Source organism: Methylobacterium tarhaniae (genome assembly GCF_001043955.1).
Lineage (GTDB): Bacteria > Pseudomonadota > Alphaproteobacteria > Rhizobiales > Beijerinckiaceae > Methylobacterium > Methylobacterium tarhaniae.
On record NZ_LABZ01000007.1, the window covers coordinates 1 to 40,808 of the forward strand.

Annotated in this window: 40 protein-coding genes, 1 other RNA gene and 1 pseudogene; 20 read left to right on the forward strand and 22 right to left on the reverse strand. The window is 69.4% G+C overall.

Annotated elements, in window-relative coordinates; all coding sequences use genetic code 11:
- Together dnaX and ffs are read right to left on the reverse strand one after the other, a co-directional pair.
- Positions 1 to 836, reverse strand: an 836-nt coding sequence (dnaX, locus tag VQ03_RS00945) for a DNA polymerase III subunit gamma/tau (RefSeq protein ID WP_048448977.1), incomplete at its 3' end; no start/stop codon positions are given.
- A 63-nt stretch (positions 837 to 899) separates the two neighbouring features.
- An RNA gene (gene ffs / locus VQ03_RS31400) (signal recognition particle sRNA small type) lies at positions 900 to 996 on the reverse strand.
- Positions 997 to 1,109: 113 nt separating this feature from the next.
- Here ffs and VQ03_RS00950 point away from each other — a divergent pair.
- The gene (locus tag VQ03_RS00950; RefSeq protein ID WP_048448978.1) at positions 1,110 to 2,099 is read left to right on the forward strand and encodes an alpha/beta fold hydrolase; all 990 of its coding nucleotides are present in this window, start codon (positions 1,110 to 1,112) and stop codon (positions 2,097 to 2,099) included.
- 39 nt (positions 2,100 to 2,138) lie between these two features.
- Here the strand turns inward: VQ03_RS00950 and VQ03_RS00955 are convergent, their stop codons facing one another.
- The 3 genes from VQ03_RS00955 to zapE form a co-directional block, all read right to left on the reverse strand.
- Positions 2,139 to 2,726 (reverse strand): NUDIX domain-containing protein, encoded by a 588-nt coding sequence (locus VQ03_RS00955; protein WP_048448979.1) that lies wholly within the window; start codon positions 2,724 to 2,726, stop codon positions 2,139 to 2,141.
- A gap of 92 nt (positions 2,727 to 2,818) precedes the next feature.
- Positions 2,819 to 3,955: a M20 family metallopeptidase gene (locus VQ03_RS00960; protein ID WP_048448980.1), complete on the reverse strand. Its 1,137-nt coding sequence runs from the start codon at positions 3,953 to 3,955 to the stop codon at positions 2,819 to 2,821.
- Positions 3,956 to 4,039: 84 nt separating this feature from the next.
- A complete protein-coding gene (zapE, locus tag VQ03_RS00965; protein ID WP_048448981.1) occupies positions 4,040 to 5,239 on the reverse strand; it encodes a cell division protein ZapE in 1,200 nt (399 codons plus the stop codon).
- A gap of 198 nt (positions 5,240 to 5,437) precedes the next feature.
- Here zapE and VQ03_RS00970 point away from each other — a divergent pair, with 198 nt between their 5' ends.
- Together VQ03_RS00970 and VQ03_RS00975 are read left to right on the forward strand one after the other, a co-directional pair.
- On the forward strand, positions 5,438 to 6,037 hold the full coding sequence (locus tag VQ03_RS00970) for a GNAT family N-acetyltransferase (protein ID WP_048448982.1): 600 nt from the start codon (positions 5,438 to 5,440) through the stop codon (positions 6,035 to 6,037).
- Between the two features lie 209 nt (positions 6,038 to 6,246).
- Positions 6,247 to 6,453, forward strand: a complete 207-nt coding sequence (locus tag VQ03_RS00975; protein WP_048448983.1) for a hypothetical protein — start codon at positions 6,247 to 6,249, stop codon at positions 6,451 to 6,453.
- On the opposite strand, the gene VQ03_RS00980 is transcribed toward VQ03_RS00975, so the two are convergent.
- Positions 6,450 to 7,502 (reverse strand): phosphotransferase, encoded by a 1,053-nt coding sequence (locus VQ03_RS00980; protein WP_048448984.1) that lies wholly within the window; start codon positions 7,500 to 7,502, stop codon positions 6,450 to 6,452. The two genes, VQ03_RS00975 and VQ03_RS00980, sit on opposite strands and share 4 nt — an antisense overlap.
- 173 nt (positions 7,503 to 7,675) lie before the next feature.
- On the opposite strand from VQ03_RS00980, the gene VQ03_RS00985 reads away from it, so the two are divergent.
- The 3 genes from VQ03_RS00985 (at position 7,676) to VQ03_RS00995 (ending at position 10,307) form a co-directional block, all read left to right on the forward strand.
- Complete coding sequence (locus VQ03_RS00985; RefSeq protein ID WP_048448985.1) at positions 7,676 to 8,278, forward strand: invasion associated locus B family protein; 603 nt, start codon at positions 7,676 to 7,678, stop codon at positions 8,276 to 8,278.
- Between the two features lie 192 nt (positions 8,279 to 8,470).
- The gene (rlmN, locus tag VQ03_RS00990) at positions 8,471 to 9,793 is read left to right on the forward strand and encodes a dual-specificity RNA methyltransferase RlmN (RefSeq protein WP_048448986.1); all 1,323 of its coding nucleotides are present in this window, start codon (positions 8,471 to 8,473) and stop codon (positions 9,791 to 9,793) included.
- Positions 9,794 to 9,806: 13 nt separating this feature from the next.
- Positions 9,807 to 10,307: a hypothetical protein gene (locus VQ03_RS00995; protein WP_048448987.1), complete on the forward strand. Its 501-nt coding sequence runs from the start codon at positions 9,807 to 9,809 to the stop codon at positions 10,305 to 10,307.
- A 315-nt stretch (positions 10,308 to 10,622) separates the two neighbouring features.
- On the opposite strand, the gene VQ03_RS01000 is transcribed toward VQ03_RS00995, so the two are convergent.
- The 3 genes from VQ03_RS01000 to VQ03_RS01010 form a co-directional block, all read right to left on the reverse strand.
- Positions 10,623 to 11,258, reverse strand: coding sequence for a LysE family translocator (locus tag VQ03_RS01000; protein ID WP_048448988.1), 636 nt, complete (start codon positions 11,256 to 11,258; stop codon positions 10,623 to 10,625).
- 160 nt (positions 11,259 to 11,418) lie between these two features.
- Complete coding sequence (locus VQ03_RS01005) at positions 11,419 to 12,681, reverse strand: porin (protein WP_083467700.1); 1,263 nt, start codon at positions 12,679 to 12,681, stop codon at positions 11,419 to 11,421.
- Positions 12,682 to 13,010: 329 nt separating this feature from the next.
- Positions 13,011 to 13,889 carry a LysR family transcriptional regulator gene (locus tag VQ03_RS01010; RefSeq protein WP_048448990.1) on the reverse strand — a complete coding sequence of 293 codons (879 nt, stop codon included), beginning with the start codon at positions 13,887 to 13,889 and terminating at the stop codon, positions 13,011 to 13,013.
- A gap of 106 nt (positions 13,890 to 13,995) precedes the next feature.
- Here VQ03_RS01010 and VQ03_RS01015 point away from each other — a divergent pair, with 106 nt between their 5' ends.
- From VQ03_RS01015 to VQ03_RS01030, 4 genes are all read left to right on the forward strand, one after another.
- Positions 13,996 to 14,262 (forward strand): DUF1127 domain-containing protein, encoded by a 267-nt coding sequence (locus VQ03_RS01015; RefSeq protein ID WP_245291921.1) that lies wholly within the window; start codon positions 13,996 to 13,998, stop codon positions 14,260 to 14,262.
- Between the two features lie 148 nt (positions 14,263 to 14,410).
- The gene (locus VQ03_RS01020; protein WP_048448991.1) at positions 14,411 to 15,541 is read left to right on the forward strand and encodes a zinc-dependent alcohol dehydrogenase family protein; all 1,131 of its coding nucleotides are present in this window, start codon (positions 14,411 to 14,413) and stop codon (positions 15,539 to 15,541) included.
- Between the two features lie 261 nt (positions 15,542 to 15,802).
- Positions 15,803 to 16,240, forward strand: coding sequence for a tellurite resistance TerB family protein (locus VQ03_RS01025; protein ID WP_048448992.1), 438 nt, complete (start codon positions 15,803 to 15,805; stop codon positions 16,238 to 16,240).
- Positions 16,241 to 16,303: 63 nt separating this feature from the next.
- Complete coding sequence (locus VQ03_RS01030) at positions 16,304 to 17,179, forward strand: NAD(P)-dependent oxidoreductase (RefSeq protein ID WP_048448993.1); 876 nt, start codon at positions 16,304 to 16,306, stop codon at positions 17,177 to 17,179.
- Positions 17,180 to 17,548: 369 nt separating this feature from the next.
- On the opposite strand, the gene maiA is transcribed toward VQ03_RS01030, so the two are convergent.
- From maiA to VQ03_RS01060, 6 genes are all read right to left on the reverse strand, one after another.
- A complete protein-coding gene (gene maiA, locus VQ03_RS01035) occupies positions 17,549 to 18,184 on the reverse strand; it encodes a maleylacetoacetate isomerase (RefSeq protein WP_048448994.1) in 636 nt (211 codons plus the stop codon).
- A complete protein-coding gene (gene fahA, locus VQ03_RS01040) occupies positions 18,181 to 19,491 on the reverse strand; it encodes a fumarylacetoacetase (protein ID WP_048448995.1) in 1,311 nt (436 codons plus the stop codon). The genes maiA and fahA overlap by 4 nt, the downstream gene beginning before the upstream one ends.
- The gene (gene hmgA / locus VQ03_RS01045; protein WP_048448996.1) at positions 19,491 to 20,852 is read right to left on the reverse strand and encodes a homogentisate 1,2-dioxygenase; all 1,362 of its coding nucleotides are present in this window, start codon (positions 20,850 to 20,852) and stop codon (positions 19,491 to 19,493) included. The genes fahA and hmgA overlap by 1 nt, the downstream gene beginning before the upstream one ends.
- Before the next feature lie 96 nt (positions 20,853 to 20,948).
- On the reverse strand, positions 20,949 to 21,182 hold the full coding sequence (locus VQ03_RS01050; RefSeq protein ID WP_425350018.1) for a DUF2783 domain-containing protein: 234 nt from the start codon (positions 21,180 to 21,182) through the stop codon (positions 20,949 to 20,951).
- Positions 21,179 to 22,891 (reverse strand): FAD-dependent oxidoreductase, encoded by a 1,713-nt coding sequence (locus VQ03_RS01055; protein WP_053078348.1) that lies wholly within the window; start codon positions 22,889 to 22,891, stop codon positions 21,179 to 21,181. The genes VQ03_RS01050 and VQ03_RS01055 overlap by 4 nt, the downstream gene beginning before the upstream one ends.
- A 98-nt stretch (positions 22,892 to 22,989) precedes the next feature.
- On the reverse strand, positions 22,990 to 23,943 hold the full coding sequence (locus VQ03_RS01060) for an MBL fold metallo-hydrolase (RefSeq protein WP_048448999.1): 954 nt from the start codon (positions 23,941 to 23,943) through the stop codon (positions 22,990 to 22,992).
- 254 nt (positions 23,944 to 24,197) lie between these two features.
- On the opposite strand from VQ03_RS01060, the gene VQ03_RS01065 reads away from it, so the two are divergent.
- Complete coding sequence (locus tag VQ03_RS01065) at positions 24,198 to 24,608, forward strand: MarR family winged helix-turn-helix transcriptional regulator (RefSeq protein WP_245291922.1); 411 nt, start codon at positions 24,198 to 24,200, stop codon at positions 24,606 to 24,608.
- A gap of 574 nt (positions 24,609 to 25,182) precedes the next feature.
- The gene (locus tag VQ03_RS35155) at positions 25,183 to 25,491 is read left to right on the forward strand and encodes a hypothetical protein (protein ID WP_342586437.1); all 309 of its coding nucleotides are present in this window, start codon (positions 25,183 to 25,185) and stop codon (positions 25,489 to 25,491) included.
- On the opposite strand, the gene VQ03_RS01070 is transcribed toward VQ03_RS35155, so the two are convergent.
- Positions 25,392 to 25,892 carry a TerB family tellurite resistance protein gene (locus tag VQ03_RS01070; RefSeq protein WP_048449000.1) on the reverse strand — a complete coding sequence of 167 codons (501 nt, stop codon included), beginning with the start codon at positions 25,890 to 25,892 and terminating at the stop codon, positions 25,392 to 25,394. The genes VQ03_RS35155 and VQ03_RS01070 overlap by 100 nt on opposite strands.
- A gap of 22 nt (positions 25,893 to 25,914) precedes the next feature.
- On the opposite strand from VQ03_RS01070, the gene VQ03_RS01075 reads away from it, so the two are divergent.
- Entirely contained in the window at positions 25,915 to 26,559 is a 645-nt protein-coding gene (locus VQ03_RS01075; protein WP_048449001.1) for an SOS response-associated peptidase, read from the forward strand.
- 159 nt (positions 26,560 to 26,718) lie between these two features.
- On the opposite strand, the gene VQ03_RS01080 is transcribed toward VQ03_RS01075, so the two are convergent.
- Entirely contained in the window at positions 26,719 to 27,657 is a 939-nt protein-coding gene (locus tag VQ03_RS01080; RefSeq protein ID WP_053078350.1) for a DMT family transporter, read from the reverse strand.
- 321 nt (positions 27,658 to 27,978) lie between these two features.
- Here VQ03_RS01080 and VQ03_RS01085 point away from each other — a divergent pair, with 321 nt between their 5' ends.
- The 7 genes from VQ03_RS01085 (at position 27,979) to paoC (ending at position 35,503) form a co-directional block, all read left to right on the forward strand.
- Positions 27,979 to 28,179 carry a hypothetical protein gene (locus VQ03_RS01085; RefSeq protein WP_157063907.1) on the forward strand — a complete coding sequence of 67 codons (201 nt, stop codon included), beginning with the start codon at positions 27,979 to 27,981 and terminating at the stop codon, positions 28,177 to 28,179.
- Between the two features lie 326 nt (positions 28,180 to 28,505).
- The gene (locus VQ03_RS01090; RefSeq protein ID WP_245291923.1) at positions 28,506 to 29,234 is read left to right on the forward strand and encodes a helix-turn-helix domain-containing protein; all 729 of its coding nucleotides are present in this window, start codon (positions 28,506 to 28,508) and stop codon (positions 29,232 to 29,234) included.
- Positions 29,235 to 29,419: 185 nt separating this feature from the next.
- Positions 29,420 to 30,433, forward strand: coding sequence for an aldo/keto reductase (locus VQ03_RS01095; RefSeq protein ID WP_048449004.1), 1,014 nt, complete (start codon positions 29,420 to 29,422; stop codon positions 30,431 to 30,433).
- A gap of 9 nt (positions 30,434 to 30,442) precedes the next feature.
- On the forward strand, positions 30,443 to 30,862 hold the full coding sequence (locus VQ03_RS01100) for an SRPBCC family protein (protein WP_048449005.1): 420 nt from the start codon (positions 30,443 to 30,445) through the stop codon (positions 30,860 to 30,862).
- A gap of 846 nt (positions 30,863 to 31,708) precedes the next feature.
- The gene (paoA, locus tag VQ03_RS01105) at positions 31,709 to 32,338 is read left to right on the forward strand and encodes an aldehyde dehydrogenase iron-sulfur subunit PaoA (RefSeq protein WP_048449006.1); all 630 of its coding nucleotides are present in this window, start codon (positions 31,709 to 31,711) and stop codon (positions 32,336 to 32,338) included.
- Entirely contained in the window at positions 32,335 to 33,285 is a 951-nt protein-coding gene (locus VQ03_RS01110) for an FAD binding domain-containing protein (protein ID WP_048449007.1), read from the forward strand. Before paoA ends, VQ03_RS01110 begins: the two co-directional genes overlap by 4 nt.
- Before the next feature lie 4 nt (positions 33,286 to 33,289).
- The gene (gene paoC / locus VQ03_RS01115; protein WP_048449008.1) at positions 33,290 to 35,503 is read left to right on the forward strand and encodes an aldehyde oxidoreductase molybdenum-binding subunit PaoC; all 2,214 of its coding nucleotides are present in this window, start codon (positions 33,290 to 33,292) and stop codon (positions 35,501 to 35,503) included.
- Between the two features lie 554 nt (positions 35,504 to 36,057).
- Here paoC and VQ03_RS01120 read toward each other — a convergent pair.
- The 5 genes and pseudogenes from VQ03_RS01120 to VQ03_RS33600 form a co-directional block, all read right to left on the reverse strand.
- The gene (locus VQ03_RS01120) at positions 36,058 to 36,885 is read right to left on the reverse strand and encodes a helix-turn-helix domain-containing protein (RefSeq protein WP_245291924.1); all 828 of its coding nucleotides are present in this window, start codon (positions 36,883 to 36,885) and stop codon (positions 36,058 to 36,060) included.
- 513 nt (positions 36,886 to 37,398) lie between these two features.
- Positions 37,399 to 38,271 carry an ABC transporter permease gene (locus VQ03_RS01125; RefSeq protein WP_048449010.1) on the reverse strand — a complete coding sequence of 291 codons (873 nt, stop codon included), beginning with the start codon at positions 38,269 to 38,271 and terminating at the stop codon, positions 37,399 to 37,401.
- Positions 38,268 to 39,056 carry an ABC transporter ATP-binding protein gene (locus VQ03_RS01130; RefSeq protein ID WP_208605464.1) on the reverse strand — a complete coding sequence of 263 codons (789 nt, stop codon included), beginning with the start codon at positions 39,054 to 39,056 and terminating at the stop codon, positions 38,268 to 38,270. Before VQ03_RS01130 ends, VQ03_RS01125 begins: the two co-directional genes overlap by 4 nt.
- A gap of 85 nt (positions 39,057 to 39,141) precedes the next feature.
- Positions 39,142 to 40,176: an ABC transporter substrate-binding protein gene (locus tag VQ03_RS01135; RefSeq protein ID WP_048449016.1), complete on the reverse strand. Its 1,035-nt coding sequence runs from the start codon at positions 40,174 to 40,176 to the stop codon at positions 39,142 to 39,144.
- 196 nt (positions 40,177 to 40,372) lie between these two features.
- Positions 40,373 to 40,808 (reverse strand): annotated as a pseudogene (locus VQ03_RS33600) (FAD/NAD(P)-binding protein); the annotation flags it as partial.

The window sequence follows — 40,808 nt, forward strand, 5'->3', positions numbered from 1 at the left end:
GCCCGGTCGGCGAGGCCGAGCATGTCGCGCACCGTCTCGGCGGTGACGTGGCCGGCGCCGTGGGCGATCGCCTGGTCGAGGAGCGAGAGCGAGTCGCGCACCGAGCCCTCGGCGGCCCGGGCGATGGCGGCCAGCGCCTCGGCCTCGGCCGAGACGCCCTCGGCGTCGCAGATCTTCCGGAGATGGGCGATCAGCGCCTCGGCCTCGACCCGGCGCAGGTCGAAGCGCTGGCAGCGCGACAGGATGGTGACCGGAACCTTGCGGATCTCGGTGGTGGCGAAGACGAACTTCGCGTGCGGCGGCGGCTCCTCCAGCGTCTTCAGGAAGGCGTTGAACGCCTTCTCGGACAGCATGTGGACCTCGTCGACGATGTAGACCTTGTAGCGCGCCGAGACCGGCGAGTAGCGGATGCCGTCGATGATCTGGCGGACGTCGTCGATGCCGGTATGCGAGGCGGCGTCCATCTCCAGCACGTCGATGTGCCGGGATTCCATGATGGCGGCGCAATGCAGGCCGAGCTTCGGCAGCCGGATCGTCGGCCCGGCATTCGGGTCGTCGGGCAGGGCGTAGTTGAGGCCGCGGGCGAGGATGCGGGCGGTGGTGGTCTTGCCGACGCCCCGCACGCCGGTGAGCATCCAGGCCTGCGGGATGCGGCCGGCCTCGAAGGCGTTCGCCAGGGTGCGCACCATGGCGCCCTGGCCGATCAGGTCGTCGAAATCCTTGGGCCGGTACTTGCGCGCTAGGACCCGGTAGGCGGGAGCCGGCGGAGCCGGGGCGGCGCTGAACCCGGGAAGACCCGGCTCGTCGATCGAGGGCGTGCCGGAGGTCTCGTCCATGCGCTCGCAGGGTCGTGAGGGCGGCCCCCGAGGCGGGGGCGCACGCGCTCCTGAAAGGGGTAGGGTGGGAGGCTGGACGAAAACCCGCTCGGTCTCGTTAGGGCTGCTTCCTTCCGGACCTGACCCGGTTGGCGAGTGAAACGTCCCTCGCCAACCTCCCGAGGCCTATATGGCGGGCCGGCGCCGGAAACGCAAGCGCGGCTCTGCCTCGGCGCGTGACTCCGTTCGGGCTGCGCGTTGTAAGAGCCTCGTTACCACCGGAGACCCCGCCGCATGCGCCTGCCGCTCCTCGCCGTCGCCCTCCTCTCCGCCACGGCTGCCGCCGCCGCTCCCTCCTACGGGCCAGAGCTCGAAGGGTTCGACTATCCCTATCCGGTCAGGCGCCACACCTTTGCGTCGCAGGGCCAGGACCTGGCGATGGCCTACATGGAGGTGACGCCGGAGCGCCCGAACGGCCGCACCGTCGTGCTGCTCCACGGCAAGAACTTCTGCGCCGCGACCTGGGGCGAGACCGCGGCCGTGCTGGCCCGGGCCGGCTACCGGGTGCTCGCCCTCGACCAGGTCGGCTTCTGCAAGTCGACGAAGCCCGCGGGCTACCAGTTCAGCTTCAGCCAACTCGCCACCAACACCCGTGGCCTGCTCGCCGCCCTCGGCATCGGACGAGCCACCATCGTCGGCCACTCGATGGGCGGCATGCTGGCGGCCCGCTACGCCCTGATGTTCCCGGAGGCGGTGGATCGGCTGGTGATGGTCGATCCCCTCGGGCTCGAGGACTGGCAGGCCAAGGGCGTGCCCTACCAGACCATCGACGCGGCCTACGCCACCGAGCGCAAGACGAGTGCCGCCGGCATCAAGGCCTATCAGCTCAAGTTCTACTATGACGACCAGTGGAAACCGGAATACGACCGCTGGGTCGAGATGCAGGCCGGGCTCTACGCCGGTCCCGGCGCCGAGCGGGTGGCCTGGAACCAGGCCCAGACCTCGGACATGATCTTCACCCAGCCGGTCGTGCACGAATTCGACCGGCTGCGCGTGCCGACGGTGCTGATGGTCGGGACCAAGGACCGAACGGCCCCGGGCGCCAACCGCGCCGCGCCGGCCCTCGCCGAGACCCTGGGGCGCTACGACCGGCTCGGGCCGGAGGTCGCGGCGCGGATCACGGGGGCGAGGCTGGTGATGTTCGAGGGCCTGGGCCACTCGCCGCAGGTCGAGGCGCCGGACCGGTTCCACGAGACGTTGCTGCGGGAACTGGCGGCCCGGTGAGGCGGTCTCCCCGCTCCATCGGCACGGTTTGTCCCGCCGCTACTTCCGCAGCAAGTCCAAAAGATCCCCCGGCAGATCCCCCCGCCGGGCCCGCTCGGCGAGGCACAAGAGCAGCGCCACGCTCGGCCCGTCGGTGATCGTGCCCGTCAGCGCCTCGCCCAAAGCCTCGGCGAAGGGGAGGCGGCGCACCCGCAGGCTCTCCTGCGGGTCGGGATGAGCCGGGCCGCGCTTCAGGTTCCAGGCGACGAAGCCCGGCACCCGCTCGCTCGAGATGCCCGGCGAGGCGTCGAGGCGCAGCAGCTCGAGCCAGGATTTGGCCTCGTCGCCGGTCTCCTCCTTGAGTTCGCGCCGGGCGGTGGCGAGCGCGTCGTCGGCGACCGGGCCGGAGCCGCGGGGCAATTCCCAGGTGAAGCGGTCGAGCACGTAGCGGTACTGGCCGATCAGAGTCACCCGCCCTTCCGGATCGACCGGCAGCACCGCGACCCCGAACACCTTGAAGCGCAGGGCGACGTGGGGATGCTCGCGGCCGGATTCGTGGCGCAACCGGTCGAGGTCGACGCCCAGATAGCGGTCCTCGTAGCGGCGCTCGCGCGAGAGCGTCACCCAGGGGTTGTGGCGGTCGGTCATGCGCGCCTGTCATCCGTGGCGGTCCCGCATCCGTGCAGGATGCGGGCCTGCAACGCGGGGTGGGGGGCGAAAGATCGCTCCGCCCCGGATCCTCAGAGAGTCTCCAGCAGCCGCTGCATCAGCCGCAGGCGCGGGGCGATCGAGGAGATCAGGCCGTATTCCTGCAGGGTGTGCGCCCCGTCGCCGTCGATGCCGAGCCCGTCGAGGGTCGGGATGCCGAGGGACGCGGTGAAGTTGCCGTCCGAGCCGCCGCCGGTGAGCGGCACCTCGCCGAGATCGATCCCGAGCTCGTCGCGGGCGAGCGCCTTGGCGTGGGCGTAGAGCGCGGCGCCGGCTTGCGACGCGTAGGGCGGCCGGTTCATGCCGCCGGTCACCGTCACGCGGAAATCCTCGGAGGCGCGAAGCCCGAGGATCCGGCCGGCGTAATCCTGCCCGTCGGCGGCGGTCACGACCCGCAGGTCGACGGCGAACCTGCAATGCTGCGGCACCACGTTCTCGGCGGTGCCGCCCGCGACGGTGCCGACCGTCGTGGTGACGCCGCGCGAATAGTCGGTCAGCCCCTCGATCTCCAGGATCAGCCGGGCGGCCTCCCGGATGGCGTTGCGGCCGTCGGCGTGGCGGGTGCCCGCATGCGAGGGACGGCCCTCGACATGGACATCGAAGCGCCCGACCCCTTTTCGCCCGGTCACCACCTTGCCGCCGTCGCGGCCGGGCTCGGTCACCAGCACGGCGGCGCTCGTCCGGCCCAGATCCTCGATCAGCCCGCGGGTCGATTGCGAGCCGGTCTCCTCGTCGCTGGTGAACAGGAAGGTGAGGGGGCGCCGCGCGAGGCCCGAGCGGGACGCCGCCGCGAAGGCCTGGAGCGCCAGCCAGGCGCCGCCCTTCATGTCGTAGACGCCCGGGCCGTAGAGGCGGTCGCCCTCGACCCGCACCGGCAGATCGTGGGCGAGCGTGCCGATCGGGTGCACGGTGTCGAGATGGGACAGGACCAGGAGGCCGGGCTCACCCGTCCGCGGCCCCGCCCGCAGGATCAGGTTGTCGCCGAAACCCTCCCGGCCCGGCACCCGCTCGGCGGCGAGACCCAGCGAGGCGGCCTCCTCGGCGACGAGATCCATCATCCGGTTGACGCCGTCAGTCGAATCCGTCGGGCTCTCCACCGCCAGCCAGCGCGAGACCGCCGCGACGGCGCGCTCCGGCGAGAGGTCGGTGGGCAAGGGGGAGGGGGTCATCGGGGGCCTCGGATCGGATGATCTAACAACGCGGATGTATCACCGCTTCGGCGCGCGACATGCGACACCATCGAGAAAAGCGCGCTACGTCTCCACCAGCCCCGTCGTGCTGCCCGAGGCCTCGGAATCCGGCCGGCCATGCGGCAGGGCGAGGTATTCCTCCGAGCGCATCTCGATCAGGCGCGAGACCGTGCGCTCGAACTCGAACGCCTCGCGGCCGGAATCGGCCAGATACAGCCCGGTCGGCTCGGCGGCGGCGGAGGCCAGCAGCTTGGTGCGGGTGTCGTAGAGCGCATCGACCAGGATGATGAAGCGCTTGGCCTCGTTGCGCTGGGCTAAGTCCATCACCGGGATCTCTTCGACGATCACGGTGTGGAAGCGCTCGGCCAGGGCCAGGTAGTCGGCGGCGCCGAGGGGCCGGGCGCAGAGATCCGCGAAGGTGAACCGGGCGACGCCGCCGGCCGCCTCGGGGATCGCCACCTCGTGGCCCTTGACCTGGATCGTCGTCGGCCGCCCCTGCGGCTCGCCGGACAGCGCCCGGAACGCCCCGGTGAGCGCCTGCGCCGCCGCCGCGTCCGCCGGCACGTGGTAGACCGGGCTGCCGCCGAGCTTCTCCAGGCGGAAATCGGTGCGCGAATCGAGCCGCACGACCTCGACCCGCTCCTTGAGCTGGTCGATGAAGGGCAGGAACAGGGCGCGGTTGAGCCCGCCCTCGTAGAGCCGGTCGGGCTCGACGTTCGAGGTCGCCACCATCACGGTGCCACGGGCGAAGAGCGCGGTGAACAGACGCCCGAGGATCATCGCGTCGGCGATGTCGGTGACGGTGAACTCGTCGAAGCAGAGCAGGCGCGCTTCCGCCGCCAGCGCCTCGGCCACCGGCTGGATCGGGTCGTCGCCCCGGGCGGTTCCCTGCTTCACCGCCTGGCGGTGGCGGTGGATGCGCTCGTGCACGTCGCCCATGAAGGCATGGAAATGGACCCGGCGTTTCGGGTTCGGGGCCGCCTCGTGGAAGAGGTCCATCAGCATGGTCTTGCCGCGGCCGACCAGACCCCAGACGTAGAGGCCGCGGGGACCGGCGACCGGATCCGGCTGGCGCCCGAACAGCCGGCCGAGGAGGCCCGGCTTCTCGGGAGGCGGCACCTCGGCGAGGTCGCGGATCAGCTCGTCGAAGCGGGCGACGAGGTCGGTCTGGGCGGCATCGCGCTCGATCGCACCCGACTCGACCAGGGCGTCGTAGCGGGTGGCGACCGGGCCACGGGCGGCGGAAGCGGGGCTGTGCGTCACCAGACGGGGATTATCGCGGCGCGCGGGCCCGCGCAATGCGGTGAGATCATGGCGGATGCATGCGCCGGCGGCACGGCCGCCGTGCCGTGCAACCCCGGAACGGGGATCCCATCTGCTGCATTGCACAATCTCGGTCGCCGACCGGGATGAGGAAACGCTCGAGATCGTGCCGTCCCCTGTCCGGAGAGCACCTCGAGAATGCCAGATACCCAACTGCCTGCCGGCACCCAGATCCGGCGCCTCTGGTCGACCGACCGCGATGCGGTCGTCACCCTGTTCCGCGGCCTCGACCCGCAATCCCGCTTCGACCGGTTCATGGGCGCGGTGAGCGAGGCCGCCGCGGCGACCTACGCGGCCCGTGCCGTTTCCGCCGAGGGCCTGGTCTTCGGCGCCTTCGCGGAGGGAACCCTGCGGGGGGTCGGCGAGCTGCGCCCCGCCGGCGCGGCGGCCGAGGCCGAGATCGCCTTCGCGGTGGCGCCCGGCCATCGCGGGCGCGGGCTCGGCGCCGCCCTCGGCGCGCGCCTCACGCAAGCCGCCCGCAACGGCGGCAAAAGCCGGCTGCACTTGCGTTGCCTGCCCGGCAATCGCCCGATGCGGGCCTTGGCGAGACGCCTCGGCGCCGAGCTGCGCCTCGACAGCCGGGAGATCCACGCCGTCCTGGCGCTCAGCCCGCCCACGCTCTTCTCGCTCTGGCGCGAGGGCATGGACGGCGTGTTCGACGCCGCGGTGGCCGCGTCGACGACCTGGCCGATCGTGAACCTGCCGATCATGGACCTGCCGATCTTGCCCGCCCTCTGATCGCCTGACCGCGCGCCGCCGACGGCGACGCGTCGCGGCGTCGTCCCGGGGCTGGTCATGCCGCCTCGGGACGACCTCGGGCAACGAAGCCCGCCCGTGGAATAGTGAATAAAACCTTAATCGAGACCCCGCCTCGCCACGATCCGGCCCCTCCCGTGCCGGATTGCCCGGGTCAAACCGGAGGCAAGACAGCAGGAGGGGACATCCGGATGCAGCCCGTCCGTACCACGAGCGGCGAGGACACCGCCGCGCAGATCCAGTCGAGCCTGGAGCGCTCCGTCGCGGCGGCGCTGCGCACCATCGCGGCGGTCCAGGCGGAGCGCAACGCGCCCCCGGTCCGGTCCGCCCGCCTGCGGCTCGCGACGGTCTACGGCGTCACCCGCCTCCGGCGGCGGCGCGAGCGGGACGCTCTCTAGCCCCGCGCCAACTCCCAGCCCCGCTCGGCGAGCGCGATGCCCAGCGCCCCCTTCTGGCTCGCCTCGTCGCTGGAGGCGTTGCCGGCCATGGACCGGGCGAGCACGCCTTCCAGGATCACCGCCAGGCGGAAGAGCGCGAAGGCGACGTGGAACGGCGTGATGCCGTCGCGCCGCCCGGTTCGCTCGCAGTAGCGGCGCACATACTCGTCCTGGGTCGGGATGCCGAGGGCGGAAAGGTCGCGCCCGAGCATGCCGCGATAGGCGGTCGGCGCCGTGTTGTAGGCGATGCAGTTATAGCCGAGATCGGCCAGCGGATGGCCGAGCGTCGCCAGCTCCCAGTCGATGATGCCGATCACCCGCGGCTCGGTCTTGTGGAAGATCATGTTGTCGAGGCGGAAATCGCCGTGGACGATCCGGGTCTCGTCGCTGTCGGCCGGGATATGGGCCGGCAACCACTCGGCGAGGCGGTCGATCGCCGCGTTCTCGCGGGTCTTCGACGCGACCCACTGCTTCGACCAGCGCTCGATCTGGCGCTGGAAGTAGTTGCCGGCACGGCCGAAATCGGCGAGCCCGATCGCCGCCGGGTCGACGAGGTGGAGGCGGGCCAGGGCCTCGTTCATGCCGTAATAGATCGGCGCCCGCTCCTCGCGTGCCAGCTCGGGCAGCATCGGGTCCCAGAACACGCGGCCGTGCAGCCGCTCCATCAGGTAGAACGGCGTGCCGATGACGGCCGGATCGGCGCAATAGGCCACCGCCTGCGGCACCGGCACGTCGGTGCGGGCGAGCGCCTGCAAGACGCGGAACTCCCGGTCGACCGCGTGGGCGGAAGGCAGGAGCTTTCCGGGCGGCTGCTTGCGCAGCACGTATTCCCCGGCCTCGGCCATGACCAGGAAGGTCGGGTTCGATTGCCCGCCGCGCATCTGGCGCAGCTCGTTCATCCGCCCGAGCCCCTGCTGGGCGAGGAACGCCTCCAGCGCCTCGGTCGGGAAGCGGTGCGCCTCGCGCACCGGGATGGTCTCGGGCAGGTCGGACGGGGATGGGGCAGTCATGCGACCTTCGCGGCCTCTCGCGTGCGTGTCCGGCCTGGACCATGCCCCAGCCGGGGCGCAGGGTCATTCCTGCACCGCAGCAATTCGTCGGGAGATGTGTGTAGCCCACTGATTTCGCCGCATTTTCCGGCGATCGGGTGGGCAAGCGCACCCCCCGCGACTAGAGTGCCCGCATGATTCGCGCATCCCTCCTCGCCACCCTCGGCCTGTTCGCCCTCGTCCTGCCCGCCGAAGCCCGGCCGAAGCCCAAGGCGGAGGCCGCGCCCGCGAGCCTCCAGGCCAGCCCCATCGGCACCTTCGGCGACTGGAACGTCTTCGCCGCCGGCGAGGGCAAATCGCGCATCTGCTACGCCATCAGCCAGCCGCAGGTGCGGCTGCCGAAGAGCCTCAAGCGCGATCCGGCCTACCTCTTCGTCACCGTGCGCAAGGGCGAGAAGGTCAACAACGAGGTCGCGGTGATGCTCGGCTTCGCGCCCAAGCCCGGCAGCAGCCAGGCCACCACCACCGCGGCGGCGAACGGCGCCGTGCCGGCCCCGGCCTCCACCGCCTCCGATCCCAGCCTGGCGATCGGCTCGGCGCGCTACGCCCTCGTGGTGAAGGGCACCAACGCCTGGGTGCAGAACCCGGCCGACGAGAGCAAGGTCGTCGCCGAGATGGCCCGGGGCAAGAAGGTGGTCATCAAGGCCGTCTCGCAGCGCGGCAACGCCTCGACCGACGAATACGCTCTCGACGGCTTCGGCGAGGCGATGAAGCGCACCCGCGAGGAGTGCAAGTAGAGACGTCAAGACGGGTGCGGAGAAAGTACTGCGTCATCCCGGGCTCCGCTTTCGCGGCCCCGGGATGACGCGGAGGGTTTCGCCGGCATCGATGGTGCGCCCTCGACGCGATTCGGCGCCCGCCCATCGCGTTTCGGCCCGAATACCCCTATATGCGCCTGTCATCCGTTTCATCCGAAGGTCTGAGATATCATGGCGACGGCGTCGTTCGACACCGCCCGGCGCGGGACTGGCGCCGTACCGGCAACACAAGCCCATCCCGGTCCGGCACCGGCGATCGAGAAGACGCCCGAGATCCGCCCCGAGGCGCTGGAGACCACCGGCCCGACCTCCCTCGTCGGCCTCACCCGCGAGGCCCTCAAGGGCCGCCTCGCCGCCATCGGCGTGCCCGAGCGCGAGCAGCGCATGCGCGCCGGCCAGCTCTGGCACTGGATCAACGTCCGCGGGGCCTCGTCCTTCGACGAGATGACCAATGTCAGCAAGGTGCTGAAGAACCAGCTCGCCGGCATCCACAATCTCGACCGGCCCGAGGTGGTGAGCGAGCAGGTGTCGCGCGACGGCACCCGCAAGTGGCTGATCCGCATGCCGCCGACCGGCCGGCACGACCACAACCGCGGCGCCGAGATCGAGTGCGTCTACATCCCGGCCAACGACCGCGGCACGCTCTGCGTCTCGTCCCAGGTCGGCTGCACCCTGACCTGCTCGTTCTGCCACACGGGCACGCAGCGCCTGGTGCGCAACCTCTCGTGCCAGGAGATCGTCTCGCAGCTGGTGGTGGCCCGCGACCGCCTCGGCGACTGGCCCGGCAAGACCCCGCCGAAGGGCGCCTTCGTGCCGGTCGACGGCTCGCGCTTCGTGTCGAACATCGTGTTCATGGGCATGGGCGAGCCGCTCTACAACGTCGACAACGTCATCGACGCGGTCGGCGTGATGAGCGACCACGAGGGCCTCGGCCTGTCGCGGCGGCGCATCACCGTCTCGACCTCCGGCGTGGTGCCGCAATTCGAGCGGCTCGGCCTCGAGGCCAACGCCATGCTGGCCATCTCGCTGCACGCCGTGCGCGACGACCTGCGCAACGAGCTGGTGCCGCTCAACCGCAAATACCCGATCCGCGACCTGCTCCAGGCCTGCCGCGACTACCCGGGCGTGTCGAATGCCCGCCGCATCACCTTCGAGTACGTGATGCTGAAGGGCGTCAACGATTCCGACGCCGAGGCGAAGGAGCTGGTGCGCCTGCTCAAGGGCATCCCGGCCAAGATCAACCTGATCCCGTTCAATCCCTGGCCCGGCTCCAAGTACGAATGCTCGGACTGGGAGCGGATCGAGCGCTTCTCCGAGATCGTGTTCAATGCCGGCTACGCCTCGCCGGTGCGCACGCCGCGGGGCCGCGACATCCTGGCGGCCTGCGGCCAGCTCAAGAGCGAGACCGAGAAGCTGCGCGCCCGGGCCCGGCTGATGCTGGAAGAGGGCATCGGCGCCGAGGGCGTCTACGCGGCGGCCCACGACGACGACTGACGGGACGAACGGGATGTCCCTCGGCCGTCTCCTCGCCGTCGCGACCGCGCTCCTGATGGCGATCGCCTGCGGCGGGATCGCCCTCGGGATCGGCGTCGTGATGGATCCGGTCCTGCGCGACCTCCTCGGCACGCTCGGCCTGTCGGGCCTCGAAGCCGTTCTGTCCGACCTTGCCGAGGGCTACGCCCCCGATCCCGGCATGGTCGAGGGCGCGGTGAGTCTGGGCCGCGCGATCCTGCTCCTCGTCGCGGTGCCGCCGGTTCTCAACGCCATCGTCGGCGAGGTGCTGGGCTGGCGGGCCCTCGCCTGGTACGGCGGCGCCACCGGGCTGCTCACCGCCCTCCTGCCCTGGCTGATGCGCGGCGCCAGCGGGCCGGCAGGGGCCGGGGAGGGGCGGGGGACGGCGCTCCTGTTCTGCGCCGGCGGGGTCGCCGGCCTCGTCTACTGGCTCGCCGCCGGCCGCTTCGCCGGGCGCGGGCCGGCGACGATGTGGGCCGCGCCACCGCGGCGGTGACCCGGCGAGACGTCTGCCACCGGTCGGCGCCCGTCAATCGTCTACCCGTTACCGCAGGTGCAGGCGCGTCGAGGTTGTGGGAGTCGTCGGGATCGCCGAGAGCAGCGCCCGGTCGCGTTGCGACCGGGCGCTGCTCTCGGTCTCTGATTTTGCCGCATGTTCTGCGACGAACCGGTACCCGCTTCGTCGGACAATGCTCTCGTCCCGTGAAAGTCTCGTTCGGAGTCGAGGGCGCCGGGTAGGCTTTCCGTCGAAGTCATTCCCGAGAGATCCGCCCCCTGCGCCTGGCGGCGGGCACGGCCATCGTCGGCGCCGTCAGCGCACGGTGAGCAGGATGCGGGCCGCGAAGGTGCCGAACAGCCCGGCAAACAGCCAGTCGATCCCCCGCATCAGCCGCGGCCGGGCCTGGAGCGCGCCGGTGACCCGGGCGGCACCGAGCACCATCAGGATCCCCAGCGGCAGCGACAGGCCCACGAAGGTGAAGCCCAGGAAGGCGAGCTGACCGGTCGGGTCGGGAGCGTCGGCACGCACGAATTGCGGCAGGAAGGTCAGGAAGAACAGCACCACCTTGGGGTTGGTGAGGTTCACGCCGAGCCCGAGGCAGAAGGTGCGCCACGCTCCGCCCCGCACCGTCTCGGCCCGCACGGTCAGGGCCGAGCCGCGGCGCAGGGCGTCGATGGCCAGCCAGGCGAGATAGAGCGCACCCACCACCTTCAGCACCGTGAAGGCGGTGGCCGAGGCGGCGATCAGCGCCGAGATGCCGAGCACGGCGGCGAGGGTGTGGATCAGGGTGCCGAGGCTCGTCCCCAGAACCGTGACGATCCCGGCGCGCCGCCCCGACCCGATGGTCCGGGCGAGCGTCAGGCTCATGTCCGGTCCGGGCGTGACGAACAGCACCAGGCAGGCGGCGAGATAGGCCAGCAGCGTCGGGGTGTCGGGCAGAAAGCTCATCGGGGGCTCCGCGGGGAGGCTGACCCGGTCAGTACCCGCCCGCGAGCCCCATGCAAGCCGGAAAAGGCCGGTCCGAGGCCCGGCGCAGGCCGCCCAACGAGGCGCGCCCGCCCGGGAGGATTCCGGGCGGGCGCGAGTGACGCCGATGATCGGGGAGGCGTCAGAAGGTGATGCCGCCCTCGATCATGTAGCGATCCTGCGAGGTGCGGTTGCCGGTACGGCCGAAGCCGGTGCCGAGCGTCCCGAAGGCCAGATCGCCGCGGGTGATGTCGTAGAGCTGCACCCGCGAATACTCGCCGCGGACGAAGAAGCGGTCGAAGGTGAAGGTCGGGGTGACGGTGAAGGACAGGGCCGAGCTGCCCGGGCCGTAGAGCAGGCTGGTGAAGCCGGCATTCGGCACACCGGTCTGGGTGATGTACTCGACGCGGCCGGCCAGCGCGAAATTGTCGTTGAAGGCGTAGCTCGCCAGGACCGCGCCGCCATAGGTCGAGGCGCCCTCGACGATGCCGATCCGGTTGTCGCGCGCGACGTTCGTGTACTGGAAGTAGGGCGTGATCGTCCACGGCCCGTTCGAGTAGGTATAGTTGACCGACAGGATGCCGCTGTTCTGCTGGAACAGCGGGGTCGCGAAGGCGTAGCGGATGCTGCGCGACAGCACGTCGGTGCGGTCGAGGTTCAGGCCGCCGTTGATGCCGAAGGTGTTGTTGTCGTCGAGCTTGTAGGTGATGGCGCCGGTGAGCCAGCTGATGTTGCCGGAGAAGAACCCGTCGGTGCCGGCCACCGAGGCCGACCACGGGCCGTCGCTGTAGTTCACCTGCACGCCGTGATTGATGATGTTCTCCTGATTGAACAGGAGGCCACGGGAGATGTTCAGGTTCTGGAAGGTGAACGGAGCCTCGGTGCCGATCAGGGTCGGCATCCGGCCGCCCTGGATCGACCAGTTGTCGTTGAACACGTACTTGCCGAAGGCGACCGGCAGGGGCGTGAACAGCAGGTCGGTCTGGTCGAGGGCGCTGTAGTTCAGGAAGCCGAGGGCCGGGATCGCGTAGGCACCGGCCTGGACGTAGAACTGGAACGGCCCGTCGGCCTTCTGGATCCAGCCCTGGATGTTGGTGAAATCGACCCGGGCCGCCCGGTCGCTCGGCAGCGGCGCGGCCGAGAACGGGAAGGGATTGGTCTGGGTGTAGGCGTAGCCGGTGATAGCGCCGCCGACATAGATGTCGCCGAAGCCGCCGAGGGTGAAGCAGGACGGGTTCGGGTTCGGCTTGATGATGCCGCCATAGGCCGGCAGCGACAGGGTCGCCTTGCAAGACTCGACAACGGCCACCGGGGCAGGGGCCGGGGCGGCCAGGTCGGCGGCGTAGGCGGAGCCGGACGACAGCAGGGCGACGGTCAGGCTGCTGAGGGTGAAGCGCATTGCCACGGGCGGGACGTCCATCTGGGGCCGAAGTCGGCCGGTTCAACTGCGGTCAAGCTGGCAGTGTGGCGGCAGCGTGGCAAAACCAATTATTGGGCTTTTGCTCAAAAAATAGGCAAACTAGGCAACGTTGCGACGCTGTATCCGGCGCAGTGTCTTTCGCGCAACGCGGATTGATACTTGGTTGATGTAGGCGGGAACTGTCCTGACGCGCCTTGGCTTTGGGGAAGGCGGACGAGATCCAGGCCATCGCGTCGCCGGCCATTCCCGGCCGGACCGGTCACCCGTCGCGCAGGCGGCGCGCTCGAATCACGGGGCGCCGCGGACCCGTCGCGTCACACCTCCTCCGCCAGCACCCGCCGCAGCCAGTCGAGGAAGGCCGCCGCGGCCGGCGAGAGCGGGCGGTCGGCCGCCGGCACGGCCGCGAAGCCGTTCGCGAAGCGGTGGAGGCCGCAGGGCGCGACGAGGCGGCCCGCGGCGAGGTCGTCGCGCACCAGCATGTGCTCCACCACGGCGACGCCGAGGCCCGACAGGGCGGCCTCGATGCACAGGCCGTTGTGCGGGAAGGCGATGTCCCGCTCCGCCGCGATCCGCACACCGGTCGCCGCCTCCCAGGCCGGCCAGGAATGCGGCGTGTATTCGTGGACGATGCGGGTTTCGGCGACGAGGCGCCCGCCTTCCGCCCGGACCGGGTAGCCGGGGGCGCAGACCACTCCGAAAGCGACGTCGCCGAGGAGGGCCGCCCTCGCCTCGTCGCGGATCGGGTGGGCGAGCCGGTCCCAGCTCAGCACCAGGTCGGCGCCGTCGTCGCGGATCTCCCGGGCCGAGGTCATCGAGAGGCGCACCTGCACCGTCGGCCGCTCGCGGTAGAAGCCTGCCAGCCGCGGCACCAGCCAGCGCATCGCGAAGGTCGCCCCGCAGGCGAGGTGGACAGTCGCGCCCCGCCCGGCATCGCGCAGACGCTGGTAGCCCCGCTCCAGGTCGTCGAGCACCCCCGCCACCACGCCCCGGAACGCCTCGCCGGCAGGGGTGAGCCGCAGGCCGGTGCCGGCCTTCTCGAACAGGACCGTGCCGGCCTGCTCCTGGAGCGCCCGCACCTGGCGCGACACCGCCCCGTGGGTACGCCCGAGTTCCTGCGCCGCCTTCGTGACCGAGCCGAGGCGCGCCGTGGCCTCGAAGGCGCGCAGGGACGACAGGGGCGGCAGCTGGCGCATGGCGGCCTTTCCGTGAGTTTCGCGCACGAAGCGGAGTCAAGAACTCAATATACGGCGGCGCGCGTCCCGGGTAGCTGTGCGGCGCACGCATCGAAGGAGAGACATCGTGGCCGCCACCGTCATCCCGTTCCCGACGCAGCGTTCCGCCGGCGCCCCGCGGGCGCCGACCGTGAGCCGCGCGCACGAACCGCGCCTCGCCGGCGTGGCGATCCTGAAGCGCTGGTTCCGGCGCTGGGACGCCCGCCGCAGCCTGGGACGCGACCTGCCCTTCATGACCGACGAGACCCTGGCCGATGTCGGCCTCTCCCGCCGGGAGGCCCTCGCGGAGGCGCGCCGCCCGTTCTGGCAGGCCGGCACGCACGATGCGGCGTGAGGCAAGTGGCTGGCCAACAAGTGGCTGGCCCAACTCGCTGAGCCGGACGGCCGAACCATGTGCCGCAGCCGGTTGACCGGCCGCGGCACCGCTGCCAGCCTGCTCCCGCCGGGGCCCGCCAGAAGACGCCCCGCCGGGAGGATCCATCGTGTCCCTACGCGTTCGCGCCGCCGTTCTGCACCATGCCCCCGTCGCGCGGCCCTATGCCGAGACCCGGCCGCTGCGCATCGAGACGATCGAGCTCGATCCGCCGGGGCCGGACGAGGTGCTGGTGAAGATCGCCGGCGCCGGCCTGTGCCATTCCGACCTCTCGGTCATCAACGGCGACCGGGTGCGGCCGGTGCCGGTGGCCCTCGGGCACGAGGCCTCCGGCATCGTCGAGGAGCCCGGGCCCGGCGTCATCGACCTCAAGCGCGGCGATCACGTGGTGATGTCCTTCGTGCCGACCTGCGGCGGCTGCGCGCCCTGCCGCGAGGGGCGCGGCGCCCTGTGCGAGCCCGGCAACGCCGCCAATGCCCGCGGCACGCTCCTGTCCGGCGCCAAGCGCATCCGCTGCGACGGGGCGGAGGTGAGCCACCATAGCGGCGTCTCGGCCTTCGGCGAGTACGCGGTGATCTCGCGCCGCTCGATCGTGAAGATCGATCCCGACATTCCGCTCACGGAGGCCGCCCTGTTCGGCTGCGCGGTGATGACCGGCGTCGGCGCGGTGGTGAATACCTGCCAGGTCCGGATGGGCCAGAGCGTCGCGGTGGTGGGTCTCGGCGGCGTCGGCCTCTCGGCGCTGATCGGCGCCGTCGCCTGCGGGGCGGGCCGGATCGTCGCGGTCGACCTGTCGGAGGACAAGCTGCGGATCGCCCGCGAGCTCGGCGCCACCGACACCTTCCTGGCCTCCGATCCCGACGCGGTCGCGGCGATCCGCGACGCCACCGATGGCGGGGTCGATTACGCGCTCGAGATGGCCGGCTCGGTCAAGGCCTTCGATACCGCCTACCGCATCACCCGCCGCGGCGGCACCACGGCGACCGCCGGCCTCGCCAACCCGAACCACAGCTTCACCCTGCCGCCGGTCGGGCTCGTCGGCGAGGAGCGGGTGGTGCGCGGCAGCTACATGGGCTCCTGCGTCCCGGCCCGGGATATCCCGCGCTATCTCGCGATGTACCGCCAGGGCCGCCTGCCGGTGAACAAGCTGATGACCGGCACCCTCACCCTCGACCAGATCAACGAGGGATTCGACCGGCTGGATCGCGGCGAGGCGATCCGGCAAGTCATCGCGATGTGAGCGCAGCCTGATCCCGATCGGGCCGCACCAGTCGCGGCGCGGTCCGATCGGGTCGCGCCGCAGCGTTCACGGATCTCACGAGCGTGTCGGCCAGGGCACGCTCGGTGTTTTTCTTGCGCAGACCTCCACCCTCGACCGCACGCCTCGCCGGGCGAGGCGGCGCCGCACTTGCCCGGGCTTCGGCGCCATGCATCGATGGCGGAAAGCGACGAGGGGCCGCCCGCTGCCGGCCCGAAGGATCTTCTTTCTCAAGGACGTGCCATGGGGCTGTTTCAGGATGCCTTCTCCCGGTTCGGCCGGGTCGTCATGTCCTATGCCGGAGACACCGCCTTCCTCCACGCCGCCTGCTCGGCGGCGGCCACCGTGATCCTGGCCGACCAGGAGATCGACGAGGAGGAGATCGAGACGGCGCTGGCCGACCTCAGCAACAACCCGATCCTGCACAAGTCCTACGGCGTGCTGAAGCTCGAGCAGGAGCTGCACGAGGCGATCGCCCGGGCGAAGAGCCGGGCCGGGCGGCTGGAGAACCTGCGCCTCGTCGGCGCCATCGCCGACCGGCCGCTGGAGCAGCGCCAGGACGTCTTCCTCATCGCCGCCGACGTCGCCGACCAGGGCGGCATCAGCGACCTGGAGCACAAAGCCCTCGACGACATCGCCGAGGTGCTCGGCGTCGAGAAGATGGCCTTGCTGGGACTGTAGGGCCTGACACCGCGCGGTCCCGCCATATCTCCTCCGCGACCCGAAGGATGGGGAGTGTCGGCGATGGATGTCGGATTTCTCGGGCTCGGCCGGATGGGCCGGCCGATGGCCCTCAACCTGGTGAAGGCGGGCCATCGCGTCCGGGTGTGGAACCGCTCTCCCGAGGCCGCCGAGGCCCTGCGCGCCCACGGCGCCGAGCCGGTGGCGACCCCCGCCGAGGCCTTCCGGGGCGACGCGGCGGTGACGATGCTGGCCGACGATGCCGCGCTCCGTGCCGTCCTCGTCGAGGGCGGCCTCCTCGACCAGGCCGAGAAGCCGGGCGTCCATCTCGGCACCAGCACCATCTCGGTCGCGCTCGCCGAGGAGCTGGCGGCGGTGCACGGCCGGGCGGGCGTGCCCTACGTCTCCGCGCCGGTCTTCGGCCGGCCCGACGTGGCGGAGATGGGCAAGCTCAACATCCTGGCGGCCGGGCCGGACGACGCCATTGCCCGGGCGCAGCCGCTCCTCGACGCGATGGGGGTGAAGACCTGGCGCTTCGGCGAGGTGCCGGCCCGGGCCAACGCGGTCAAGCTCGCCGGCAACATGATGATCGTCGCGGCGATCGAGGCGATGGGCGAGGCCGCGGCCCTGGGCGAGGCGCACGGGGTCGCCGCCTCCGACCTCCTCGACCTTCTGACGAACACGATCTTCGCCGCCCCGGTCTACAAGAATTACGGCGGCTCGATCGCCGCGGGCCGCTACGAGCCGCCGGGCTTCGGCCTGGCGCTCGGCGCCAAGGACGTGCGCCTGGCGCTCGCCGCGGGCGAGGCCGCCCGGGTGCCGATGCCGCTCGCCAGCGTGTTGCGCGACAGCCTGCTCGACGCGCTGGCGCATGGCGACGGGGAGAAGGACCTGGCGGCCCTGGCGACGGTGTCGATGCGGCGGGCGGGGCGGGGATAAGCTCGCCGCGGGGGAGTCCTGTCGGGGACCGCCCGGGGTCGTGTTCCTTGGCATGGTGTGGCTGAGCGAAAGCGGGAGAGCCCGCCTGCGCGCCCTCGATAGCGCTGTCGCAGGCGGGATCTCACGCGGGGGTGGAAATCGGCGGTGACGGGTCAGGATCGGGTTGCGAGCACCAACCCCGGACCCGGCAGATTCCCGATGACCGATGCCGTTACGAGCTTGCGGGCGCTGGCTGAGACGAGCCTGGAGCCCGATGTCTTGCGCGGGGGCACGATCCGATCTCCGATCGCCGACACCTCAGGATGAGGTTGCGGGTGGGAAAGCCCCACGCCCGCTGGTTTCACGCCGCTGTCGTGTGCTGTGATCCCGTCACTCGGCGTCAGGCTGACGGGCGGGATGGGCCATGGCGAAAGCGGGATGGGCCGCGGCGAGTGCGGCCACCCGCGTGATCCGCGGGAACGGAGCCAGCGGCACGGCGAAGCGCTCGGCGGCGTAGACCTGCGGCACCAGATAGACGTCGGCGAGCCTCGGAATGGGGCCGAAGCAATATCCGTCATCGCCGATCAACGCTTCGACGGCCGCGAAGCCCTCGGAGATCCAGCGGCCGATCCAGGCGCCGACCTCCTCCTCCGACCGGCCGAGGTCGCGCCTCAGGTGGTTGAGTGGGCCGACATTGTGCAGCGGATGGATGTCGCAGCCGATGATCGCCGCCACCCCCCGCACCCTGGCCCGCGCGACCGGGTCCGCCGGCAGCAGCGGCGGCTCCGGATAAACCTCCTCCAGGTACTCGATGATCGCCGGTGACTGGATCAGCACGCTGCCGTCATCGAGAGCGAGGCTCGGCACGCGTCCTTGCGGGTTGATCCGGCGGTAGGCCTCGCCGCGATGCTCGCCGCCGTTGCGCACGAGGTGCACCGGCATCGGCTCCGGCGTCAGGCCCTTGAGCGCCAGGGCGATGCGCAACCGGTAGGACGAGGTCGAGCGCCAGTAGCCGTAGAGCTTCATGCGATCGCTCCGAGGATGGCCGCCCGGCACTCGCCGAACCCCACCGTCGCGAAGCCCTCGCGGATACCCCGGGCCCGCAGGACGATCTCGTCGCCGTCCTCCAGGAACCGTCGCTCCTCGCCCGAGGCGAGCCGGATCGGCTCCCGGCCGCCCAACGTCGCCTCGACGAGGCTGCCGCAGGCGTCGCGGTCCGGCCCGGAGATCGTGCCCGTCCCGAGGAGGTCGCCCGGCTGCAGGTTGCAGCCGCCGCTGGTATGGTGGGCCACCATCTGGGCCACCGTCCAGTACATGTGCCGGGCGTTCGAGGCCGAGATCCGGTGCGGGGGCAGGCCGGCCTCGCGCAGGCTTGGCGTCACCAGCAGCACGTCGAGGCGAAGGTCGAACGCGCCGCCGGCCTGGTCGGCCTCGTCGATGAGATAGGGCAGGGGGGCGGGATCGCCCGCAGGCCGCGGGGCTTGCGGGACGCGGAACGGCGCCAGCGCCTCCGGCGTGACGATCCAGGGCGAGATCGTCGAGGCGAAGTTCTTGGCCAGGAACGGCCCGAGCGGCTGATACTCCCAGGCCTGGATGTCCCGCGCAGACCAGTCGTTGAGCAGGCAATAGCCGGCGATGTGCTCCTGCGCCCGCCCGATCGGGATCGGCGTGCCGAGGTCGTTGCCGGCGCCGATCCACACCCCGAGCTCGAGTTCGAGGTCGAGGCGGGACGAGGGGCCGAAGCTCGGCGCGGCCGCGTCCGGCGCCTTGGACTGGCCGCACGGCCGGCGCACCGGGATCCCCGAGGGCCGGATCGAGGAGGCGCGGCCGTGATAGCCGATCGGCACGTGCTTGTAGTTCGGGAGCAGCGGATTGTCGGGCCGGAACTGCTTGCCGATGTTCTCGGCATGGTGGATGCCGACATAGAAGTCGGTGTAGTCGCCGATTCGTGCGGGCAGGTGCAGCGTGCAGGACGCCGCCGCATGCAGCAGCGGGGCGACGCGGTCGCGGTCCGGCGATCCCGCGCGCAGCAGGTCCGACAGGCGCGCCCGCAGGGCGCGGCGCGGCCCCGCCCCCAGGGCGAGGAGCGGGTTGAGGTCCGCCCCGCCGGCGGCCTCTGCGGCTATTGCGGCTTCGCCGGAGAGCAGCCCCGCGGCCAGCAGGGCCGGCAGGTCGAGGATCTGGTCGCCGATGGCGATGCCGGCCCGGCGCGCGCCGTCTCGCGGCGAGAACACCCCGAAGGGCAGGTTCTGGAGCGGGAAGTCCGGATGCCCGTCCGCCCCCGGCACCCAGGAGCGGAGAGCGGCGTCGTGGGTGTGGTCGAGTCCCGTCATCAGCGGGCCTCCGGGCGGCTCGGGTCGAAATGCTTGGCGAGCTTGCGCCCGTAGGTGGCGTAATCCTTCTGCAACGCCGGGGTTTCGGCGGCGAAGCGGCTGACCTTCTGGGGAAACCGCGTCTCGAACATGAAGGCGAGCGTTCCCTCCAGCTTGTGGGGCTTCAGCTCGGCATTCGAGGCCTTCTCGAAGGCGTCGACGTCCGGCCCGTGCGGCAGAAGCGTGTTGTGCAGCGAGGCCCCGCCCGGCTGGAAGCCGCCGCCGGTCTTGGCATCGTAGACCCCATAGACCAGCCCCATGAACTCGCTCATCACGTTGAGGTGGTACCAGGGCGGCCGGAAGGTGTTCTCCGCCACCAGCCAGCGGTCGGAGAAGATCACGAAGTCGATATTGGCCGTGCCGGGCGTCTCGGACGGCGAGGTCAGCACCGTGAAGATCGACGGATCGGCGTGGTCGAACAGGATCGGGCCGACCGGCGAGAATTTTCTCAGGTCGTACTTGTAGGGCGCGTAGTTGCCGTGCCAGGCGACCACGTCGAGGGGCGAATGGGCGATGTCGGCCGCCCACAAGGACCCGCCCCACTTCACCAGCATCGTGCCGGGGGCGTCGCGGTCCTCGTAGGCCGCCACCGGGGTCAGGAAGTCGCGCTGGTTGGCCAGGCAATTGGCGCCGATCGGGCCACGCTCCGGCAGGGTGAAGGCGCCGCCGTAATTCTCGCAGAGATATCCTCGGGCCGGGCCGCCCAGGAGTTCGACGGCAATCTTCACCCCGCGCGGGATCACCACGATCTCGCCGGGCGCGACCTCGATCACCCCGAACTCGGTGCGGAAGCGCAAGCGGCCCTCCTGCGGCACCACCAGCATCTCGCCGTCGGCGTTGTAGAAGTACTCGTCCCGCATCGACCGGGTGGCGAAGTAGAGGTGCGCGCCCATGCCGGCCTGGGCCCCGGCATCGCCGGCCGTCGTCATCGAGCGGATGCCCTCGACGAAGGAGAGCGGATCGGCCGGGATCGGCACGGGATCCCAGCGGAGCGGCGCCGGCGGCAGGTCGGCGGACTCGGCCGGGGCGGTGAGCCAGAGGCGGGATTCGACCTTCCGGAACGCTCCCCAATGCATCGCGGTCGGGCGGATGCGGTAGAGCCAGGAGCGCTCGTTGGTGGTGCGCGGCGCGGTGAAGGGCGAGCCGGAGATCTGCTCGGCGTAGAGGCCGTAGGGGCACTTTTGGGGCGAGTTGCGGCCGACCGGCAGGGCCCCGGGCAGGGCCTCGGTCTCGAAGCCGTTGCCGAAGCCGGACATGTAGCCCGGATAGATCTGCGTCGCGGCGGGTTCGCCGGCCGCAACCGGGCGGGCCTGCTGGTTCATGGATGCATCTCCCCTCTCGGTGCCACGCGTATCGCGTAGGCCGATCATTGCTCGTCGTCTCGTGGCTTCAACGCGGGGCGGCCCCGGCTCCCCGGATCAGGGGCGGGCGTGATCCGGGTCGGCCGGGCGCAGCGAGCGTCGCGCGAGGGCGATGGCCTGCTCCAGCACGGCCGGATCGCCGACCTCGTTGGCGAGGATCAGCACGAGGCGCGCGTTGAGTGCCGCGCTCTCCTCGTCGCTCAAGGTCTGATGCGCGCGGATCAGGGTCTCGTAGACCGCGTCCGCCCGCCCGGCGAAACCGTCGCCCTGTCTCAACGATGCCGTCATCATGCCGCCTCCTGAGCCGACGTGACGGATCGGCCGCATGCGCGGGCGAGCGCCTCCGTCACCCGCTGGCCATCGATCTCCGCGAAGCGCGCGGCCACGTGCGCGTCGGGCCGGATCAGGTAGGCCGCGCAGGATCCGGCGCCGTAGCGCAGCCCGGCGACGCCCTCGGCATCGAGCAGCATCTCTGTGCCAGGAAGAACTTCGGCCCCAGGCAGGACTTCGGCCCCAGGCAGCGCCAGGGGGCGCCCGGCGACGACGACGCAGCGCAGGCCGGGCGGGAGACCGGAGAGCCGGCTCGGATCGGGCGCCCCGGCCCCCGCGAAGACCAGGAGCGTGAAGGATCCACCCAGCGAATCGAGCAGCCAGCCGGCACGGCCGGCCGCATCGACGACCGGGGCATCGACGCACACGTCTCCCGGCCGGGGACCGGCGGCCTGCGGAACCGGATCCGGAGTCTGCAGCGACAGGCCGGCGAGGCTGCACGGCCGCGACAGGCGCCCGGCATTGAGCAGGCTCCGGGCGAAGGGCGCCTCGGCGGCAAGGTCCAGCACCCCATCGCGAAGATGGCGCTCGGCCCGCGTCTTCGGCGTCATGAAGTTGGTGGTGCGGCTCGAGTTCAGGATGTTCTCGTCAGCAGCATGCCCGCGCTCCTCGTCGTAGGTCGCGATCAGGCTCTCCGGCGCTTCGCCGCGCAGCACCAGCGCCAGCTTCCAGCACAGGTTGTCGGCGTCCTGGATGCCGCCGTTGCCGCCGCGCGCCCCGAACGGGCTCACCACATGGGCGCTGTCGCCGACGAACACCACGCGGCCGTGGACGAAGCGCTCCAGCCTCGCGCAGCGGAACGAGTAGACCGAGCACCATTCGAGGCTGACAGGGGTGTCCTCGCCGACGATGGCCCGGACGCGCGGCATCACCCGTTCCGGCTGGCGCTCCAGCTCGGGATCGGCCTCGGGTCCGAGCTGGAAGTCGATGCGGAAGACGTCGTCGGGCTGGCGATGCAGCAGCGCGCTCTGCCCGGCATGGAAGGTCGGCTCGAACCAGAACAGGCGCTCGGTCGGAAAATCCGCCTTCATCCTCACGTCGGCGATGAGGAAGCGCTCCTCGAAGCGCTGGCCGGGGAAGGGCAGGCCCATGCGGGTGCGGGTCGGCGAGCGTGCCCCGTCCGCCGCGAGGACCCATTCCGCATCGAGCGTCGTGGCGCCGTCCGGCGTCGCGACGGCGAGGCGCACGCCCTCGGCGGTCCGGGTGAGGTCGGTCACCTCGTGCTTCCACCGCAGCTCGATCAGCTCGGGGAAATCGGCGGCCCGCGCGATCAGGTATTCCTCGACATAGTATTGCTGCAGGTTGATGAAGGCGGGGCGGCGATGGCCGGTCTCGGGCAGCAGGTCGAAGCGGTAGAGTTCCTGCTCGCCGTGGAAGACGCGCCCGACGCTCCAGGTCACGCCCTTGTCGACCATGCGCTGGCCGATTCCGAGCCGGTCCCAGATCTCGAGGGTGCGCTTGGCCCAGCAGATCGCCCGGCTGCCGGTCGCGACGGTGTCGTCGTCGTCGAGCACCACCACCGGCACGCCGCGCGTGGCGAGGTCGATGGCGCAGGTGAGCCCGACCGGGCCGGCGCCGATCACCACGACCGGCCGACGACGGCTCCCTCCGGTGGGTTCGTGCATCGGCGCGGAGGAAAAGCGAGGATTCTGACTCAGACCATGACTCATAGGGCATTTCCTCCGGGGCATCTCCTCGATGAGGGCAGCGCGCCCGGTTGCTCCGGGCGTCGTTCTTCGGGCCGCTCTCCGGGCAATGAGTCGTCGCGTCAGCCTTCGAGGGCGTGCCACATCTCGATGTCGCGCTCGGCGGTCCAGATTCGGGGCGTGTCGATGCCCTTCGCCTCGTCGTAGGCGCGGCTCACGTCGAAGGGCATGCAATGCTCGAAGATGACCCAGTGCCCGTATTTGGGCCGCATCTCGCTCATCGCCCGGTCGTACACCGCCTTGAGGTCGTGGCCGGCCGCCACGCCTTCGCGGGCGATGGCGTAGAGGTCGCGCAGGAAGGCGCGGGTGCCGTCCAGGCCCTCACGGATCTGGTCCGGCGTCGTCAGCGCCTCGCCGCGGCCAGGCACCAGGGCGGCAGGCCTCAGGGCTTCGAGCCGGTCGAGGGTGCCGGGCCAGTCCTGGAAATGCGCATCGCCGCAATAGGGAGTGGCGCCGTACTCGACGAGGTCGCCGGAGAACAGGACCTTCTCCTTCGGCAGCCACGCGATCGTGTCGCCGGCGGTGTGGCCGCGGCCGGCATGGATGATCCGGACCTCGCGCGAGCCGAGCCACAGGGTCATCTCGCCGTGGAAGGTCAGCGTCGGCCAGGTCAGGCCCGGGATCTCCTCACGCCCGCGGAAGAGCCGCGGGAAACGCTGGATCTCCGAATCCATGTCGGCTTGCCCGCGCTCGACGATCATCGCCCGGGCGACGTCGCTGGCGATGACGTTGACCCGGTCCGGATAGCCGGTGACGCCGAGCACCCGCACGGCGTGGTAGTGGGTGAGCAGCACGTGGCGGATCGGCTTGTCGGTCACCTCACGGACCCTCGCCACGAGGTCGCCGGCCATGCGGGGCGTAGCGCGGGCGTCGATCACCAGCACCGAATCGTCGCCGACGACGATGCCGGAATTCGGGTCGCCCTCGGCGGTGAGCGCGTAGACCCCCGGCGCCAGCTCCGAAAAGGTCTCCTTCTTCTCGACCAGATCGGCCTGGCTGGCGAACCCCTTGCTCATGCGATTTTCCTCCCGTGTTGTTCATCCGAGGCCGGAGCGCCGCATCCTGCGGGAGCAGAGTGTCGGCGAAACCTGCGCCACCGACATTGCACCGTCGGCGCGGCCATGCTTGTTGCAATCGCAACCAACTTATAATCGGTTGCGAATGCAACCGTCAAGGGATCGTTCCTGCACCATGTCCCTGCCTTCGGGTGACAGAGCCTATGGACCGATAGACCCTGCTCAGTTTCGTGCCGCTCCGGCTCGATCGGCTCGTGGCCGAGTTCAGTGACGCTTTGGCCGCCGACTATGCTCGCTGCGGCATCGACATCCCGGAATGGCGCGGGCCGGCGACGCTCGGGATGCACGATGAGGCCGGAAGCGCGAATGACGTCGTTCGCTGCACCCGCACGCACAAGTCGCGGATCAGCCGGGCGGTGAGCCATCTGGCCGAACTGGGCTTCGTTGAACGGCAAGACAGCCATGACGACCGGCGCGAGATCATGATGCAGGTCACGTCACGCGGGAAGGAGGCCTGCCGGGAGCTCCGACCAATCCTGCATCCCGTCGATCTGCCGACGATCGACACCCGGCAGGCGATCCCGGGAGGCAAGGGCCAAGGCGGAGGCATCGCGCTCGGCCGCGGCGAGGTGGCGGCAGAACGCGGCGGCGCGAGGGCCGGATGAGGACTCGGGCAAGGCCACGAAGTCAGCGCAGGCGGGCCCGGCGCTCCGCCTCCTCGATATGCGGATCGGATGGTCCGAGCGGCGTACCGCGCTGCCGGTTACGCCCGATGTGCAACATGTCCCGCTTTGGGACGTTATCGCGTCACAATGGTGGGGTTCCCGATGGACGCAACCTGGAAAACGGTAGCCGAGATCGCTGTCGAAAGAGGCATCGATCTCAAGGCTGCACAGACTTTGGTCGAAGAGTCCAATTGCCCAAAGGTGTTCGGACTCCATGGCACAGTCTACCTGATCTGACCCCTGCGGCGCAGCAAAGCCCGGCAGCTTAGCGCTCGCCGGGCTTTGCTGTCCGGGTCCGCACCCATTCGGCCACCGCACATCCGGACCGATGATCAGACACAGCGACCCACGCCGCCAGGTGAGGCTTCGATCGAGGCCCTTGCTATGCTGCTCCTCGAGCGTAGCACTGCGACCCCATGCGTTTCTTGAGGTGGCGGAGCGGGATATCGCGCAGCTGTGTCAGGGTGCGCTCGACGAGGCGCCCCGCCCGCTGCCCGGCGCGCTGATGGCGGCCATGGACGCCTGCAACAGCCGGTTCGGGCGCGGAGCCGTGATGCCGGCGCGGGCGGGGCTGGTGGAGACGCGCACCTTGGTCGACGACGTTCGGGATGCGGGCACCGCGGTTCAGCGAGGTGCCAGTGGTGGGCGCATCCATCCATGCACCGCAACCCGGATTTCGATCCACCCCAGTTCCGTGATCCGCATCAAGGAGCTGTGCCGACGTCAGCCATGGGTCGCATCGCCCAACTCTACTCTTTCGCCAGTGACGAGCCGCTGCGCCTTGGCTGCAGCGATGAGCGCCACCTTGTCCACGGCGAGCTGATCGGCAAGCTGAGAGAGCATCTTGTCTTCATCCGCATTGATGCCCTGGCGAGCGATCGCGACATCGATGGCGATCAGCAACACATTGTTTCGTTCATCGATCGGGCGGTCGACGATCGCGCTCACCATGGCTAGATTGGCGCCTCGACCATCGGAAGTGCATGCACGTTCGATGGCCAGCCCCAGTTGTTGCGCCAACGCTGATGGCTGATATTTCGCGTGCAGCGTCGGCTCTGTTATCAGATCGGCCAGGGCGACATTGACCTCTTCTTGGGCGATCTCGCCGTCAGCGGTTATGACGAGGGCGGCCGCCGACACGGCGGCGGCCATCAGCGGCTCGTCCTCACGAAAGCCGGTCACGGTGTCCCGGAGGCGCGCGATCACATCCTGAAGCATGCTCATTTGCGGGCTACGATCCCATCCGATGTGCAACCTGTATAGCCTTTCCCGCTCCCAGGACGAGATCCGGCGCACCTTCGCGGTCGATCGCGACGAGGCCGGCAATCTTCCGCCGTTGCCCGGGGTCTTCCCCGACCAGATGGCGCCCGTCGTCCAGGTCGAAGGCGGCGAGCGGGTGCTGACGATGATGCGCTGGGGCTTCCCGCCACCTCCGAAGGTCGGCACGCAGCCGGTCACCAACGTGCGCAACGTCGCCTCGCCCTATTGGCGGCCCTGGCTCAAGCCCGCGCACCGCTGCTTGGTGCCGGTCACCTCGTTCAGCGAGTACGCCGACACGAAGCCCCGCAAGACGCCGGTGTGGTTCGCCCTCGACGAGAGCCGGCCGCTCTTCGCCTTCGCGGGGATCTGGCGGCCCTGGACGGGCGTGCGCGGCCCGAAGCGGGACGAGCCGGTCGAGGAGGAGCACCGGCTGTTCTCGTTCCTGACGACGGAGGCGAACGGGGTTGTCGGGCCGGTGCACCCGAAGGCGATGCCGGTGCTGCTCACCACCGCGGAGGAATGGCGCACCTGGCTCGAGGCGCCGGCCGAGGAGGCGTTGCGACTGCAGCGGCCACTCCCAGACGGGATGCTGGCCGAGGTCGCGCGGGGCGAGCGTGAGGATCGGGGATAAGGGGCAGCCTTCGGAGCCGGGGCTCGGCGAGCAGGCTGACCGGTCCGCCCTTTCTCGACAGGATGGAACTGCGCAGGCGGGTTGTGGGATCGAGCGTCATCGACCGCACGCGGCTATCGGCATATTGCCATGCGATCAGAGACGATCAGCCGTCGTCGACTAATCGAGATCATGCAATTTCGCGATGGCCGGCTCGGGTAGCGCGTGACGGCCCTTCGATCTCCGCCCCAATTGCTGCTCGCGCAAGAAGATGAAGAGGCCGCTGGCAACGATGATGCCGGCGCCAGCGATTGTGAGCGGGCCTATCATCTCACCAAAGAAGAGGTAGCCAAACAGCATGCCCCATAGGATCAACGTGTATTGATACGGCACGACCGTTGTTGCAGGCGCCAACCGGAGGGATTGGTTGACACATAAATTGCCCAACAGCGATCCAACGCCTAGCAGCAGCATCAGAGCGAAGTCCGCGGGTCCGGTGGAGGTCCACCCGTAGACCAGCACCAGCGCCGCCCCGAAGATCAGGGACGACACGAGCTGGCCCGTCATCAGCACGGTCCCCGGAACGGCCGCCAGCTTGCGGGTGGTGATGAGGAACAGCGCGTAGAAGAAGCTGCCGGCGAGGGCGCACGCGGCTCCGACGGACAACGACCCCGGTGAGGGGTGTAGAGCGAGGGCAACCCCGCAGAAGCCCACCGCGATGGCTGCCCAGCGACGCCAGCCCACATGCTCGCCGAGCAGCAAGGGGGAGAGTGCCGTCACGTAGATTGGACCGGCCATGTAGTAGGTCATCACCTCGGCCAGCGGCAGTGTGCTCACCCCCCAGAAGAAGAGCGATGCTTCGAGCGTCGAGAATGCCGCCCGCAGCAGCTGCAAGCCCGGGCGCGGTGCATCGCGGAAACCGCTGAGGCCAACCCGGTGGATGGCAGGCGCCATCACGCACAGGCCGGAGATGCTGCGCACGAGCATGAGCTGACCGACCGCGTAGGTGCCGAGCAGCCATTTGCCCATCGTGTCGTTCAGAGCGAAGAACAGCACGCCGAGCAGCATCATCACGATACCGCCGATGGCGCCCACAGGCGCGGCGGCACGACCCAACATCACAGCCACGGTTTCCTAACCCTTAGTCCTTTGGGAGCGGCAGGAGGTCATCGGAGTTCAGCGGCCGATCCGCGCTGGTGATGTCCCCCCATCGGCCCGCAGCACGCCAACCGATGTTACCCCCCGGATGCATTCCAGCTGCCGATCCGTTGCCATACGTGGTCGAGGCTGCCCATTCCAGCACGACGATCGGGACTGGCAGCGTCTGTCGGCGGTGCGCAATCGGGCCTTGACGTGCGCGCAACCGCCATGCTGGGAGCTGCGTCGGCGTCCGCGCAACCGTCGCGGTCGGTCGGCTCGGCCATAGGCGTGACTGTCGCGATGGGTGTGCTGTCCGTGGCGCCGGGCCGGAGCGCGGCGAGTGCCGATGCGTTCGCTGACGCCGTGCGGCACGGTCCCGCCGTTCCGGCGAGCTTGCCAGAGGCGTTGCGCGCTTCCGTCGTGACACACATCGAAGGCGGCTTCTCTGCCGCCTTTCCGACCATCGCGATCTTCGCCATGGTCAATGCCGTGCTGGCCTGAACCTTCCGGAGGGCGCACGGCTCATCGCGAGGCGCGAGAGCAAGCCCGTCGCCGCGCCTGACCGGTCGCCGCATGATCGCCGGCCCGCTTGTCGTGACAGCCCATGATGCGTCAGGATCGCCCCCGAGACCGCATGCACCTTCGATGCGCCAGCACTCCCACCCAAGGGGGCCTTGATGTCGTTCGAAACGATGGGGGACCAGCGGCGAGGCACATGCCAGGTGCTCGGTCGGATCGACCACCGGGCACGGCTGGTCGTCGAACGGAGGATCAACGGCGCCGGCTCGCATCCGAGGCAAGCCTATCCCTGCAACGAACTCATCGTGATGCTCGGGGGCCGCGCGGTCGTGCGGCGCAGCGGTGACGGCCAGGACGAGAAGTGCCTCGCCAAGGCCGGAACGGCCTGGACCGGCCCGGTCGGCTTCATGGAAAGGGCGGAACTCTCCGAGGCGATCGCGTGTCTCCACGTGTGCCTGCCGCCCGCCCTCCTCGAGCACAGCGCCCTGGCGGATTACGGCATCGACGCCTCCCTGATCGAGCTGGCCTTCGTCGGGGGCTTGGCCGACCCGCTCCTCGTCACCTTCGCGCGCGCCTTCGAAGGCTTGCTGGACGCGCCGCAACGGCCGACGGACCGGTTGTTCGTGGACGGTTTGACGACCGCGCTGGCGGCCCACCTGATCGCCAACTACACGATCGACCGGTGGAAGCCGTCCACCGCGGCGCAGAAGCTCGACGAGCGCCGGCTCGACCGCGTGACCGACTACATCGACGCCCACTATGCCGAACCCATCCCGCTCGAACGCCTCGCGGCCGAGGCCTGCCTCAGCCCCTTCCACTTCTCGCGCCTGTTTCGCGCGGCGACCGGCCTGACCCCGCATCGCTACGTGACGGAACGGCGGGTTCGCGCCGCCCGAGAGGCGTTGGCCCTCGACCGGGCCACGCTCCTCGACATTGCGGTCGAGCATGGTTTCGGCTCCCAGGACAACTTCACGAGGGTCTTCCGGAAGAGCACCGGCCTGACGCCCGGGCAATACCGGGCCATGGTCCGCCGCTGAAATGGCCTGCCCCTGGCCGCCCTTGCCAAGCATCGCAAGAACGGCCGGCAAGCCCGCAAGGACGGTCGATACGTCGGCGCCGCGGGGATGTACGCCGTTGCGGGGCTTGGAGACACGGCTCGCGACGACCGGCTCGCGAACGACAGCCCCGATGACGCTCCGACTTCCCCACCCACGGAGGAGCCATGTCCATCAGGGACGCCCTGCTCGCCGGCCCGCTCGGCTTCGGCGCCGCACCTCTCGGCAACATGTTTCGCGACATCCCCGACGACGAGGCGCAAGCCACGGTGGACGCGGCCTGGCAGGCCGGCACGCGCTACTTCGACACCGCGCCCTTCTACGGGAGCGGCCTGTCGGAGATCAGGCTCGGCAAGGCCCTGTCGAAGTACCCGCGCGACGCCTACCGCCTCAGCACCAAGGTCGGGCGCATCATCCTCGACGAGGTCGAGACCGGAGCGCGCGATCAGGGCGAGAAGAGCGAGATTTTCCGGTACGGACGCCCGAACAAGGTCGTCTACGACTACACGGCCGACGGCACCAAGCGGTCCATCGAGGACAGCCTGAAGCGCCTGGGCGTCGACCGGCTGGACTTCGTGTGGGTGCATGACCTCGCCCGGGACTTCCATGGCGACAAGTGGGTCGGGATGTTCGAGCAGGCGCGCATCGGCGCCTTTCCCGCCCTCGACCGGCTGCGCGACGAGGGCGTGATCGAGGCCTGGGGCCTCGGTGTGAACAACGTCGAGCCGGTGGAACTCCTGCTCTCGCTCGACGAGGTGCACCCGAACGGCACGCTCCTCGCCGGTCGCTACACGCTCCTCGACCATGAGAGGGCGCTCGAACGGCTGATGCCGGCCGCCGTCGAGAAGGCGGTCGAGATCGTCATCGGCGGCCCCTACAGTTCCGGCGTGCTCGCGGGCGGCAGGCACTTCGAGTACGGCTCGGTGCCGCCGGAGATCGCCGCCAAGGTCGAGACCATCAAGGGGCTGTGCGGCAGGCACGGCGTGCCGATCAAGGCCGCGGCTCTCCACTTCTCGCTGGCCCATCCCGCCTCCGCGGCGGTCATCCCCGGAGCGAGCCGGCCGGAACGGATCGCCGAGGATCATGCCGCCATCACCTTCGAGGTGCCGCGGGAGTTCTGGCACGACCTGCGCCGGAGCGGCATCGTGGCGCCGGACGCGCCTCTCCCGGCCGGGCAGTAGGGGGCGCTCATGGCGACGGCATCGGCCAGCGTCGACATCCCGGCTCCCGCGTCCGAGGTGTGGCGGCTCATCGGCGGGTTCGGCTCCCTGCCGGACTGGCTGCCCTACATCCCCCGATCCGAGTTGCACGAGGGCGGTCGCGTCCGGCACCTGGCGAACCCGGACGGCGGCGTCATCGTCGAGCGGCTGATGGCGTTCGACGAACCTGGACGGAGCTACAGCTACCACATCCTCCAGTCGCCCTTCCCGCAGACGGATTACCTCTCGACCTTGCGGGTCCTGGAGACCGGCGACGGCCGATCGCGCGTCGACTGGTCCGGCGAGTTCCAGCCGGTCGGGGTGAGCGACACGGAGATCGCGACGCTGTTCCAGGGCATCTACGAAGATGGCCTCGCGGCCCTGCGAAAGCGCTACGCCGACAAGGGCTGAAGGGTCCCGAGGCCGGCTCCGCACACGGCATCGCGAGAGGATGACGCGCGCCACCCTGACGCGCGCGGCTACGGTGGGCCGATCGGCAGCCCAAGCCTCGGGCACGGTCTCAAGCCTCGGGCACGATCTCGAAACCCTGCGCCGTCCGTCGGATTGCCGTGCGCAGCCCCAACCAAGACCAATCCCCAAAAAACATACCAGCAGTCAACAGGCGCGTAAGTCCCGGCCGTGGGCTGTTCGGCTTGCGTGGTGAGCTCGGCAATCAATGGTCCGGCCTGACGAGAGGATCGGTGCCGCCTGTGAGGCTGATTGCATCGCCCGTCCGATTCCCGTCGCGGAGCTTCGCCATCGTCCAAGGCCGCTCCGGACGGCCGACATCCACGCTGCGACGGATGGGCCACGAAAAGAGCAAGATTCGCGTAACAGGCAGCAGGATCGGCTGAGACAACAAAACTCCTCCGGGATTAGCTCTGCCGTGGTGAGACCGGCGGTGGCCGCATGGCCCCCGTCGTCGCTCCTGAGCGCGACGAGGGATCCGCACCCGAGAGCAGGCCCCGTCGGAGACAGCCGGCCCAATGTCGATCTCGAAGCACGACAATCAACTCAACCGACAGAATTGGCCCATTTAAAATATTTTCCCGTCTGCCTCCGATTCTATTTTTGCCGAATCAATCCCCGCCCCATCCCTATGAGCTGGCATCCAACTGTAACGCTCAAGCAATAGAAATCGCGAAAACATCGATAGAGCTATTTGGCGGCCGAGATTCCCAGAGCCTTGTCTGCACAGCACGGCATGTCCGCAACAGCGAACCATCGATACGCACGCGCTTGTGCGAGGAGGTAGCAATGGACGAGACGAATGCCTTTGAGGTCAATCGCCGCAAGCTGATGGCGGGCTCCGCTGCCTTGGCGACCTTGAATCTTCCGTCAGGTGTGGAGGCGCAGGCATTGGACGAAGAGGCACCTCGCGTTGTCGTCACCTTCACGATCAACGGTCATCTGCAACGGCTTCAACTCGACACGAGGGTGACGCTTCTCGACGCCTTGCGGGAACACCTGCATCTCACGGGCACGAAGAAGGGCTGCGATCACGGCCATTGCGGGGCTTGCACGGTGCTGGCGAACGGCATCCGCATCAATGCCTGTCTCAGTCTCGCGGTGATGCACGACAGTGACGAGATCACGACGATCGAGGGCCTCGGTCGACCCGGCGCCCTTCATCCGATGCAGGCGGCTTTCATCGAGTATGATGCCTTCCAATGCGGCTATTGCACGCCGGGCCAGATCTGCTCGGCCGTGGCTCTGGTCGACGAGGTGAAGCGGGGTGTGCCGAGCCACGCGACCGGCGACCTGACCGCACCGATGACGCTCAGCAACGTCGAGCTCCGCGAACGCATGAGCGGCAACATCTGCCGGTGCGGCGCCTATTCCAACATCGCGGACGCAGTGTCGAAAGTCGCGGGAGAGATGCTGTGAAGCCCTTCAGCTACGAGCAGGCGGCGAGCCCCGCTGCCGCTGCCGCGGCCGTCGCGTCCCGACCAGGGGCGAAGTTCATCGCCGGCGGCACGAACCTTCTCGACCTCATGAAATTCCAGATCGAGACGCCGACGCATCTCGTCGACGTCCGCCGCCTGGATCTGAACAGGATCGAGGACACATCGGACGGCGGTTTGCGGATCGGCGCGCTCGTGACCAACACCGAACTCGCCTCCCACCCCAGGGTCAAGCGCGATTACGGCGTCGTATCCAGAGCCATCGTCGCGGGGGCGACAGGCCAGTTGCGCAACAAGGCGACGACGGCCGGCAATCTTCTCCAGCGCAACCGCTGCCCGTACTTTTACGAGACCGACCTGCCTTGCAACAAGCGACGACCGGGCTCGGGCTGCTCGGCGATCGGCGGCGTGTCGCGCTCGCTCGCCGTCATCGGCACGAGCCAGCACTGCATCGCCCAGAACCCGGGAGACATGGCCGTCGCGTTGCGCGTGCTGGATGCGACCGTCGAGACGGTCAGGCCAGACGGCACGACGCGCGCGATCCCGATCGGCGACTTCCACCTGCTCCCGGGCGAAAGCCCCGAGATCGAGCACCCGCTCGTGCCCGGCGAACTCGTCACCGCCGTCTCGCTCCCGAAGCCGCCCGGCGGAACCCATCACTACCACAAGGTCCGCGACAGGGCCTCCTACGCCTTCGCGATCGTGTCGGTGGCGGCCGTGCTCCAGAAGGACGGGTCCGGCCGTGTCGCCTTCGGCAGCGTCGCACCGCGGCCGTGGCGGATCGAGGCGGCAGAGGCGCTTCTGCCGCGCGGTCCTGCTGCGGTCGTCGAGACCGCCTTCGCCGGCGCGAGGCCGACTCCCGAGAACGCATTCAAGATCCCGCTCGCCGAGCGCACGCTCGCCCTGGTGGTCGCGGAAGGGAGGGCATGAGGCCATGAAGTTTGCCACTCCCGCGGGAGAGAACCCGATCGATCGACTGACCGTGGTCGGCCAGCCGCTGCGGCGGATCGACGGCGCGCGGAAGGTGTCCGGGACCGCGCCCTATGCCTATGAGCGGCACGACGCGGTGACCGACCCGGCCTATGGCTGGATCGTCGGAGCGACGATCGCGCGAGGTCGGGTCAAGCGGATCGACGTCGCCGCCGCCCTGCGCGCGCCGGGCGTCCTCGCAGCGTTGACGACGCTGGATTTCGGCGCTTTCAAGCCCGGCTTCCGAACCACGCTTCACCTCTTCGGCGGGGCCGAGATCCGGCACTACCATCAGGCGATCGCGCTCGTCGTCGCGGAAACCTTCGAGCAGGCGCGCGCGGCAGCCCATCTCATCTCGGCCGAGTACGAGAGCGCATCGCCGCGCTGCGATCTCGCGCGCGAAGCGTCCAATGCCGAGCCGACCGCGGATCGCGACGGCCCGGATTACCCGGTCGTCGATCGGATCGGCGACTTCGAGGCCGCCTTCGCCGCTGCCCCTGTGACGCTTGACGAACGGTATACGACGCCCGATCACACGCATGCGATGATGGAACCACACGCGACGACGGCGGCGTGGCAGGGCGACAAGCTGACGATCTGGACCTCGGCTCAGGTCGTTTCGTGGCACCGCGACAGTCTCGCCGCGGCGCTCGGGATCGCGAAGGAGAACCTGCGCGTCGAAGCGCCCTTCATCGGCGGCGGGTTCGGGGCGAAGCTTCTCATGCGCGCCGACGCCCTCCTGGCCTCGCTCGGCGCGAGGGTGACGCGACGCCCGGTGAAGCTCACGCTGCAGCGGCCGCTCATTGCGAATGGCGGGACCCGGCGCGCGGGAACGATCCAACGCATCCGCCTCGGCGCGACGCGTGACGGCCGCCTCACGGCGATCGGGCACCACAGCCTCAACGGCAATCTCGAAGGCGCTTTCGCCGAGGCCGCCATCGCCCCGACCCGCCTCATGTACGGTGCGCCGAATCGCGACCTGTCCATGACGCTCGCGACCCTCGATCTTGCGGAGGGCAACGACATGCGGGCGCCGGGCGAGGCACCCGGGCTGATGGCGTTCGAGATCGCCATGGACGAGCTTGCCGAGAAGCTCGGCATCGATCCGGTCGAGCTTCGGATCCGAAACGACACCCAGGTCGATCCTCGATCACCCCGACGCCGCTTCTCCGGCCGTCATCTGGTGGAATGTCTCCAAGTCGGAGCAGAGCGCTTCGGCTGGAGCCGCCGTCATCCGGCGCCCGGCTCGATGCGCGACGGCCGCTGGCTGATCGGCATGGGCATGGCAGCGGGTTTCCGCCTCAACCTCCTGGTCCCATCGGGCGCCCGCATTCGCCTGGAGCGGGATGGACGGCTCACGGTCGAGACGGACATGACCGATATCGGGACCGGCACCTACACGATCCTGGCCCAGACCGCGGCGGAAATGATGGGGGTGCCGGCGGACCGCGTGACGGTGCGCCTGGGGGATTCGTCCTTCCCGCAATCCGCCGGCTCAGGTGGTCAGTTCGGCGCCAACAACGCCACCTCGGGACTCTACGCGGCATGCCTGACGCTGCGCGACGCCGTGTCGGCGCGGCTCGGCCTTGACCCCGGGACGGCGGAATTCGCGGGTGGTGACGTTATCTCGGGCGATCGCCGCGTTCCCCTCGCGCAGGCCGCCGAAGGCGGGGCTCTCGTTGGAGACGATCAGATCACCTACGGCGATCTCGACAAGGAGTTCGTGCAGGCGACCTTCGGATCGCAGTTTGCGGAGATCGCCGTGGATCAATTCACCGGCGAGATGCGCGTTCGTCGAATGCTCGCCGTCATCGATGCTGGGCGCGTTCTCAACCCGTTGACTGCGCGCAGCCAAGCGATCGGCGCCATGACGATGGGGGTCGGGTCTGCCCTCATGGAAGCGCTTGCGGTCGACAAGCGATACGGCTTCTTCGTCAATCATGACCTCGGGGGCTACGAGGTGCCGGTCCATGCCGATATTCCGCGCCAGGACGTCGTCTTCCTCGACCATCCGGACCCGGTCTCCTCGCCCATGAAGGCAAAGGGCATCGGCGAGATCGGACTCTGTGGCGTTGCGGCAGCAATCGCCAATGCCGTCTACAACGCCACCGGCATCCGCGTGCGGGACTATCCGATCACTCTTGACAAGCTCCTCGACAAGATGCCTCGTGCTGCATGATGTCTTGCGTCCGACGACCGCATGAATGCTCTGGGGGCGGTGATGCACCTTGTTTTTCATGTCGGCCTGCTTGCGTTTCTTGTTTGTCTGATGTCTCTATCTAGCGATAGCAGCAACGCGCAAGCAGATTACCGTCTAAGCTGCAAGCCTCCCCTGAAGTTTATGGCCGGCGCCTGCGTGGCGGCTTGCTATCCGGGGTACGAGGATCAGGGCCGTTGGTGCGAGTTACGACGTGGCGGGGGGAGCGGCGGAGGCTGATCGCATGCGGCTGATGCGCGACACGAGAGACATTCGCATGAACCAGTGCCGGAGGGGTGAGCAAGACACTGGATCCGCTCCTCTGCACCAGGCTCGGCTTCAGAGCAGTTCCGCCCGGCGGCATGTTGCGGGACATTTCGAGGCGGGCGCCCATGGACTCCAGCGCGCAATGCCGAACATGCTGAACGCGGCTCCGGCAATGCCGTCGGCGAGATCCATCCCTCGGGAGTTCTCGTCGAGGGCAACCGTCAAGGGCGCGCCGGCAACGCCGGACTCTGGTGAACCCTTGATGATGGTTAACCCTTGCGACGCAGCTCGCGATACTGACCGGGGGTGAGGCCAGTCGCTTTGCGGAATGCGCGCGTGAAGTTATTCTGCGATCCGAACCCGGTCCCGAGAGCGATGTCGACGAGCGAACGGCGACCGAGCGTGATCTGCTCCTGGGCCGCCTCGATGCGCTTGAGAGTCACGTAACGGTGAGGCGGCAGGCCTGTGGCATCGCGAAACAATCGAGAGAAATGATACGCGCTGAGGCGAGCTTCTTCTGCTAGGCGATCCAAGGTGAGCTCATCTCCGAGATGGGCGTCGATGTACTCCAAGACACGCTTTAGCCGGGCACGCCCAAGCGCCGGTGCTTGTGCGGAACGTGTCCTCCGGTCGGCCGTGTAACTCGCAAGAAGGCGCGCCACCAGCGCCACCCGCATACCGTCAGCGAACAGTCGGTCGGCTGGTCCGAGTTCCTCGTCCAACAGCTTGGCGAGCGATGTCCCGATAAGATTGAGCTTCGGATCGACGAAACCGCCGACATAAGCGAGTTCGGTACAACCCGGATTCAAACCATAATCCTCGAGCGCCCGTTCTCCCAGGAGTTTCTGCGGCAGGTAGATGTGGAGAGTTGAAATCGGTTCCGACAAGACAATCTCGCGCTCGACCGTGCCGATCGGGCACACCCAAGCGACGCCAGGTCGAGCGAGCGACTGTTGCTTGTTACCATTGCCTGTGCGCTGGACGGCAGAGCGGCCAGCAATCGTCATGACGATCTCTGTACATTCCAAGGTCAGGTCGGACTGCGAACCAGCTTGTATGGTGCGACGCTCGATTCGCATGTCGGGCCATTCGGCCAAGCCTGCGAGCCTCACACTCCCGGCGTATTTTCGATCTCCGTGAACATTGAGCGACATCGGCGAACCTCAAGCTGGTGCAGGGCTCAAAGGTTAGAAGCGATTGTACGCCGATGGCCGATCAGATTATCTACCATTGGGTGAGGCACCACCGCCGGAAAGCCGATCACCGCCGCATCAATGGCAGCCGTTCAACGCCGATGGACGCGCCTCGTTCCGCCGTGGATACCGTATCTGCCAGTAAGGCCCCGATGCTGTCCGATCCGGCGCAGTGCCGCCCCCCAGGCAGCACTGAATGATTGAACGCCATCTATCTTCGATGACCAGTCTCGGAACAGGAGATCGCCTCGCACGCGCCGTCCGAAAGCCCGAGCCCGAGGTTCTGACGTACGACGTTGTCCTCGGTGTTCAGCGACGTGGTAGCCGGCGGCGTCGAAGACGGCGCCGAGGCGGATCGCGGCCCGGGTCATCGCCCACTCGAAATCCCGGGCCGGCGCCGCCCGCCGCGCATCGGTCCTATCGGACTTGCCCCCAGCGCCGCACCGTCACCCGCTCCAGGCTCGCGAACACCACCGTCTCGACCACGAGGCCGATGGCGATGACGAGGAGCAGGCCGGCAAAGACCCGGTCGGTGTAGAGTTCGTTGCGGTTCTGGAAGATGTACCAGCCGAGGCCGCCCCGGCCCGAGGAGGCGCCGAAGACCAGTTCCGCCGCGATCAGGGTGCGCCAGGCGAAGGCCCAGCCGATCTTGAGGCCCGACAGGATCGCCGGCAACGCCGCCGGGACCAGGATCTGGCCGACATAACGAAGCCCTTCGAGTCCGTAGTTGCGCCCGGTCATCCGCAGCGGATCCGGCACACCCTGGAAACCCGCATAGGTGTTGAGCGCCAGCGGCCACAGCACGGCATGGACCAGCACGAAGATCAGGCTGCCCTGGCCGAGGCCGAACCACAGCAGCGCCAGCGGCAGGAGCGCGATCGCCGGCAGCGGATTGAACATCGCGGTCAGCGTCGAGAGCAGGTCGCGGCCGAATTGCGTCGAGACCGCCAGCGAGGTCAGCCCGAAGGCGAGGACGACACCCACGGCGTAGCCCTGCACCAGCACCGTCAGCGAGATCCGGGTCCGTTCCAGGATCTCGCCGCTGGCGAGCCCGTCGACGAGGGCCGAGAGGGTGGCGCCGAAGGTCGGCAGCAGGAGGTCGTTGTCCTGCCAGCGCGCCAGCCCCTCCCAGAGGAGGGCGAGCGCGACGAGGATCAGGCCGCGGCGCAGCCAGCCCTGCTGCCACAGGCGGGTCGGCAGCGGCAGGGCGCGGGCGACCGGCGCCTCGACGAAGGGCGGCAGGACCCGGTCGTATTCCGGGCGGATCGGCGGCGAGAGGGCGGGGCTCATCGTGCGGTCTCGGGCGAGGGCTCGAACAGCCGGTCGTGCAGGCGCTGCACCGCAGCCTGGAAGCTGCGGCTGCCGAGGCTCGACAGGTCGTATTCGTGGCAATTGTACTCGCCGCGCACCCGGCCCGGATGGGGCGAGAGCAGGGCGACCCGGCTGCCGACCACCAGCGCCTCCTCGATCGAGTGGGTGACGAAGAGGAGCGTCATGCGGGCCTCGTCCCAGAGCGCCAGCAGCTCCTCCTGCATCTTGCGGCGGGTGAGCGCGTCGAGGGCGGCGAAGGGCTCGTCCATCAGCAGCACCTTCGGCTGCATCGCCAGCGCCCGGGCGATGGCGACGCGCTGCTTCATGCCGCCGGAGAGCTGGTGCGGGTAGCTGGTGGCGAAGGCCGTGAGCCCGACCTTGTCGATGGTGGCGCGGGCCCGCTCCAGCGCCTCGGCGTGCCTAAGCCCGCGGGCGGCGCGCAAGGGGAAGGCGACGTTCTCGACCACCGTCTTCCAGGGCGGCAGCTGGTCGAATTCCTGGAACACCACGATCCGGTCGGGGCCGGGCTTGCGCACCGGCACGCCGCCGAGCGTGATCTCGCCCTCGACCGGGGCGATGAAGCCGGCCACGGCCTTCAGCAGGGTGGACTTGCCGCAGCCCGACGGCCCGAGCAGCACGAAGCGGTCGGCTTCGTAGACGTCGAGGTCGATCCGGTGGGCCGCCCGCACCACGCGGCCCGGCGTACGGTACTCGAGCGACACGCCGGCGATGCGCAGGAGCGGGTCGGGCAAGGGGCGCAGCATCTCGCGCGGCGCCGCGGGCGGCTGGGGCGCGCGCACGGCTACGGCCGAGTCGCGTTCGATCACCAGCGTCATCGGTGCCGCCCCCTCAGCTGCCCGCCGCCACGCGCGGGTTGACGAAGAAGTAGTCGCTCAGGGATTTCGGCTCGTTCTTGAGCGCCCCGACCCGGTGCATGAACTGGCCGAGGCCGAGCGTGTTCTGCGGCTCGACCTTGAAGGAGACCTCGGGATTCTTGATCACCTTGAGCAGCAGGGCGCGGTCGACGCGGCTGTTATTCGCCTTGAGGTAGATGTCGGCGGCCTGCTCCGGGTTCGCAGCGATGAAGCGCGCCGCCTCGTCGAGGGCGTCGACGAAGGCCTGGTAGGTCTTCGGGCTGGTTTGGTAGAATTTTTCCGTCGCGTAGAGCACGGTCGAGGAGGCCGGCCCGCCCTGGACGTCGTAGGAGCTGAGGATCACCCGGGCACTCGGGTTCTCGGCCAGTTCCTGCTCCTGGAACGGCGGAACGCCGAAATGCGCCGTGATCTCGGTGCCGCCCTTGATGATCGCGGCCGCCGCCTCGGGGTGGGGGACCGCCACGCTGTTGCGGTCGAGGCGGGCGAAGTCCTTGTCGCCCCACAGCTTGGCCGAGGCCCATTGCAGGATGCGCGACTGCACCGAGACGCCGACCGCCGGCAGGGCGATGCGGTCCTTGTCGGTGAGGTCGGCGATCGACTTCACGTCGGGGCGGTTGCTGACGAGGTAGTACGGGAAGTTGCCGAGGGAGGCGACGCCACGGACGTTCTGGCGGCCGCGGGTGCGGTCCCACAGGGTGAAGAGCGGGCCGATGCCGGCGCTGCCGATATCGACGCTGCCGGACAGGAGCGCGTCGTTGACCGCCGAGCCGCCGGAGAGCTGCAGGTACTCGACCTTGATGTCGAGGCCGGCCTGCTTGCCGTGCTTCTCGATCAGCTTCTGGTCCTCGGCGACGTTGAGGAGCAGGTAGACGACGCCGAACTGCTTGGCGATCCGCAATTGCCCCTCGGCGGCATCGGCGCGGCCGACGGGCAGGGCCGCCATCAGCGCGAGGCCTCCGAGCAGGGCAGTGGCCTGACGGCGCAGGAGACGGGCGCTCTTCTTGATCATCACCATACTCTCGCGGTTGTCCGGGCACCTGGATACGGTCATCCGGCACCGGATATCTGTCCTTCTCCACCAGCATCGTCAACCGGAAGCTTGTTTCGATTGATGATCTATACGGAGATCGATTTTATCTTGAAATCATTCGTTCCAAGAACATTATTTTTATTGACGAAGCCCTTCGGCCGGCCGCCGGCACCGCTCACGCGGACGCGGCCCTCCGGCGTAGCCCCGGCAGGCGCTCGACCTCCGCGGCGACGAGGGCGGCGACCTCGACGGCCTGACCACGGATGTCCGGCACCGCGACGCATTCCCACAGCGTGCCGCGCAGGAGCGGGCCCAGCGTCCAGAGCCGGCCCGCCCGCCCGGCGCGCAGGCGGTAATCGTCGCCGGCCGCGAGGCCGAGCCCGAACGCGTCCGGCCGCGCGAGGCCGCGCCCGGTGAGGCGGCGCAGCAGAGGGTCCCCGGTCTCGTCGATGCGACCGATCCCGGTGGCGTCGACGATGCCCTGCACCGTCAGTGTCTCGTCCGCCGTGCCGCCCCGCGGCCGGATCGTCACCACGGCCTCGCCGGGCTCGTCCGCGATGGCGAGGATATGCCCGGCCCGCAGGTCCAGGCTGCCGGCCGCGATCTCGGCC

What these genes read in the sequence shown, in the direction of transcription:
- VQ03_RS01010 (WP_048448990.1), bottom strand. Translation starts at nt 13,889, where the DNA reads ATGCGCCAGCTGCCGCCCCTGTCGTCCCTGCGCGCCTTCGAGGCCACG.
- VQ03_RS00960 (WP_048448980.1), bottom strand. Translation starts at nt 3,955, where the DNA reads ATGACCCCCTCCCCCTTGCCCACCGACCTCTCGCCGGAGCGCGCCGTC.
- VQ03_RS01125 (WP_048449010.1), bottom strand. Translation starts at nt 38,271, where the DNA reads ATGAGCCCCGCCCTCTCGCCGCCGATCCGCCCGGAATACGACCGGGTC.
- VQ03_RS00985 (WP_048448985.1), top strand. Translation starts at nt 7,676, where the DNA reads ATGATTCGCGCATCCCTCCTCGCCACCCTCGGCCTGTTCGCCCTCGTC.
- VQ03_RS00955 (WP_048448979.1), bottom strand. Translation starts at nt 2,726, where the DNA reads ATGACCGACCGCCACAACCCCTGGGTGACGCTCTCGCGCGAGCGCCGC.
- VQ03_RS00950 (WP_048448978.1), top strand. Translation starts at nt 1,110, where the DNA reads ATGCGCCTGCCGCTCCTCGCCGTCGCCCTCCTCTCCGCCACGGCTGCC.
- VQ03_RS01090 (WP_245291923.1), top strand. Translation starts at nt 28,506, where the DNA reads ATGCTCGGGGGCCGCGCGGTCGTGCGGCGCAGCGGTGACGGCCAGGAC.
- VQ03_RS01030 (WP_048448993.1), top strand. Translation starts at nt 16,304, where the DNA reads ATGGATGTCGGATTTCTCGGGCTCGGCCGGATGGGCCGGCCGATGGCC.
- hmgA (WP_048448996.1), bottom strand. Translation starts at nt 20,852, where the DNA reads ATGAACCAGCAGGCCCGCCCGGTTGCGGCCGGCGAACCCGCCGCGACG.
- VQ03_RS01050 (WP_425350018.1), bottom strand. Translation starts at nt 21,182, where the DNA reads ATGATGACGGCATCGTTGAGACAGGGCGACGGTTTCGCCGGGCGGGCG.
- fahA (WP_048448995.1), bottom strand. Translation starts at nt 19,491, where the DNA reads ATGACGGGACTCGACCACACCCACGACGCCGCTCTCCGCTCCTGGGTG.
- VQ03_RS00980 (WP_048448984.1), bottom strand. Translation starts at nt 7,502, where the DNA reads ATGACTGCCCCATCCCCGTCCGACCTGCCCGAGACCATCCCGGTGCGC.
- VQ03_RS01095 (WP_048449004.1), top strand. Translation starts at nt 29,420, where the DNA reads ATGTCCATCAGGGACGCCCTGCTCGCCGGCCCGCTCGGCTTCGGCGCC.
- VQ03_RS01070 (WP_048449000.1), bottom strand. Translation starts at nt 25,892, where the DNA reads ATGAGCATGCTTCAGGATGTGATCGCGCGCCTCCGGGACACCGTGACC.
- VQ03_RS01025 (WP_048448992.1), top strand. Translation starts at nt 15,803, where the DNA reads ATGGGGCTGTTTCAGGATGCCTTCTCCCGGTTCGGCCGGGTCGTCATG.
- VQ03_RS01075 (WP_048449001.1), top strand. Translation starts at nt 25,915, where the DNA reads ATGTGCAACCTGTATAGCCTTTCCCGCTCCCAGGACGAGATCCGGCGC.
- rlmN (WP_048448986.1), top strand. Translation starts at nt 8,471, where the DNA reads ATGGCGACGGCGTCGTTCGACACCGCCCGGCGCGGGACTGGCGCCGTA.
- paoC (WP_048449008.1), top strand. Translation starts at nt 33,290, where the DNA reads ATGAAGTTTGCCACTCCCGCGGGAGAGAACCCGATCGATCGACTGACC.
- VQ03_RS01100 (WP_048449005.1), top strand. Translation starts at nt 30,443, where the DNA reads ATGGCGACGGCATCGGCCAGCGTCGACATCCCGGCTCCCGCGTCCGAG.
- VQ03_RS01085 (WP_157063907.1), top strand. Translation starts at nt 27,979, where the DNA reads ATGGGTGTGCTGTCCGTGGCGCCGGGCCGGAGCGCGGCGAGTGCCGAT.
- paoA (WP_048449006.1), top strand. Translation starts at nt 31,709, where the DNA reads ATGGACGAGACGAATGCCTTTGAGGTCAATCGCCGCAAGCTGATGGCG.
- VQ03_RS01130 (WP_208605464.1), bottom strand. Translation starts at nt 39,056, where the DNA reads ATGCTGCGCCCCTTGCCCGACCCGCTCCTGCGCATCGCCGGCGTGTCG.
- maiA (WP_048448994.1), bottom strand. Translation starts at nt 18,184, where the DNA reads ATGAAGCTCTACGGCTACTGGCGCTCGACCTCGTCCTACCGGTTGCGC.
- VQ03_RS00970 (WP_048448982.1), top strand. Translation starts at nt 5,438, where the DNA reads ATGCCAGATACCCAACTGCCTGCCGGCACCCAGATCCGGCGCCTCTGG.
- VQ03_RS00995 (WP_048448987.1), top strand. Translation starts at nt 9,807, where the DNA reads ATGTCCCTCGGCCGTCTCCTCGCCGTCGCGACCGCGCTCCTGATGGCG.
- VQ03_RS00975 (WP_048448983.1), top strand. Translation starts at nt 6,247, where the DNA reads ATGCAGCCCGTCCGTACCACGAGCGGCGAGGACACCGCCGCGCAGATC.
- VQ03_RS01055 (WP_053078348.1), bottom strand. Translation starts at nt 22,891, where the DNA reads ATGAGTCATGGTCTGAGTCAGAATCCTCGCTTTTCCTCCGCGCCGATG.
- VQ03_RS01000 (WP_048448988.1), bottom strand. Translation starts at nt 11,258, where the DNA reads ATGAGCTTTCTGCCCGACACCCCGACGCTGCTGGCCTATCTCGCCGCC.
- VQ03_RS01080 (WP_053078350.1), bottom strand. Translation starts at nt 27,657, where the DNA reads ATGTTGGGTCGTGCCGCCGCGCCTGTGGGCGCCATCGGCGGTATCGTG.
- VQ03_RS01135 (WP_048449016.1), bottom strand. Translation starts at nt 40,176, where the DNA reads ATGATCAAGAAGAGCGCCCGTCTCCTGCGCCGTCAGGCCACTGCCCTG.
- VQ03_RS35155 (WP_342586437.1), top strand. Translation starts at nt 25,183, where the DNA reads ATGGACGCCTGCAACAGCCGGTTCGGGCGCGGAGCCGTGATGCCGGCG.
- VQ03_RS01060 (WP_048448999.1), bottom strand. Translation starts at nt 23,943, where the DNA reads ATGAGCAAGGGGTTCGCCAGCCAGGCCGATCTGGTCGAGAAGAAGGAG.